This is a genomic window from Microcoleus sp. PH2017_35_SFW_U_B (assembly GCF_020737865.1).
Classification (GTDB): domain Bacteria; phylum Cyanobacteriota; class Cyanobacteriia; order Cyanobacteriales; family Microcoleaceae; genus Microcoleus.
In genome coordinates, this window is sequence record NZ_JAEQDE010000030.1 from 1 (window position 1) to 57,671 (window position 57,671).

Consider the following 57,671-nt stretch of genomic DNA (forward strand, 5'->3'; position numbering starts at 1 on the left):
GCTAGTAATTGGCAAAAACGTACAATGGAAAAATGAGATCAATTTAGGCAAGAAAACAAATCAAAACTTTGTCAGCATTCCTCATGCTCGACTAATTGAAATGTTGAAATACAAAGCTGAATTGATGGGAATAAAAGTGATAGAACAAGAAGAATCCTATACTTCCAAATCGAATTTTTTAAATTTAGATCCAATTCCTGTCTATGGGAATATTGGCGCCCAGGATGCCAAATTTAGTGGAAAGCGAATTAAGAGAGGATTGTACAAAACATCAGACGGTCGATTGATTAATGCTGATGTTAATGGATCTTATAATATTTTGAGAAAAGCAATCCCAAATGCCTTTGGCGATGGGATAGAGAGCTGCGTAGCTCAGCCGAGGCGGGTTAATCCGCTCGAAGTAAAAGTGAAAGGGGAGGGAATTGAAGCCTCCCATGTCATGTAATAGATGACTATACTTTTACCAGCTATTAAGCGTCAATTTGACCAGGTAAAATATTATGTCGCTCGATATGAGATGATATAAAATCATTTATTAGCGTTTTGGACAAATAGATAAATGTCATCCCGCTGATATTTGAGTGTAAATTGGGGATGGTTGGCGAGTTGAGTTATGAGGTTTTGCACAAAAGCTCGATCGCTCATCCAGCCAGGATACCTCAGATTTAGCAAGACATACTCAAACTCTGCGAGATTTCCAGGAGGCGTCTGAGCCTGAGTTAAGCGTACTACAGGGCGGTGCGTTAAGTGCGGAGCCATGTGAGAAGTGGTTAAAACACTGCCTTTTGTGTTGACAAGGGCGATCGCTTCTCTGCTAGCCGACAAGGTATCGAGGGAATCTACATAAATAGTCCAAAAATAGCCGTATTTCGCTAAAGCTAAGAAACCAATTAACGACCAAATTACAATAACTCTCGGTAATTGATATTTAGGAATTGGCAATTTATCAAAGATTGTATTTCCCTGGTGCTGATTCCTATCTGCTAAACTAGAAATTACCGCAACCAACAAAAACGGCAATATCGGAATAGAATATTGATGAATCAAGTCTCGTTGAGCGGGGATATCCGAAAGAATATTCATCGCCAACATTGGTACAGCGCTAATTAAAGGTGTCAGATGCCGTGGCGAAATCCACCAAATTACAGGTAATATTAATAAGGCTAAATATTCAAAAGTGTCAGCAGAAAACAAACGCCCTAAAATTAGATTTGGTTTCAAGATTAAATTAACAGCTATTTCTAAAACCGAGTTTCCCAAATATTGATATCGCCCGATTCCCGCGTGTTCTCTTCCCTGATTGAAATATGGTATAATTCCCTGAGTAACTACCAGAAACCAACCTACGCCAAGAAATAGAGCTATCAGCCCGCAATTGCGTTTTTTGTCAAAACATAAGAGCCACAATCCCATCGCAGCTACAGTTAAAGATAACACGGCTTTGCAGCTCAAAACTAAGACGATGGCAGCACAAAACCACAGAGTTTTATTGAGTCGCGCGGCGAGGATTGCTGCTAGCAGTGCGGGTAAAGCAATGACTTCGGGGTGGAAGTCGAAGAGGTTGACATTGAAGACTAAGGGGTAGAAAAGGTAGATACAGGCGATCGCCCAAGCTATACTATTCTTTAACCCAGCTTGAATGGCCAAACCCCAAACTGGCAAAGCCCCCGATGTCAGGGCGACTGCTTGCACTAACAACAGCCAATGAACATCGGGATATATTTTGTACAGCAAAGCCACGGGATACATCACCCCAGCGGCGTGATTTCCCAGGTGGTGAATTTCCAGAAATGAGGAAAACGGCGTTTCTCCTTGACTGATGAGATACGCTACTTGATCGTAAATTCCGAGCTCAAAGGCGTTGGATTCAAGCAGGGCGTGGCGTACACTGCTGCATAGAAAAAATATTAGGGCGAAAAGGGCGATTTGCCAACTTACTGGATGATATTTTAGCTTAAAATTGTTCATATTGTATTCATTCCCAAATTATCTTAAAATTATCTGCGTCTGTCTGTGTTGCATTTGCCTTAAATCTGCGGTTGGTTTATCAATGAATAATTGCAATAAGTCTACTAATTGCTGATTTTCTGAAACAAAAAAACATCATCTTGCTGAAAGCTAATTTTAAATGCAGGAGATTGTTTCAGTTGAGTCACGACACTCGCAGCAGTATCCGCAGTATCGTGCCAAGGATGGCGCATATTTAATAGCACATACTCAAATTCATTCAAACTTTGTCCGTTGGCAACTTGATGCAACAATTTAATTGTTGCACGATGAGCGAGATGAGTTGCTAGGGAATTATCCGTTAAGACATTGCCTTGAGTTTGCACTCTATTAATTGCCTGCCGCGTCGCTTGCCAAGTATCGAGAGACTCTAAATAAATTGTCCCAAAATATCCATACTTTGCTAAAATTAAGAAACTCAAAAACGACCACAAAATTAACAATTTAGACACATTAGCAAATAGCAATTTTCCCCACCTCCAACTGCGGTGAATCCACAGGCGGCGCATCCAGATATGTTTGACAGATTTAATCGAAATACGTTTCGAGACTGGCTTCCAAATTCGCGGCATCAAATTGCGGTGATTCCATAGATAATTTCCGGCATTTTTCCAAAAATTATTGCCTCTTTGCTGTCTGTCTGCTATGGTAGAGATTACCACGGTTAATACAAAAGGAAATATCGGTACTGAATACTGGTGAATCAAATCTCGCTGGGCGTCAATATCCGAAAGAATATTCATCACTAGCATGGGAAAAGCACCTATTAATGGTGACAGGTGGCGCGGGGAAAGCCACCAAATTACAGGGAAAAACAACAAAATCAAATATCCGAAAGTATCAGTCGAAAACAAACGGCCTAAAATGAGATTTGGTTTCAAGATTAAATTAATCGCAATTTCCAAAACTGAGTTTCCTAAATATTGATATCGCCCGACACCTGCGTGTTGTTTGCCTTGATTGAAATATGGTACGATTGCTTGAGTAGCTATCAAAAACCAGGCTGCACCGAGAAATATAGCAATGAGTCCGCACTTGCGGGTTTTCTCAAAGAAGAATAACCAAACTCCCATCATCAAGACTGTCAAAGATAGCACGGCTTTGCAGCTTAAGATTAAGAGGATGGCTGCACAAAACCACAATGTTTTATTCAGTCTGGCGGCTAGGATTGCTGCTAAAATGGCGGACATTGCTATGACTTCGGGGTGGAAGTCGAAGAGATTGACGTTAAATACTGCGGGATATAGCAGATACATGGCTGAAATGGCGATCGCCTTTGGTTCAGTTAATCCCGCTTGACGTGCTAAACTCCAACTAGGCCAAGCACCTAAGGCTAGGGCAAAAGCTTGCACGAATAACAGCCAGTGAACATCGGGATATATTTTGTAGAGTAAGGCTAGGGGATAGAAGATAAAGGCAGCATGATCTCCTAAAATATTGATTTCCATTAATGAGGAAAATGGTGTTTGATTTTGGGAGATTAAGTAAATTGCTTGGTCAAAAATGGCTAAGTCGTATGCAGTGGAATGAAATAAAGCGTGGCGGGCGCTGCTGGCTACAAATAAAATTATCGTTGTTACGACAATCATTAACAATACTGGATGGGATTTTGGGGATTGTAAGGTTAGCATTTTCTTGGTTTAATCGGCGATGCGTTTAAATAGTAGAACTTCGTTTTTTTGATAAGTTAATTGAAAAGCGCGATCGTTTTTAAGTTGATTTGCTAAGGTGTTACCAATTTTTTCAGTATCTGGCCAGGGATGGCGGAGATTTAATAATATGTATTTAAATTCAGCTAAATTTGTTTGGGGTGAAATTTGTGAAAGTAATTTGACTGTGGGGCGATGGGCAAAGTGAGGAGCAAGTCTATTATCTGTTAAAATACTGCTTTGGGGTTGAACTTTGGCGATTGCTTCTCGTGTGGCTTGCCAGGTATCTAGTCTATTTGCGTACAGAATAAAGTCTTTGGATTCTCCCAGCAATAGGAATATTATTAATGACCAAATTATCATTGCTTTGGGTAATTGCATTCCCAGCCAAAGTTGCCGAATTTGGATGTTTTTAAATTGTAGCTTTGCGGTATTTGGTGCGCTAGATAACGGTTGATTGAGTATGTTTGTATTTTTTATTGCTTGTTCTTTGGCGATAATTGCTAAGATTAAAAATGGGACAATTGGCACTGAATATTGATAAGCTAAACTGCGTTGAAATGGTAAATCGGAGAGGATATTGATAATTAATGTAGGGATGGCTGGAATTAGGGATGTTAAATATTTGAGGTTGCTTTTGCGGGAGAATGGCAGCAACAGCCAAATTACGGGTAAGGTGAGGACAAATAAGTATTTGAATGTGTCGAAGGAAAGGATTTTTCCTAATACTAGCTGTGGTTTTAATATGAGGTTGATGATGATTTCTAGGACTGATTTGCCTAAATAGCTGTAACGCCCGACTCCGGCGACTTCGCTACCGCTAAAGTAGGGGATGATTTTTTGGGAAGCTATCAAAAACCATGCTACACCGAGTAAAAGTGCGATCGCCCCAAATCGTTGCTTTTTATCGCAAACAAACAGCCATAAGCCAATAGCAGCAACGGTTATAGACAAAACTGCCTTGCAACTTAACACCAGCAGAATTGCGGTACAAAACCACACCAGTTTATTTAAGCGCGCTGCTAAAATTGCTGCTAACAGTGCGGGTAAAGCGATTACTTCCGGGTGAAAATCAAATAAGTTGATGTTGAATACCACCGGATAGAGCAAATAAATTAGGGCGATCGCACGAGACTCTTCTTGATTTAAACCCGCCAAACGCGCTAAACTCCAGCTAGGCCAGGCTCCCAGCGATAAAGCAACTGCTTGTACCAACAGCAGCCAATGCACATCCGGGTAAATTTTGTACAACAAAGCCAGCGGATAATAGATTACCGCTGCGTGATCTCCCAAAATATGAATCCCCATCAAGGAAGAAAACGGCGTTTGGTTTTGACTCAGCAAGTAAATTGCTTGGTCAAAAATTCCCAAATCGAAGGCTGTGGATTGGAATAAAGCGTGCCGCAAACTGCTACAGGCAAAGAAAATTGTAGCAGCAATGGCGATCGCCCAAACCAAACTCGACGGTAAGCGCGATCGACCTTCTTCTATATTTTCCCCGATTCCAACGCCGATATCCTCATGGTCATCAGCAAAATTTTCCCCATTTTCCATGAAATCTGGCACTAACTGACGACTCAAAATATGATTCCTTCAAATATGCTTACCACGCCATAGTTCAATACGGTTCACTTAAAACTATTTATGCGCCGGAGATCCCCCTAAATCCCCCTTAAGAAGGGGAGTAGGGGTTGACTTTGAGAGCATTCTTGTCCCACCCCCTACTCCCCTTTTTTAAGGGGGGTTAGGGGGGATCTGTCTTAATTGAACCGTATTGCGGCATAGTTAACCGCTAATTTTAGTTCCGGTAATCGTAATATTAGAATAATCCACAAAACCTTAAAAAATTGTGAAAGCAATAACTCTTCTCGGCTCCACAGGCTCCATCGGCACTCAGACTCTGGATATTGTAGCTCAATACCCGGAACAATTTCGGATTGTCGGGTTAACCGCCGGACGAAATGTAACGTTACTCGCACAACAAATTCGCCAGTTTAAACCAGAAATTGTCGCGATTTGCGACGAAGATAAATTAGAGGAATTGCAAAGCGCGATCGCAGATCTCGACCCTCAACCTATTTTACTTGCTGGCGAGTCAGGCGTTGTCGAAGTTGCCAAATATGGCGATGCTGAAGCCGTCGTCACCGGCATAGTTGGCTGTGCCGGTTTGCTGCCAACAATTGCCGCTATCAAAGCAGGCAAAGATATCGCCTTAGCCAATAAAGAAACATTAATCGCCGGCGGCCCCGTTGTCAACCCCCTGATCGAAAAATACGGGGTTAAAATATTGCCGGCAGACTCGGAACATTCGGCAATTTTTCAATGCCTCCAAGGCATACCGGCGGGAGGGTTGCGCCGAATTATTCTCACAGCTTCGGGCGGTTCTTTTCGAGATTTGCCGATCGACAAATTAGCACAAGTAACAGTCGCCGATGCCTTGAAACATCCGAATTGGTCGATGGGGCAGAAAATCACCATTGATTCTGCTACTTTGATGAATAAAGGATTAGAAGTAATTGAGGCTCATTACCTGTTCGGCATGGATTATGATGACATTGATATTGTCATCCATCCCCAGAGTATCATTCACTCGTTAATTGAGCTACAAGATACATCGGTTTTGGCACAATTGGGCTGGCCGGATATGCGTTTGCCCCTACTTTACGCTTTGTCTTGGCCGGAAAGAATTCAGACAGATTGGCCGCAGCTAGATTTAGTAAAATCCGGTGATTTAACTTTCCGAGAACCAGATCACGAAAAGTATCCTTGTATGCAGTTAGCCTATGCGGCGGGACGTGCCGGTGGTTCGATGCCGGCGGTGCTGAATGCGGCAAACGAACAGGCCGTAGCGCTATTTTTGGAGGAAAAGATTACATTTTTGGATATTCCGAAGTTGATTGAAAAGGTGTGCGACAAACATCAAGCTGATAACTGTGAAAGTCCGGCTTTAGATGATATTTTGGCTGCGGATCGGTGGGCGCGGCAGGAAGTTTTGACAAAAAGCATGGAATTGGGCGATCGTATTCTTTCGGTTCGCTGATTCTTAGATGGAGCGGTTGAAACCGCGTCTATACAAACAAAACCCGGATGGTGCGCGGGTTGAAGATAAGATGGTGAAAATTACGCGATTTTCTTCATTTATTTCTTCATTCCGCGGAGGCGGAATTCGTTTTTGTAGACGCGGTTTCAACCGCCGTCTTATATTTTCCCATTATTGATATAATTCCCCAATATGTCGATCGCAGCAACACCCAAGGAAGAAGCCCAACAATCAGAGCATTTCGAGCTTGGGTAAAAGAGCAACTTCAAACAAAACACGCCTAGGGGCGGATTTCAGTAACTCCCCGCTTTCGCCGCCAAATCAGCCGCACTCATCTTTTCGTACATTTCAAAAGGTTGATGAATCCAAGGATTGTCAGCCAAATAATCTACATAATAATCGGGCACTGCAACAGAGCAAGCCTTGTACCAAAGCACAGCAGTCCGAATTTCCTGAATATCCTCGCCGTAACGACTCTTCAGCCAAACAATAGCTTGCTCTAAACTAATTCCCGAATCCACCAAATCGTCAACTAGCAGAATGTGGCTGCCCAAATTATCGCCCACCATTGTCAAATCCCGCGCAAACTCGATCGCCCGCCGGACTTTTCCCTCCGCCCCACCATAGGACGAGGCCGCTAAAATCGCCAGAGGTTTGTCGAAAATCCGCGACAGAGTATCGCCGACGCGCAGCCCTCCCCTCGCCAAACAGACAATGCGATCGAATTTCCATTGAGATTCATCAATTTTTACAGCCAAATCCTCAATTTTTCGGTGGTACTCAGACCAAGAAATGTAAAGGTCGTTCATCATAAAATTGGGTTAGAAACCCCGTCACTTCGGCTACGCTCAGTGCATCGCCTTATAGGACGGCTTTACTTAAATTTTTGTTAAGACTTATTATTTCACATAAGACGTGCTAGTATGTGAAAATAGCGCACTCAAGGTAAGCATGACACTAAAAGCCTTCAGCTATCGATTCTACCCAACGCCGGAACAAGAAAGTTTGTTGCGACGTACTTTGGGCTGTATCCGTTTGGTCTACAACCGCGCTTTGGCAGCGAGGACTGAAGCTTGGTACAAAGACCAAAAACGGGTAGCGTATGCTGAAACTTCTAGTATGCTGACAGATTGGAAAAAAACTGAGGAATTAGATTTCCTCAATGACGTTAGCTGTGTGCCATTGCAGCAGTGTTTGAGACATTTACAAACAGCTTATACTAACTTTTTTGACGGGCGGGCGAAATACCCCAACTTCAAAAAGAAACGCAATGGTGGTAGTGCAGAATTTACTTTCGTCAGCATTTAAGTTCAGAGATGGACAAGTTTACCTAGCAAAAAATACCCAAGCGTTACCGATTCGCTGGAGCCGGACACTACCTGATGGTGCAACACCATCAACCTTAAGCGTGAAGCTTGCACCATCAGGTAGGTGGTCAGTTTCTCTGTTGGTAGATGTTGAAATTGAAGCACTACCTAAAACAGACAGTCAAGTCGGCATCGATTTAGGAATCACAAGCTTGCTTGCACTGAGCAACGGCGAAAAGATTGCCAATCCCAAAGGATTCAAGGCCAAGTATCACAAGCTTAGAAGAGCGCAGAAATCTTTAAGTCGCAAGCAAAAAGGGTCAAACAACCGTCAAAAGGCACGGCTTAAAGTAGCGAAAGTGCATCAAGAAATCACTGATGCAAGGAAAGATAATCTTCACAAGTTAACAACGCGGTTGGTGCGTGAAAACCAAACCATCGCCGTAGAAGATTTAGCTGTGAAAAATATGGTTAAAAATCGGAAACTTGCTGCTTCTATAAGTGATGCAAGTTGGGGGGAATTGGTCAGACAACTTGACTACAAGTGCGATTGGTACGGTCGCACTTTAATTAAGATCGATCGCTGGTTTCCGAGTTCTAAACGATGTGGCAATTGCGGTCACATCGTTGAAAAGATGCCGTTGAATATCCGGGAATGGGATTGCCCTCAGTGCGGTACTCACCATGACCGAGATATCAATGCAGCTCATAACATTTTGGCGGCAGGGCTTGCCGTGTCAGTCTGTGGAGCGACTGTAAGACCCGAACAGAGTAAATCTGTTAAGGCAGGTGCGAAAACCCCTAGTGGACGGAAGCAGAAACCTAAGTCGTGAGTCTTAGGAATCCCCGTGCGTTTACGCCGGGGTGGATGTCAAGTCGGCTAATTTTGGCGAATGCAATGCAGTGGGAGCGAACTTGAGCGGAGCTATCTTGCGGAGTGCCGTACTCAGCGGGGCAGATTTAACGGGGGCGAGTCTGAGGGGTGCAGACATCAGAGATGCCAACCTTCAACGGGCAATTTTGATTCAAGTTTATGCAGTTAACGCTAACTTGCAAGGTGCCAATTTGACAGAAGTAAAACTTTGCGGAATCAACCTGACTCAAGCAAATTTAACTGACGCCAACTTAACACAAGCCGATCTCAGCCATGCTAATCTCACTCAAGCAAATTTGAGTTGGGCTAATTTGACAGAAGCAAATCTCGAAAAAGCTAATTTGAAGGGAGCAGATTTGAGCGGAGCTAACCTGATTTGTGCAAATCTGCATCTAGCAGATTTGAGCGGAGTTTCCCTTAAGGGAGCAAATTTCAGGGGAGCAAACTTGCATCAAGCTTCTTTGCGCGGGACAAATTGGAAGGAGGCGAATCTGAGAGAAGCTATGATGCCTGACGGCACAATCTCGGAGTAAATAAGCTTGCAACACAGAATTTAAAACCGCAGGGTGCTGGTGGCGCACCCTACATTTAGCTTAATTCCAGATTTTATTGAGGGGATTTAATTCGATCTTCAGGTTACCCCGCCCAAAAACGGAGACAGGCCTCCGAGACTCGCCTAGTGGAGAGTCAAAAATTTTAGATCAAAGTTCAATCTCCAGATTTATCTGTTGAGACAATCTCAAATCTCAAATCTCAAATCTCAAATCTCAAATCTCAAATTGATTGACAGTGCATTTAAAGAGAAGTGGCAAAATTTTGGGTAACAGTTTAATCTACAACTTTCAGCCAGCCCCGGCGAACCGCGTGGAGCAAGCGGTTGATGGCTGTTTGATCTTCTTCGGTAAGACAGTCATTTAATAGCGCACTCTTGAGCTGTTGTCGGTGAGTGGGAGTCAGCAGACCGGAGTGATATACCTGAAACACTAGCTCTGCAATCGTAAATTGAGGTAAAAACGTTTGGGTCATCATTGGTTTTTTTTGAAATCACTTTTGACATTATTGACTGATTTTCCAAATATTTATGTGATTCAAATACGCCAGTAAATGTGATCGATTCTGTCTTGATTGGTGATTTGTGTCAATCGGACTTGGGGAGCGGATGTTTCCTCGATCGAGAGAGCATCTCGAAACACAAACCCCGTCCCGATTCCTCCTTTTTAGTAACTCCAAAATCTGTGTTTTTTGTTAAAAGCTGCTGACAAACAAATTAATATTAATTTAACAAATCACTAAGTATGTCCTTACCAATAAACATAGATGCGTTGAGGGGTGAGAACACTCATTTACTCTTTTGTATATGAGCGATCTTGACGCTGAAAAACACCTACAATGTACTGCCTTTTTTTTGCGATGACTACTAAGTAATTACTCCTAACTAAATCAACCGATATTAAACGTAAAACTTTTACGGTGTTGGGAAACCCACTTTGCTTGCATTTACTGGGTATCTTTGTGTAGTTTTTTTTTCCGTAGATATACTTAATGAGTGCCCGCTGCTGACTACTGACTACTGTCCGCGTGCGGGGACAGCACTAAGGACTGTTAACGGTTTTGCATCAAAAATCCCGGCATCTTCAAGAAACCGGGTGCGATCGCCACGATCGCAACAAAAAATATTTTTGAGAGGGTTAATGGAGAGACCTACTCACGGAAATCTTACTTGCGGGCAAAGCTTTACACCAGACAGAGTAGAACTACCAATCTAAACTTACTGTCTGAGGGTACTAATCGGAAATTCTGACCCATCCGCGGCGGATAGCGTGAAGTAGGCGGTTGACTGCATCTCGATCGTCTTCGCACAGAGCGCTTTCACAAAGTGTACGCAGTCCGTGACTTTCGGTACGACTCAGATTGCCCGAATGCGTGACTTGATAAAATAGTTCAGCGATCGTGCGATCGGATTTTAAAGTCAGAGTTTGCATGAAATCTCGTTGAACTCGGCTATTCTAATATCCAGCATTTGAGAACAGAGTAGGGTGATGGCCGTCGGGTAAGCTCTGTGATCTTTCTGAGATCTGCTTGTGATCTAAATCTCTAAGTGTACGTGAGTCAAATCACTTAAAAGGAGAGACCTCGATCGCATTGGCTGTGATTGTGGCGGTAGCCTCCAGGTTAGACGAAACCTCAAAAACTCCTGATGGCAAGACTTTGAGCGCGATTGTTGGTGGTTTCGTCGGTGTGCCTCCGACATCCTAGGCTGTGGACTCCCAGACTGGTAAAACTGTTCGTTTTCAACACTCCTCACCAAGGCCTCCAGTTGCGATCGGCGAGCCGCAGCCTGAGATACAATAAATTATCAATACTTCGACCCCATCTATAGGCAGGCAGGTAAAAGAATGCTCATTATTGGCTACTTTTCGGTTTCCTTAATCGTTTTTGTGGTTTGGTTCATTGTTTTTTGGAACGATACTTCAACATCCAAAAAAGACTTGCTCTCTTGGGTGGCCTTACTACTCGGCCCCCTGGTTTGGCCTATTGTTCTACCCTTATCCCTGTTTCAAATTAGTAGCAGAAAGTCGGTTGAACAAGAAGCTAAAGCAGAGCAAAAATTATAGTAAATTGTGGAAGTAACTGACTCAAACATAGTTAGTCATCTTGCCTGAATCATCATTCCTCGCTCCTCCCATCGAGTAAATCATCTTGTTTTATTACAAAACGTGGCATCTAGAAGGTGGAATCAGATAATAAAAATACTGAATCCTAAAACAGTATGTTTTTACCCCTATCAAATTCTGCCTTCTGTCTTTTGATGCCTGCTGTTATTTGGTGAGATTGTGATTTAAGGCTGCCACTCAGTCAATCGATTTTAGATTTTAGATTTTAGATTTTAGAGGCGACCCCACGGATAAATTCGGGGGAAGAGAGGATTTTCGATTTTCGATTTGGGATTGATGATTTTGGACAGCGACCGCAAAATTTTTTCAGTCATAAATTATCTTGCCACCTCCACCAAGCTCAAACTTAACAGGAAATTTAACACGTTCTCTTGCTGGCAAGAGTATAACTTCAGACATATTTTAGCGTTCGGCTGACAACTTAATGATTTTTATTATTTCCGGCTTCTGCGTACCATTAATCGAATTGGCGAAAATCATTGCTGGTTTTTGATAAAAAGCTATACTTTTTACCCTGTAAGCTTTTGATGTTAGATATTGACAGATTGTAGCAGCTTTCCAACAGAAAATTGTAGAGTTCGAGATCGCCACAAGTCCGAAACTCTTACCACAGTTAGATACACAATTAAAGGCAGAGACTTCAATATGAAATAGCCAACAAAACTCTTGCTTGTCTCAAGCAGGACTTGTTTTATGGGAGGAATAACGAGTGAGTTTATAAGGCGAGCGATGGAATTTTGATCTGGTGCTGCATTTTTGGGAACTTCCCCAAAAAAGTGCCGTCACAGTATCAAAATTCACTATTTGCACAAACCCTAGGAGTGAAAATGAACGAAATGTCTGAGAAGCGAATTTATGGAATTCTTAACGCAGTGTCGCTGCTAGTGCTGACCTACTATGCAGCTAGTTCAATCAATTATCTTTTCCAAACTGACGCTCACATCTACAGCTACGACAGCCAGAGCTATGTCAACGGGTCACCAGCAGACTTAGAATCACACTGAGCGGGTAAATAGTACAGCTTGTCTATGAATGCCAACGATTTTTTCGGGAAATTGCTAATTGTTAATTTATTGTGTTCGAGCGCGTCGGAATTAGCAATTAGCAATAAATAATTGCTGAAAACTATAATTTATAAAATTAATTTTTTAAATATAGCTGTATTCCAACTTACCTAAGACTTAGGCAGCACTGACACTTTTACAAAGGGCTGCTATTGATTTGTTGTGGAAGGCTGCGTTGACGTGCTTCCCATGACAGAAAATATCTTATGCACGGGCCATTCCCACAGATAACTTGTGGGGATAACTCATTTCGGCCTCTAAAACCTTGCTGCTTAATGCTTTGGAGATAAATCTAGTGTTTTTGTTTTTTTGGGGAACTAATATTTTAACTGAACAGTCAGGTTGATTGAAGCGTACTAAGAAATGGCACTCTGTTAATTATTACGCAATCCTGACGATCGCAATTTGTGCGATCGATCATTATTTGCCATCTGGCGTGCAAGTTCTATCAAAGAGCATAGTCCCATTAAAAATGGTACATGAAAGCCTATAGCAGCCGGGTCAATCTGGGTCTCAACCGATGTCCCGTTTAATTGATGAAATCCCGTTGAAGGGAACAAGTAGAAAAAATAATTTAGGGGGGGAATGTAAATGACACAGGTAACTAATCCAACTCAGCCACAATCGGCAGTTGAAAATCGTGGGGGTGGACTTGATATTATCGGCACCCAAGGCGATAACAGGATACGTGGAACGATCGAAGAGGATATCATCCTAACTTTTGGGGGCAACGATATCATTGCTGGTGGCAGTGAGAATGACCTGATTTTTTCAGGAGGTGGCAATGATAGTGTGGGTGGTGGCAGCGACAATGATACTATCTACGCTGGTACAGGCAACGATGTAGTCGATGGTGGTAACGGCAACGACACACTCTTCGGCGGTAAAGGTTTCGATCTCGTCAACGGCGGTGATGGTGCTGATTTCGTCTCCGGAGATCGGGGCAATGACACGGTACTTGGCGGATCGGGTAACGATACTGCTTTGGGCGGTGACGGCAATGATATCGTCTTGGGCGGTGACGGCAACGACAGCTTGTTCGGCGGTCGAGGGAACGATACTGTCGATGGTGGGAGAGGGGATGACTTTATCTCTGGCGACAGAGGATCTGACCTTCTGACTGGCGGCGCCGGTAGCGATACGTTCTACTTTGCTGGTGTTGGTGGCGATTATGGAATTGACACAATTACCGACTTTAACCCCGGTGAAGATAAACTCAGTTTCGATCGCAATGCTTTCTCTGGTTTGGGTGGCTCTTTCGATGCTACCGACTTTATCGTGGTTGCTGGTTTTGCTCCCGGAAGCGCACCAGCAAATACTTTGAACAAGATCGTCTACGACCCGCAAAACGGTTTGTTGTACTACAATCCAGGTAACGGCGGAGTGAAGACTGTGGCTCAACTGCAACCGGGGCTCAATCTTAGCTCCACTGCTGTCAGCAAGAACAACTTCGAGCTGTTCTAGAAAAACTAGCTCTTGCCAGAACAGCACCGGACAGATTCCGGGGCTGTTCTCACGCGGCAGTCTGACAATTTTGAAGGCTTCAATCTTAAGAAAGTGATGCTATGTGCTTAAGTAATCGATCGCCAAATCGATCGCCAAAATATAAATAATCTTAGAGTATAAAAATCTCAAATCATAACTCTGGGGGTTCACGCCGATGGGCTGAATTTCCAGGGAATAATGTGCTGCTCAACAAATTTTATTTTTCGGGAACTCTGGGCGGAACTTAAAAGTCTCGTGATTCAGAGTCTACTGAAAAATCGCAACTCAGTTTAAGCTCGATTGCGGGCGATCGAACTTTCGGGCGATCGACAGTTGCCAAGGACTGCGGTGCAATTTCTCAATCTTGAGAGCAATTAATTTATCGCGCTTGGCTTTCATCGTGAAAGCTTACCGAGGGATAACCGCTCCCATGCTCCCGATGAAGTAAGAAGCAAATGTCTAGACTTGTTAACAAATGGTCTATGTGTATTTCTGGCTACAGTTTAAAAAATAAGTAGCCGCACCCAAGGTACGTATGGTAGACTCACAAACGTTTAAGTGGAATATTTTCGTGCTAGAGGAGGGAGTGATGGAGCCGAGAGTCCAAGGCAGAAAACAACTGATACTTGCTGCTCAACGAATACAAGATTCAACTCGCGGTTCCCGGCTCCCTGCTGACCAAAAATTTGGGATACAAGCCCCGTCCTTTTAGGACGGTTTTAATTGTTCCTAATTTTATTGGCAAAGCCTGTAATATAACAACACTCAAAAGATTTCTAGGCCCAAGACGCGTTGAAACAGCTACGATGCGGGCAAACTTAGAGACGGCTATAAGGGCAATGGTTAGCTCCAACCGTAGGATAGCAGAGTAAAAAGTCGCCATAGGGCATTGGGAGACTCTAAACGGACGCAGAGACAGAGTAAGACTACGACCAGCATCAGTCGATGAAGCGTCAAGAATCACCGCACTTTTAGGGCGGTGAGTATGTCAAAAATTAAATTACATGACAGCTTATAGCAGCCGGGTCAATTAGGGTCTCAACCGATGTCCGGTTCGATTTATTGAATCCCTTTGGAGGGAAAAGTGTATTGTAGAAAAGTGATTCATCTTTTAGGAGGAGTGTAAATGACACAGGTAACTAATCCAACACAACCAGCAGTTTCTTTGCCAGGAGCTGGCGGCTCCAGTGTTGTCGGCACCACAGGCGCAAACAGATTAAGTGCAGGCAATCTCAACGATATCATCCTGACCTTTGGGGGCGATGATGTCATCGCCGGTAACGGTGGGGACGACATCATTTTTTCCGGTGGCGGCAATGACAGTCTCGGCGGCGGCAGCGGTAACGATGCCCTCGTTTCAGGCAGTGGCAACGATGCTGTCTCTGGTGGTGACGGCGATGATAGAATCTTTGGCGGCAAAGGGAATGACCAGCTCGACGGCGGTGCTGGCAATGACTTGGTTTCTGGAGACAAAGGCAACGATCTCGTACTCGGCGGAACTGGTAACGATACCCTGTTCGGCGGCGAAGGCAGCGATACTGTCAGCGGTGGCGATGGCAACGATACCCTCTGGGGCGGTAAAGGCAGCGATACTGTCGATGGTGGCGCTGGCAATGACTTTATCTCTGGCGACAGAGGCAGCGATGTCCTGACTGGCGGTGCTGGCAGCGACACGTTCTACTTCGCCACCTCCGCCGCTACCGGCACATTAGACGGCATAGACACGATCACTGACTTTACACCGGGTGAAGATAAGATTCGCTTGAAGCAGGGCGGTGTGTTCGCTGGTTTGGGCAGCAGCTTCGAGGCGAGCGAGTTTGTCGTCGTTTCTGGTTTCAGCGCCAGCAGCCCAGGATCCACCAGTAACAAGTTGATCTACGACCCGACAAACGGTGCGTTGTTCTTCAACGGTGGCAACGGAGTGTTACAGGTTGCTCAGTTGCAGCCTGGCCTGACTATTACCTCGAACAACTTCGAGCTGTTCTAAAACAACTGGCGGTTGTGGGGCGACACCGGATTTTATCCGGGGCTGTTCTCACAAAAGCTGATAGTTTGAAAGGATTTCAACCTCATTCTGCCAACAGCGGGGTGAGGTTGAAATATTCAAGGGCTCAAGTGAAGCAAGGGCATTAAAAAAAATCGACCAACACCGATCGACCGAATTAATATTTTGCCCGATCGCACAAAATATAAATCAAGACCCTTGGGTTAAGCCAGATCCCCCCTTAGCTTGCCCGCTACTCCCCCTTAAAAAGCAGGGTGGTTTTATTGTGGTAACACAAATTAGGTACGTAGTTGCGCTTGGGCGCTCTTTCCTAATCTTATAAAGAGCGCTGAAGCGCAACTACGTACCTTCGCCCAAGCGTGAGCCAATCTTTGAGCGATAATTTTGGTAGTTTCAGATTTCTTTTCCCGACAATAAAACCACCCTGCCTAGCCCCCCTTAAAAAAGGGGGGGACAAGAACTTCATCAAAGTCCCCCTTTTTAAGGGGGATTTACGAGGATCTCCGGGTAATAAAAATTGTGAACCCGATCGCCTAAAATATAGATAGTCTGAAAATATCAAACTTTCAAATCAGAATTTATAAGTTTTCCTGAAGCGGTAAAGCAACCGCAACTGCACGGCAAGCAATGACCACTCAAGAATACATCCGGCAAGCCCAAGTTTATTTGAAGCAGGGAAAGTTAAGTCAGGCGATCGATTTTTGCCATCAGGCGATCGAACTACAGCCATTTTCGCCGCTAGCTTACACCACTTTAGGCGAAATCCTCGAAGCGAGCGGAGATCCGACGGCAGCAAGAGATGCTTTTGTGCAAGCTTTGGAGATTTCGCCAACGTTTGTGCTGGCCCATGCTTACTTGGGTCAACTTTACAGTGAGTATTGCTGGCTGGATGAGGCGGCTTTTCACTACGGCAAAGCTCTGGAGTTGAAGCCAGACTGGCCGGAGTTAAATTATAACTTGGGAAATGTTTTTCACAATCAGGGTAATTTGTTGGGGGCGATCGACTGTTACCGAAAGGCGATCGCCCAAAAACCCGATTATTTACTTGCTGTATTCAATCTGGCTGTGGTTTTAAATGAAAATAATCAGCTAGAAGCGGCAATTGATAGCTACCGTCAGGCGATCGCCCTCGGGCCCGATTATGTAGAAGCTTACAGCAATTTGGGCGTGATTTTGCTGAAGGAAGATCGCCCTGCTGAGGCGATCGAGATTTACCAGCGGGCGATCGAGATTAAGCCGGAGTGGGCAACGCCGCACAATAATTTGGGCCAGGTGTTCCACGAAAAAAGTCCCGAAAAGGCGATCGCATCTTACCGTCGCGCGATCGAGCTAGCGCCGGAGATGGTTTTGGCTCACTACAATCTAGGGAAAGCTTGGCAATTGCAGGGGGAACATTTGGCGGCGGTTGCTTGTTTCGATCGGGTAATCGAACTCAATCCCCAACATATTTCCGGCTATACAGACGCCGGATTTTCTTTGATGTTTTTGGGCAAAATTGCCGAAGCCATGCCTTATTTTCAGCAGGCGGTAGCTCTCAAGCCAGAATTTGTTGAGGCTTACTGCCGTTTGGGAGAAACGAGGCAAGTTGCCACTGTAGAGGATGATGAGTTGTCAAGGGCGATCGCTGCGTGCGATCGATTTCTGAAAGCGCTAACTGGAAGCAAGAAGGAAGAAGGAACAAGGAACAAGGAACAAGGAAAAGCGAACAAGGAAGAAGGAAGATTTATTACCGATGCCCAATTCCCAATTCCCGATGCTCAATTCCCAATTCCCGATGCCCAATTCCCAATTCCCGATGCCCAATTCCCAATTCCCGATGCCCAATTCCCAATTGCTGAAATATGCGATTATTTAGCAGAAATTTACCTGCATTTGGGGAATGCTTTAACAGAGTATGGCGGATATGAATCAGCCGCTGCTTATTATCAAAAAGCTTTGCAAATTCAGCCCAAAAATGCAGAGCTTTACTGGCGGCTGGGAAATTGCTTGGCCCAGCAGCACCGATTCGGCCCGGCAATTGTCGTTTACCGCATGGCTTTGAAAATTCAACCAGCTTTACCTCATGTTTATTTTGAGTTAGCGAAACTGCTGGAGAAACAAGGACATTGGGAACGGGCGATCGATTATTATCAACAGGTTTTAGAGTTGCAATTGCACGGGTATGGACAGCCAAAACAGTGGGGCAGACAGAGTTTTATATCTTCAGAAGGCAATTCTTTAGAACGTCCGTGCGGTATTTATTTATCGAGTTGGGATTGGCTGGTTAATGCTAAGTTGGATGCTGGCAATTATGTGGAAATTGTTTGGGAATCTGCAACAGAAGCCAGGGTAGAAAATATTCAGACTTCTAAATTTTCTGTTAATTCGCAGTTGGCAAATTCCGATTGTGCCGGTTTAACTTGCGGGCTGTGTTTGCACAGAATTTCTAAGTGGTTCGATCCGGTGCATTTGGGTTGGGGAGTTTGCCGTTTGTCTAACTCGCAGCCGATACCTGTGGATTCCCCAAAAACTTTTGTCGCACAGATTCCCAACGGGCGAGTTTGGATTGTGCCGCAGCAAAATTATTGGCTGATTTGCAAGGCGATTGCTGTCATGACTCCTGATAATTATTTGCTGGCTGATGTGTCGAGAGATTATCCGGGTTTGTTGCCGGGATGCGAGAAGCATGATATCAGAAAACACAGCGTTTTTAAGTTAGAATCCTTTCCACCTTTAAAGCAGATAGACGGCAGCGTGGCGGTGCTTTCTGGTTTATCGGGAAATGTTTATTTTCACTGGATGGTGGACGTTTTGCCGAGGATAGAATTGCTGCGGCGCAGCGGTAGGGATTTGGCGGAAATTGATTGGTTTTTGGTGAACAGTTGTCAGCATGAATTTCAGCGGGAAAGTCTCCGGATTCTGGGAATTCCCGAGGAAAAGGTCTTGGAGAGCGATCGCATTCCTCACCTGCAAGCAACAGAGTTAATTGTACCTTCTTTTGCGGGATATTTGGGCTGGCCGTCCGGATGGGCGATCGATTTTTTGAGGCGGGAGTTTCTCAAGGGAATTATACCTGGTTCAAGTTATCCAAAGCGCATTTACATCAGTCGCAGCAAAGCCAGATATCGCAGAGTTTTGAACGAGGAAGATGTGGTTGAGGTTTTGGCACGATCGGGCTTTGTTTCTATTTTACCTGAGTCGATGTCTTTGGCAGAGCAAATTGCTCATTTTTACCATGCTGAGGTGATAGTTGCTGCCCACGGTAGCGGGTTAACAAATACGATTTTTGGTAAATCTGGAACTAAAGTAATTGAGTTGGTGTCGCCTCATTATATCAGTCATTATTACTGGGGAATTAGTCAATATTTGCAGTTGGAACATTACTTTTTAGCTGGTGAGGCTTTTGAATGTTATCCTATTAGACAGTTAATGTATCAAAATTCGCTGACTGAGGATATTTTGGTGAACTTGAGTTCGCTGAAAAGGATGGTTGAAGTAGTTGGTTTGCGTTAGCTGGCGTCTGGAGTAAGTTTATTTATGCCCTCGATTGAGAAGATGGAAAAAGCAGCGGTTGATTTGAATCGGCAAGCAGAAGTTTATTTGGTTGAAGGAAGGTTGAATGAGGCAGTTGCTGCTTGCGAGTCAGCGCTGAAAATTGAACCGAATTTGGCGGTGGCTTGTCAGACACTTGGGAAGGTAATGCAGGTTCAAGGTGAAGTCGAGCAGGCTAAACAGTGGTATGAAGCGGCACTGGATCGCAATCCGAATTTGCCGGAAGTGTATGCTAATCTAGGCAGTTTGTATTCTCAAGGAAAACAGTGGGAAAAGGCGATCGCAAGTTGTGAAAAAGCGATCGCCCTAGCACCGAATTTTGCCGCGGCTTATCGGCTGTTGGCGAAAATTTGGATGCAGTTGGATCGGCGAGCACAGGCGGCAGACTGTTGGTATCAAGCTTTCAAGATCGAGCCAAATTGGGCAACGGCTGAGGAATACGTCACTCTGGGAAATAGTTTAGTTGAATTGGGAAAGCTCGATCGCGCTACTGAGTGTTATTCGCAGGCAATTGAACTAGACCCGCAACTGGCAACAGCTTATCACAATATGGGCGAAATGCTGGTCGCACAGAAACGGTGGGATGAGGCGATCGCCAATTACCGACAAGCCATTGCCATCAATCCAGATTCTTTTGAATCTTACCACAGCTTGGGTCAAACTTGGGCAGAGCGAGGAGAAGGCGATCGGGCGATCGCCTGTTACCGCAAAAGCATTGAACTCAATCCTAATTATGCTCGTGCTTACCTTGGTTTGGGCAATGTTTTTGTGCAGAAAGGTGAGTTTGATGAAGCTATTCAATGTTACCGCCAGACTCTGGCAATTAATAATAATTCCTATTGGGCGCATAATTATCTAGGAGAAGCTTTTGCTCACAAAAAGCTGTGGCAAGAAGCTGTTATTTCCTACCGCAAAGCGATCGAACTAAATTCAGATATTCCTTGGTTTTATTGCAATTTGGGAATTGCCTTAACCTGCGAAAAATCCTGGGATGAAGCTGTTGCTGCTTTCCTGCGCGCGATTCAACTTGAACCTAATTTGAGAGGAATTAATCAGAGGTTGGGATATGTTTTGCGGAAGCGCAGTGAATCGGGGTTAGACAGCACAATCGCAACTTTCTGTCAAGGTATTGAGGCACTTGGTAGCGGGGAATTTTTCCATAAATTGCTAAAAATTGAGTTAGATGGATCTGATTTTTTTATAAATTTAGGCAATAGTTTAGCGAAACAGAAGCAGCTCGAAGGTGCGATCGTATTTTATAGCATGGCCGTGCAGATTGAACCCAATGCTGCGGAAGTTGTCGCGCAACTCAAGGAAGTTCGCGCGCAACAACAGGAGTTATACGTACAAATTGCTAATTACCGCAGCCAAATTGCGATCGATCCGACTAATTCTAAGGCTTACAATGATTTAGGCAATATTTTACCGCAATTAGGGGAATTGGAAGAAGCGATCGTTTGCCATCAACAAGCGAGCGCATTGAGGGGTTGGCCTGAGTGTGCACAGAAAGATTATCAATTTACTCAAGATTGGTTTACCCACAATATTCCTATTTGGCAACGGCACTTGCAGCCGCTTACAGGAATTGCAGATTTTCAAGTGGTGGAAATCGGTAGTTTTCAAGGAATGTCGGCTTGCTGGCTGCTAGATAATATTTTAACTCATCAGACTGCCAAAATCACTTGCATCGATTTATATTTTCAAGAAACTTTTAAGGGCAATATTGTTAAAACGGGGGTTGGTGAGAAGGTAATTGAATTGGAAGGTTACTCTCAAGATTTATTAGTAAACTTGGATTCAGAATTTTACGATATTGCTTACGTTGACGGCTGTCACAAACCCACCAGCGCTCTGCAAGATGCGATTTTATCTTGGAGGTTGGTGAAAGTTGGGGGATTGATGATTTTTGACGATTATCAGTTTACGTTTCCCGACAGCCCGGAGCAAGATACTAAAATCGGCATTGATGTTTTTCTGGAGATGTTTGGAAGTCAGTTAAAATTAGTCCACAAAGGCTATCAACTGATTGTTAAAAAAATCGGCAATGAAAGTTTGGGCGAGGAGCAAACTCTTTTGTCTCTGGGTTGGGAAAAGTTGGGGAATATTGCGGCAGATGCAGGTTATGTGGATGAGGCGATCGAACGGTATCAAACAGCTATTAAAATTAAGTCTGGCAACTACTCAACTTACCACAAGTTGGGCAAAAGTTTGCAAGAAAAAGAAATGTTCGAGCGAGGTGCGGCGGCTTACCAACAGGCGATCGCACTCAACCCTAATTTTAGCTGGTCTTACCACTTTTTGGGCGAAACTTGGCAGGTGATTGAGCAATACGGCGAAGCTGCTGCTGCTTACCGCAAAGCCATTGAATTAAATCCAAATTTTTGTTGGACTTACAACAATTTAGGCGATGTGCTGATGGAGCTTTCTGAGTGGGAGGAGGCTGTTGTTAGTTACCGCAAGTTAATTGAGTTAAATCCCGATTTTTGTTGGTCTTACGACAGGTTGGGCAAGGCTTTAATTGCAGTGGAAAATTGGGAAGAGGCGGCCGCGGCTTACCGCAAAGCTATTGAATTAAATCCCGATGATTGTTGGCTGTACAATAGTTTGGGGGAAGTTCTGGAATCACTAGAAAATTGGTCAGAAGCAGCGGTTGCTTTTGCTCGTGCTGTTGAGCTAGAACCCGAGCACAGTTGGCTGTACAAGAAGCTGGGCGATGCGCTGCGGGAGCAAGGGGAACTCGAAAGGGCGATCGCAATTTACGAGCAAGGCATCAATATAGATCCAAAATCCTGTTGGTGTTACGAAGGATTGGGTTTGAGTTTAATGGTACAACAGCAGTGGGATAGGGCAATATCTAATTTTGTTAAAACCCTGCAAATCAAACCCGATTTGTTTGGAGTTTACTATCATCTAACATATGCTTTAGAACAAAAAGGAGAAGTGAATGAAGCCGACCTCCTCAAACTTGGCTATAATTTTTTGCCGTTAAGTTTTCTCAAAAAATACTGTGGATTTACAGATGATTTAGTGATTGCAGCAGACTCAGATCCAGGGATTACTTGCACAGACATCTATCCTGCAAGTGAAATCAATTTATCTGACTCCAAAACAATCCACACCAACAGCAAATGTTGGAAAGATGAAATATTTTATATCAAAAAATCTTTTGTTGCTACCATACCAAAAGGACGAGCTTGGGCAGATATTGCTACTACCGCCGTCATCACTTCAGACAATAAACTTGTCACCGATATTTCAATGGGTTGTCCTGAGTTGGTAATAACATCCGACAAATTGTCTCCCGTCGAACACATCGAGGGAAATGTAGCTTTTTTATCCGCTCGCTGGGGAGGCGCAGCTTATTTTCATTGGATGTTTGATGTGGTTACACGGTTCGAGCTTTTGCAGCGCTGCGGATTGATAGACACTATTGATAAGTTTGTTATCAATGCTTGCGATTTGTCTTATGAAAAAGAAAGTTTAAATACTTTAGGAATTCCACTAGATAAAATTTTAGAAAGTCGCTACCAGCAACACTTTACAGCGGACAAATTAATAGTTCCTTCAATTTGTGATGGTGCTTCGGGAACCTCTAAATGGAAATGCGAATATCTGAAACGAATATTTTTAAATCAAGATAATTCCCAAAATACAAAATATTCAAAACGAATTTATATCAGTCGAAATCGAGCATCCTATCGGCGAATAGTCAATGACGAAGAGGTTGTCGCCTATCTAGAAAAAATTGGGTTTAGTACAGTTAAGTTAGAAATGATGTCGGTAGCGGAACAAGCAGCCTGTTTGGCTGCGGCTGAGGTAGTTGTCGCACCCCACGGAGGTGGATTGACTAATTTAGTTTTCTGCACTCCGGGAACTAAAGTAATTGAGATTTTTTCTCCGATTTATGTGCCAACTTGTTTTTGGACTATTAGTAATTTGTGTGAGTTGGAACATTACTATTTAATTGCTGAATTGTTTGATGACCAAACTCATAAATATTCGGGACATAAAGATATGCGGGTGGATATGAACTCGCTAGAGAAGTTAATGAATATTGCAGGAGTTGTGCATGAATAGTCACGATTACCACAAGTTGGGTAATTCCTTGCAAGAAAGCGGTGAGTTTAATGATGCTGTTGCTGCTTACCGCAAAGCTGTTGAATTAAATCCAGATTTTTCGTGGTCTCATCACAGTTTGGGCGATGTTTTGTTGAAACTAGAACGCTGGGAGGATGCTGTCGCGGCGTACAAAAAAGCTGTTGAGTTAAATCCAGATTTTTCGTGGTCTTATCATAATTTGGGTGATGCTTTACTGAAACTCGAATGCTGGGAGAATGCTGTCGCTGCTTACCGCTGCGAGATTGCACTCAACTCAGATTTTGCTTGGTCTTTTTACAATTTAGCCGACGCTTTGACCAAACTAAAACAGTGGGATGAAGCTATTGTCGCGTATTTAAAAGCTATTCAAATTGACGGAAATTTGCCGGGAATTTACGAGAAGCTTGGATATGCTCTCGGACAAACAAAGTCTGACTCAAAGTCATTATCACAACAATTTCAATTGCAAGTTACACCGGAAAATTTGCAGTTTTATTTACAGTTAGGAAAGAATTTAGCAAAGCGCGATCGCCCAAAAAGCGCAACAATTATTTACCAAACAATCTTGACAATTATCCCAGATTGTGGGGTGTCATCAGCAGACTTGGAGCGGTTGTTACAGGAGCAGCAAAAGTGCGTTAGCGAAGCCATCGAGTGCGATCGCGCTTTAGCCTCAGCCCGCGCCACAGTCGCCCAAAAACCGGATGATTGCTGGTCTTATTACAATTTAGGTGCGGTTTTGAGCCAGCAAAAATATGGGGAGGAAGCGGCGGCGGCATTTTTGCAAGCAATGGCAATAAATCCCGATCTTCCTTGGTGGTTTTATTACAATTTGTGGGAAGTTTTGATTCAGCAAAACAAGCTGGATCGAGTTGAGAACTTTTGCCGAGAAGTTGTTGATGCTCAACCGGAGGCTTTTTGGCCTTATTTGAATTTGGGAGAAGTTTTGACGAGGCAAGGCAAAATTGCTGAGGCGATTAGCTGTTATCAAACTGTCAGTTACAAACAAATTTTTGCATCTGTTATTAATAAAAGAACAAGCAATGTAGCTGTGGCAGAAAATACAGAGACAGGCAAGATGCCTGTGCCACAAAATATGGAGACAGGCAAGATGCCTGTGCCACAAAATACAGAGACAGGCAAGATGCCTGTGCCACAAAATTGGAACTTAAAACCAGTCAAATTTCCTAAGTTTATAATTATTGGTTCTCAGCGCTGCGGGACGACTTCTCTGTACACTTATTTAGCTGAACACCCGCAAATTTTGACTCCAATTAAAAAGGAGATGGATTTTTTCTCCTGGCACTTCCACAGAGGGATTGATTGGTATTGGGCCCATTTTCCCCCAATGCCACAGGGAGGGGAATTTATAACGGGTGAGGCAAGTCCGAGCTATTTTGACTTTCGGGAAGCGCCGGAACGTCTCTACAGCGCGTGTCCAGAGGTAAAGCTGATTGTGCTGTTGCGAAATCCGGTCGATCGCGCGATTTCTCATTTTTACCGCTTAAAGGGCCTAAACTGGGAAGGGCGATCGCTCGATCGGGCAATTAGCGACGAAATCGAACGGTTGAATCAAAACCCAGAATACATCATCGGCGAAGAACCTGGGAATTACTTAGCTCGCGGCAGGTATATAGAATTTATTAAAAATTGGCTGGCTTTCTTCCCCCGAGAACAGTTGTTAGTTTTGCAAAGCGAAGATTTGTATGCAGGTGCGGCGGCGACTGTACAGCAAGTTTTAGCATTTTTAGATTTACCGGAATATCAATTGTCTGAATACCAAAATGCTAATCCTGGTTCTTATCAGCGGGTAAATGAGTCAGTTCGCAAACTGTTGAGTGATTATTTTAAACCTTACAATCAGGAATTAGAGGAGTATTTGGGGCGGAAATTTGATTGGAAATAAGATAACACGGCGGTTGAAACCGCGTCTATAAAAACAAAACCTGCCTCCGCAGGTTGAATAAAAGGCGATTAAATTTGGGTTGTTCTCTTCAGTCTGCGGAGGCAGACATCGTTTGTGTAGATGCGGTTTTAACCGCCGTCTGCTAAAATTAGAACAACTTGTAAGGAGGTAATACTAATGCTGACAATCGAGCTAGATACATTACTTAAACAACAAGCACTCCAACGCCAAGATCCTGAAGAGCGCTACATCACGGATAGGGTGAACTGGGAAGAATACGATACAGTGCTAAATCGAATTGGAGATGCTGCGGGATATCGAGTTACTTATTTAGATGGGCTTTTAGAAATTATGTCACCTTCTCGTCGCCATGAAAATGGTAAAACTCGCATTGGGAATTTGCTGGAAATTTATTTTGTAGAAGCTGACATTGAATATTTCCCTTTTGGGTCTACAACTCTGCGGCAAGAGGAAAAAAGTGGCGGTACGGAACCGGATGAAGCTTACTGTATTGGCACAGATAAAGAATTTCCCGACTTGGTAATTGAAGTGATTGTTACCAGTGGCAGCATCAATAAACTAGAACTCTACAGAAGGTTGAATGTGCGAGAGGTTTGGTTCTGGCGAAATGAGAGATTTTCGATCTACCATTTGCGAGAAGAGATTCCGGTTGAGTTTGTATCAAACTGCGGTTATGAATTGATCGCAAACAGCGAATTGCTACCAGAACTTGATATCGAGATGTTGACAGAATGTGTCAAAAATCCTCACCCGCTAGCAGCAGCAAAGGCATGGAGGCGAAATTTGCGATCGAACTAAGGATCGCGAATTAAATAATTTACACATATTTGTGGGATGGGCGTCCCGCCCGTCCTTTCTGGACGGGCGGGACGCCCATCCCACAAGAACAATAAAAAATGTAAGTTATTTAATTTTCATTCCTAAACAGCAATTTTTCAATCTTATCCATGGGTGCATCTCACCTTTGAAGAGGGCGAAGCATGACCGCATATAAGTTATTAGTTATCATCCCATATTGACTACGGTCATGCTTCGCCCCTACAAACATATTTGCCAAAAGCCAGATGCACCCTGCTCGATCGCCAAGCTGTCGCAAAGACGAGCAACTGACTCGCGCGCACCCAGCAGTCCCAAGAAAAAACCCACTGCCCTTGACAAGTCATACTCGTTATGAGTACGCTATAACAAGCAAAGGAATTTAACCCAAGTACCGAAGGATTCAAAATCATGCTGACGAACCACGAAGGTCAAAGAGTACCCAAAGTCACGTTTCGCACTCGCAAGGACAACGAGTGGGTGGATGTCACCACCGATGATTTGTTTGCAGGCAAAACTGTAGCAGTGTTTTCTCTGCCGGGAGCTTTTACTCCCACTTGTTCGTCAACGCACCTCCCTGGCTACAACGAATTGGCCAAAGTTTTCAAAGCAAATGGCGTAGATGAAATCGTTTGTATTTCCGTCAACGACACTTTTGTAATGAACGAGTGGGCAAAAGACCAAGAATCAGACAATGTGACGTTAATTCCCGACGGTAACGGTGAGTTTACCGAAGGCATGGGAATGCTGGTAGATAAAACTGATTTAGGCTTTGGGAAGCGGTCTTGGCGTTATTCGATGGTAGTCAAAGATGGCTTGGTTGAAAAAATGTTTATTGAACCGGAGGAACCGGGCGACCCTTTCAAGGTTTCCGATGCCGAGACGATGCTGCACTACATCAACTCCGCAGCAGCTAAGCCGAAGGTAGTTTCGCTGTTTACAAAAATGGGCTGTCCTTTCTGCGCCAAGGCTAAGAAAATGCTGACTGAAAAGGGCTTGGATTATGAAGAAATCGTCTTGGGCCGGGATGTCACAACCCGATCGCTCCGGGCGGTGACTGGCGCTACAACCGTGCCGCAAGTGTTTATCGACGGCAAGTTGATCGGCGGTTCCGAAGCTCTAGAGTCTTATTTGGCAACTGCTTAGTTAGGGAAAAATACTTAGGCTGCGGGTTGGCAGCGCACACCTTACTCTGTTGTTGTAGGTGTACGCTGCCAACCTGCAACCGTCTTTAGGAATATATATCGCCATTCCCAGAGTTCGATCGCACCATTGATCCATTCTCGTGTAACAATTATTTGTGAAGTAATATTAAAAAAATCAGAAATGGGAGTGAACGATCGTGGATTTAAGCCTCGTAGCGTCAAATATCTTAAATCCACCAGTATTAGCATTTTTCATGGGAATGCTGGCGATTTTCCTAAAATCTGACTTAGAAATTCCTGCGCCCATCCCGAAACTGTTTTCGCTGTACCTGCTGTTTGCGATCGGATTTAAAGGCGGCGTCGAACTGTCCCGAAGCGGAATCAACCAGCAAGTCGCCCTGACAATCTTCGCAGCGATGCTGATGTCAGCGCTAGTACCAGTTTATACTTTCTTCATACTGAAGATCAAACTCGACTCCTACAATGCCGCGGCGATCGCAGCCACCTACGGTTCCATCAGCGCCGTCACCTTTATCACCGCAACTTCCTTCCTCAAAGAACTAGGAATCGACTTTGACGGTTACATGGTAGCAGCGCTAGCATTAATGGAATCCCCTGCAATTATCGTCGGTCTAATTCTGGTAAGTGTCTTCGGTGGAGAGGAAGGAAAACGCGAAATAGTTTGGTCAGAAGTGCTGCAAGAAGCCTTCCTCAACAGTTCAGTTTTTCTGCTAGTCGGCAGCCTCATTATGGGCATTCTGACAGGAGAACACGGTTGGGAAGTTATGAGTCCGTTTACTCAAGATTTGTTTTACGGGGTTCTGACTTTTTTCTTGCTAGACATGGGTCTGGTTGCTGCTAGCAGAATTAAAGATTTGCAAGAAACAGGAATTTTCCTGATCGCCTTTGCAATCCTAATTCCTATAGTTAATGCAGCAGTTGGTTTACTGATAGCAAAATTAATCGGAATGCCGCAGGGAGATAGCCTGTTATTTTCGGTATTGTGTGCGAGTGCTTCTTACATCGCAGTACCAGCAGCAATGCGGCTGACAGTTCCCGAAGCTAACCCCAGCCTTTACATTTCAACAGCCTTAGCAGTGACGTTTCCGTTTAACATCGTTGTAGGCATTCCCATGTATTTATACGCAATCAATATGTTTTGGATGTGAACTTATGGACGCAGTTAAAAGGATAGAAATTTTTGCGAACTCGGTGGAGCTCCCAAAGATTTTAGACGGTTTAGACAAAGCTGGCGTCCCTGGTTATTCGGTGATTCGCGGTGTCGCCGGCAAAACCACTAGGGGACGCAAATCGGACGATTTAGCAATGAGTATGCTGGATAATATTTATGTGCTGGCTTTCTGCGAGCCCGATAAAATATCGGCAGTTGCAGAAAATATTAGACCGGTGCTAAATAAGTTTGGTGGTGCTTGTTTTATTTCGGATGCAGTGGAATTGCTCACTACTAAGTGCGTTGGGTAGTCAGTTGACAGTTGACAGTTGACTGTTGACTGTTGACTGTTGACTGTTGACTGTAGTCAGTAGTTATTAGTAAGTAGTTACTGATTATTGGCAGATATAGTCTTTGTCAAAAAGATGAGGTACGTTGTTGGGCTTGGGCCCTATACGTCTAAGCGGTTATACAAGCCGCCAGTCATACCTCATTTTTCTGAGAATCGCTATATTCAAAAATAACAAATAACAATTGCCAACTGCCAACTACCAACTGTCATTAGAAACCCGGTTTATTTAATAAACCGGGTTTCTGAATATATAGCCTTTCTCAAAAAGATGAGGTATAACTGACAGCCCACATAACTCTTAAACTAAGAGGGCTGAAGCCCAACAACATACCTCATTTTTCTGAGAACCGCTATATAGCCTTTCTCTGAAAAGTGAGGTGCCCATTTTGCGATCGAAAGCTTGATACTATAAGGGTTGCAGCATACCTCGGCATACCTCATCTTTCTGAGAAACGCTATATAGCCATTTCACATTATCAAAATCGGCCATTGCTCCTACATAAAATCGGATTGAGCTTTTACATAAGTTTTTTTTAATTAATTTAGAGTAATTTAATCAACGATAATGTGATAAAAATCTGTGTTGATTATAGCAATTTTACAATTTTAAAATCATCAGCGATCGGTCATTAGCCAGCGGTCATTTCAGGATTAATTGCATTTCGCCGCCCGCACCAAATTCAGAATTCTTAAGATATAGAAAAGAATCAGTAGCCCAAATCCGTTAGCGTGGTAAATTCTAAGCCACAACAGGCTATCGCGCGATCGACTAGCGATATTTTCAATAGGAGTTTAAACATGGCTGCATTAAAAGTCGGCATCAACGGATTTGGTCGCATCGGACGGCTAGTCATGCGTGCCGGCATCAAAAACCCGAACATCGAATTTGTCGGTATTAACGACTTAGTTTCGCCAGAAAACCTGGCTTATCTTTTCAAATACGACTCTACCCACGGTATTTATGACGGCGAAGTTGAAGGGAAACCAGACGGGATTGTCGTTGACGGACGTTTTATTCCGTGCACTTCGATTAGAAATCCGACTGAATTGCCGTGGGGTAAAGCTGGTGCGGATTATGTTGTAGAATCTACCGGATTGTTTACGGATTTTGACGGCGGTTCAAAACATTTGACGGCGGGAGCAAAACGAGTAATACTTTCCGCACCGACTAAAGATCCAGAAAAAGTTCCAACTTTTCTAGTAGGCGTCAACCACCACAAATTTGACCCGGCCACAGATACTGTTGTTTCTAATGCTAGCTGCACTACTAATTGTCTAGCACCAATTGCCAAAGTTATTAATGATAATTTTGGTTTGGAAGAAGGTTTGATGACGACTGTTCACGCGATGACTTCTACTCAGCCAACTGTAGACGGGCCCAGCCAAAAAGATTGGCGGGGAGGACGCGGTGCGGCTCAAAATATTATTCCTTCTTCGACTGGTGCGGCGAAAGCTGTTAGTTTGGTGTTGCCGGAATTGAAGGGAAAATTGACGGGTATGGCTTTGCGTGTGCCGACTCCAGATGTGTCTGTGGTTGACCTTACTTTCAAAACGGGGAAGGAAACTAGCTATAAAGAAATTTGCGAAGCTATGAAGAAAGCTTCTCTTGGCGAACTGAAAGGTATTCTTGGATATACTGAGGATGCGGTGGTTTCGACGGATTTTCAGGGCGATGCCCGATCGAGCATTTTTGATGCAGGTGCGGGTATTGAACTGAATTCTAAGTTTTTTAAGGTCGTTTCCTGGTATGACAACGAGTGGGGTTATTCTAACCGCGTCATTGATTTGATGATCTCGATGGCCGAGAAGGACGGAATTTTGGGTAAGTAGTATTGTAGGGTGGTTCGGCGGGGCGATCGAATGCGAACACGAATAAATCGAGATTTTCCCGCGCCGAACCTACCATCTGGGTAGACCGCCATGGGTTAAATTGTTGTTATTGTCGATCGCACTCCAACTCGAATTATGTCTGAACTGCCACCGCTGAACAACGAAACTATTTGGGCTATCCTCAACGAAGAAATGGACGATGCTGCTGTCAACCAATTAGTTTGGCTGTATCTAGGCTACCGCTTTGATGCCCAGACTGGTAAGTGGAACAGCGCTGATGTTGCTAGCGAGTGGCGCGAAGATTATCCGGAACCGCCGGATTTTATTGATTCTAGGCCTGCGACGGTGAAATTGACGCGATCGACTCTTCCAGAAAACAAGCAGTTGCTGAAGGAAAAATTGGGATTTAAGGGGTATAAGATTGGGGAATTCGGGCCGAGACAGACTCGCAGGGCGACGATGGCTAATTGGTTGATGGGTTTTATGGAGGCTGGGGCTTCATTCAGTTGACAGTTGACAGTTGACAGTTGACAGTTGACAGTTGACATGGAAGTCCGAGGATTGGAGTAATGAATCGTCTTCTTTTAATTTTTCCCCGATCGGGCTTCGGGCTTTAAACCAATTCTTTCTGTTAAGAAAGTATCGAATATTAGGGATTGAAACATTGATCAAAGTCTTGCTCAGTTTCTATTTTTATCTGCCGTTAATTAACAAAAATTAAAGATTTTTAGCGTCAGAATAAAGTAAAACCCGATCGCCCACACCAACATTAATCACCCGCAACCCTGACATCCGGCGGTTCCGTGCACTATTCTAGAGTCGGAACAAAACCATTGTGAGGAAAGCTTTATGAAAACAACCACCATATCTCGCTTAACCAGCATTTCCCTAGCTACGCTCATGCTAGTCGGCGTTTCAGTAAATGCGATCGCCACACCAGCCAACATCAAACCCGCAACCCAACTAGCCCAAGCTACCGCCAAAAAGCGCCTCGTCGTCATGGACTTCGACTACGGCACCACCAACAGCTATTACAGTTCCTACAGGGGAGTCGGCGCAGCCAAAGGCATCAGCGAACTCCTAATCAACGAACTCGTTAACAATGGCACTTACACAGTAGTCGATCGCAGCAAACTCGAACAAGTCCTCAAACAAGAAAATCGCAGCGGTTCAATGGATGCCGGCACCGCAGCCGAAATTGGCAAAAAACTAGGAGTTGACGCCGTACTCATCGGCACCATTACCAAGTTTAATATCGACAAACAATCCGGCGGCGGCAGTTTCATGGGTATCGGTGGCGGTTCCCAAAAAACCAAAGCTACTGTGCAAATAGACGTGCGGTTAATCGGAACAGCTTCCGGAGATATTCTGGCCACGGCAAAAGCACTAGGAGAAGCAGATCAAAGCGATTCGAGTTTTTCTGTCAGAGGCGTTGGCGGCAATTCCGGGAGTAGCAATGAAGATGGACTTTTGAGCGCAGCAGTTGACAAAGCCGTAGCCCAAATGGTAACTAAACTTGCAGAAGTCTCTAAGAAATTAGGATAAGAAGTTTAAAAGTATTTTAGATTTTAGATTTGGCATAATTAAATCTAAAATCTAAAATCTAAAATTATTTCATATCATGTCGGTTCAATTGCCTGTTAGAAAGTTTTTTCGCTCGCTGGGGGCGCTTTATAGATATTGTGGATATCAATGAAAGATTGTTAGTGAAATCGGCTCGATCCATGTAATATTTATTGGTAACTTCATCAAATCTGCTCAACACATAGCTTTTCTCACTCTCCATGAAGTATGACAATTTTTGTGACTGGTTGATAGTACGAAGAGCGTCTTTATCTCCAGAAAACTGACAAAGCTAACAGGCACAAGGAATTACGAATTACCAATTACTATTTAGCATTACCGTCGAACACCTCATCTTTTAGAAAAAGATTACCAAGAAGAATGGGTTTAAAGCCTCCTCCTTTTAGGTGGGAAATAAAACAAAATTATTCACTATTTCAATCCTCTTCCTTTTATGGAGAGGTAGCCCTCAAGCTGTCAACTGTCAACTGTCAACTGTCAACTGTCAACTGAAACTCCAGCCTTAACAGTTTAATTAGTTTTGGGATTTGAGTCAGAAGCAACAGCGCATTTCCCCTGTTGATTCGGGTTGGGACTCGGATTAGTTGCTATCTGAGAAACAGCATCTTGTTCTTGAATCCATCCGATTTCCCCCGCTTGCAATTTGGCGCTTTCTACTCCCACTGTTGGTTTAACCGTGGGAGATGGCGAGGAACTTGCTACCGCCGGAGATGGCGAGGAACTTGCTACCGCCGGAGATGGCGAGGAACTTGCTACCGCCGGAGATGGACTGACTGCTGGTGTTGAAACATTAGAAAAATCCTTATTTAACTTGGGCTTGGGAGAGTTCGATCGCCCTATTTCAGGAATAGAACAAACTTTCAATTCCAGCCAGTTGCCTTGAGGCGTAAGCTGTTTGTTTGTTACCTGCAAAATGCTGCCCGCGGGGACTGTTCCCTTAATGGGCGAGTCACCGATGGCGACTCGCAAATTCAAGCGATCGCCCAATGGATCCAATTCCCCAGTCCCAGAACTTTTAATCTCTATAAACGTGCCTTTTTCTAAAGACTTGCTCGCAGTAGGTGCAGATTCAACTATTTTCCCCGACCCGTTTATAGGATTAGTTAAACGGCGTTTACCGAAAAGCGACTCCCCGGCAGTATCGATCGCCCGACCCACCGGAGGAATGAAAAAATAAGCAAATACACCCCCCAAACCCAACAAAAATACTATTTTTACCAGCAGCGTAAATAGACTTTTGCCTTTGTCGGGCGATCGTACTAACTGCGTTTTCACTTCAGAATTCGTATCGCTAAGGCTGGGGCTTTCCGTCAAATCGGTTGGCATATCCTCGCTGTCAGCAATTAGTTCCATCGGCACTTCTAAAGGTGCGACAGACAATTCTGTCAAAGTATTGCTTTCTTCCCTCAAATGTGCTTGACAGTGAATCAAAGCTACAGTGACATTATCGTGACCGTTTCTAGTATTAGCAATCTCGATCAGTCGATCGCGCGCCTTCGCCACAGTAATGCTACCGTCGAGAATCGGCAAAATCTCCTCTTCCCAACATTGCTCAACCCGGTCTTTATCGCTCAAACCGTCGGAGCACAGCAGCAAAACGCAATCCTCATCCACCGGAAAACGTTGCACCGTCGGGTGCAGAGTGTTGGAAGAAGTAATGCCCAAAGCTTGAATCAGAGCTCCGGCGGCCACTTGTTCCAAAGCATCCCGATAGAGGGAGTAGCCCAAACGTACCTCGCGGCAAGCCACATCGTCATCGAGAGTAACTTGATAGCAGCCGGTGCGGGTAATCCAGTAAGCCCGACTGTCTCCCACGTGGGCGACATAGAGCTCGTGAATGTGCGCTAAAGCCATCACCAGGGTAGTACCCATGCGCTGGCGGCCTTGGCGGTGTTCCGTGTCGTTGCGACCCGCTATTTTGTCGTTAGCAGCACAAGCTGCCCGTTCCAGCTTGGAAGTCAGGCTCAGCGGGTCCCAATTAGCTTGATGCAGGGGCATTTGCAGCAACTTGTCCCGCAGCACAGTAATCGCCAATTCCGAAGCGACTTCGCCGCCGTCTTGTCCGCCGATACCGTCACAGACGATCGCACAAGCTTCCGATCCCGGAATTCCGGCAAACACCGTACCATCGGGCGGATAGCAAGCATCTTCGTTGTGAGCCCGCGCTCTACCGACATCCGTGCCCGTGGCAATTTCCACAGTCCGATCGTAAAATCGGCCGCATTTTGCCAAAGCTTTATCCAATTGGCCCATCAGTTGTTCGCCGTGGCGCACTTGACCGGCCACCATTTGCTGGCAAAGCTGTCGCAAAAAATTGGCGATTGCGGGGTGAGCATCATCGATCCACTGCTGCCACAATTTGCCCAATTGCGACAAACTAGGCGGTTTGGGATCGGGCTGCAATTCCAAAAACCGAACTAATTGCCCTTCCACCCGTAGCAGTTCCGGAGTCAGCAGCGTCGCAGCCACGCCCTGAGCGATAAACGGCTGCCAAACTTTGGCAATTTGCCACAGCCAATTGAGCTGTCGCATGGCGGCTGCCCCTTTCCAGGTGTCCGCCAATTCCGGCATTAATGATTCCGTCACCTTTAAAATAGGTGCGTTTTCCAGCAGCCAGATATCTCCCGAGAGCTTGCTGAGCCGGGACGATACCAGTCCGTATACTTGAGGTACGTGCAACTGATAGGCAAACAGTCTCAGATAAGGAGCGATCGAACTCGGAATCTCTTCGGGCATTTCCGGCAACTGTTCCGGTTGAGTATCGACAAGAAGTCGATCGCGCTTGAGCAAATAGCGACCCGCGATCAGATCGCCCGGCTTACAAGCTTTGATCCCTTCACCTACAGCCCACAAATAGTGTTTTGGCACAGAGTTTTGCATAAGGGTTCCTGACGCCTTTGGGCCCAGTGCTGATCTGAACTATTCTAGCGCTTGAACCTCGATGGGTTGATACGTGGCGATTATTTTACACCCCCGCTTTCTCAGCACGCGGGGACTCTTAAGACTTTACAGTGCTAATCTCCTGATTTTTCAGGTTCCTAGGCTCACCAAGCTAGCACTTTTCGGTGCTCTGTGATTTCTCCAGATAATGTTTTAGGCGTGACTTTCCCCCAGTCCAGCAGTTAGTTTTAATGTCTTGTACTGACAAAAACAGTCTACCATTTTGTGGGCGCTCGGATAAATCTGGCGATCGGCTTTCATAGCTTGACTCAGGCGCGACGGAACCGAAGTCAGGAAGCTGAAGGGCGCGATGTTTTTAGCATATTCCCGATCGTGCCAATGGACGAAGCAATCGCGACTTTGAGCGGGAATAGAGACTTTGAACTGACTGTAATGCTAGGATGCAGGTACGTAGAAGTCCCCTGAGCCAGCAGGTATAAATAAGTATCAATTCTCACTTTTGTCGCGAAGGGCGATCGGTGCCTAGTGCCTGAGTTTCGCCTGTCTAGTTAAATTTAACGTTACCCGCATACCGATGCCAGCCCCCGACAGGAGTCGCAAGCAGCACAAAAAATTAGATATTAGTTCAAGCCCCCAGATTCATCTGTGGTATCAATCTAAAATCTAAAATCTCAAATTTAAAATCGATCGGCCTCTGCAAGCTGTTGAGTTACTAACCATGCCCGTACAAGAGTCCAGTACCATTCCCGAGAATTTGCCCGATCCGAAGCTGCTCCCGACCGTCGAGGTAGACGAAATGCTGACTAAGATTAAGCATTCTCACGGTTTTTATTACCAAGTGATGAATCTTGAGGTATGGGCGCTGGTGGAAACCTTGGATGGGCTATTTCCGGGCGCTTGGGGTCAGTTTATGACCAACCGCCAAGTTGCGGTAAAACAGTTTTTGCAGCGCGATCCCAATTGTGCGGTAACTCCCAAGAAGAGCGGGAAAGACGCAGAAACGGTGGGGAGTGAGGAAGATTGATCTATTGACAACTCCCCTGCCTTGCAGCTTGGGGATTCTTGGTTCATCAGGATAGCTCATGCTACTTGCCCTCCCCAAAATTCACTGCGATGTGTCCCACCGCTGTATATCCACGTTGCAAAACCACTTGCGCGGCTGCTACATCTCGATTCGTTTCAAACCCACACTCAGGGCATTTGTGCATCCGTTCAGACAGTTCCTTCTTGCCTGTGTGCGTCTGGCATCTAGGACAAGTTTGACTTGTTCCATTAGGATTGACCTTAGCAAAGTATGCACCCCTCTTGAAACAAACATGATTCAAGAGGTTGAGGAACTGTCCAAACCCTGCATCCAGAGTGTGCTTGCGGAGCATTCCGGCTGACATCGCTTTGAGATTCAAGTCCTCAGCAAACACAGTCTGCGCTTGGTCGCATAGATGATGAGCGGTTTTGAAATGAAAGTCCTTGCGGCTATTCGAGATGTATTCGTGATGATTAGCAATTTGATGTTGGAGTTGACGAAATTTTCTAGAACCCTTTTTCTTGCGCGACCGTTGACGTTGCAGCAATTTCAGCTTGCGTTGTCCATCCACAAAGAATCGAGGTCTATCAATCAACTCACCATCAGACGTTGCTAGAAAATGTTCCAACCCCAAATCAATGCCTAGTCCGTGACCTGATGGTGAAACTTGAGGGACTTCGACATCGCACTGCAACGTGAGCATCGCATAGTAGCCAGATGCGCGTTTCACAACACGAATTTGCTTGACCTCAAAGCCATCAGGAATGGGACGCGACAAGTGCATTTTGACCAAACCAATCTTAGGAAGATTGACCCAATCCTCACCATCGAATCGTTTCACGGATTCTAAATTCAGTTGCGGAAAGACAAACGATCTCATCCTTTTTTTGAATCTAGGGAAACCGTGACCCCGTTCCCACATTGCGACAAACGCTGCTTCGAGTTGACGCAACACTTGCTGCAAGACATGGGTATGAGGCAGCTTCAATTCAGGGATTGATTTCTTTGCCTCGAAGAGTGTTTTGCACTGACGAGCAAAAGTGGGTCGGGGTGCATCATTCGTGATGATGTACTCCTGCTTGATGCTGCATGAATCAACATCGCACTTACGGGAGTTAACCCAATCTTTTCGCTCACGCAATGCAAAGTTGTAGACCTTGCGGCAAATATCAAGCCACTGGTCGAAGGTTTCGCGCTGCGCGTCGGTCGGAATGAGTTTGTACTCGTAGGTTAAATTCAGCATAAAACCATTCTAGCCTTCCTCTGAATAAACGGATATGTATTTATTCAGAATCCTCGATGAAGCTTTTGATTCTGCTTGACTAAGACTTGAAAGCCGTCCAGGAAGGACGGGGCTTGTACCCATTTCTTCGGTCAATCGATTTTAGATTTTAGATTGAAGAATTTTAGATTGAAGCATTGACCCCACGGATAAATTCGGGGGGCAAGTTTCATCGGATACAGGTTTTTTATTTCTCCACGGATGAATCCGGGGGCTTGTATCCTGGATGATTTCGGTCAGTTGTCGGTTGTCAGTTGTCAGTTGTCAGTTGTCATTAGTCAGCAGTCATTAGTCATTAGGAAGAAGGAAGAGGGAAGATTTTTTTAATCTCCCCGTCTCCCCGTCTCCCCGTCTCCCCTTAGAGGTGAATTTTGGCATCAACTTGAGGAAGTCCCATGCTGTAGTTGACAGCGCGGCTGTTGAGGTTGTAGCTGATTTGGCCTTTTTGTAAGAACGATCGCACCAAGTGTTCCAATTCCGAACCGATGCGGCGGAGGTTGTATTCCGTCAAGTCTTCGCCCTCGTAGGAGTCTACGAGTTGGTCAAATTTGGCATATACCTGTTTGACTGACTCGTCGTTCCAGTTGAGTTCGTTATCTGGGTCAATGTCGATCGTCAAAAGGTCGTTGCTGGGTACGAGTTCGTTGTCTTCGAGGATGGCGGTGTATATGCGAATATGGCGGGTGGTGGACTTGAGCTGCATGAGTTCTTATTTGTAAAGATTTTTTCCTGAACCTATTGTAATGGCACAGAGATGCGCGAAGGACTGGGATGACGAGGATTGAACCGCGAAGACGTGTTAGGCTTGCGCCGCGCGTAAGCACTCTTGTCGCGAAGGAAGAGAGAGGGGAAGAGGGGGAAAGGGGGGAAGGGCGATCGTATTTTCATGTTCGCAGTCAGGTTCGTAGTGAGGACTTCAGTCCTTCTATTTTTAAGGACTTCAGTCCTTACTACAAACATTTTAGTTTTGAGACTTACTTAATTCAACACTAAAAACGAAAGCATTCGCAATGTATAATAGTTGAGAATTCGCCTAGGAGGACAAGGTGGAAGGCAAGAAATTTATTCACTCCCTGCAACTGCAAAACTTCCTTTCCTATGGAAGTGAGGGGGAAACAATTGAACTGCAACCATTAAACGTGTTGATCGGTACTAACGCATCGGGCAAGTCTAACTTAATCGAAGCGATGGGAGTGTTGAAGGCAACACCTACAGACTTACCTGCTCCGATCCGTCAAGGCGGAGGCATCAGCGATTTTTTGTGGAAAGGTGAAAAAGGTATTCCTACAGCAAAAATTGAGGCTATTTTAGATTACCCAGAACGAGCGATGCCACTGCGCTATCAGATTAGTTTTACCACATCCGGTCAGAGACTTGAGGTAGTGGACGAAGCTATAGAAGATATGGAACCGCGCTATAGTTCAGAAAGCGAGCCATTTTTTTATTACCGTCATAATAATTGGGGACGCCCAGTTATCAACGTTACAGAGGACAACGAGCAAACAAGAAAGTTGCGGACTCTGCGGCGAGAAGACATCATTCCCGATCAATCAATCTTATCTCAAAGAAAAGATCCAGAACAATATCCAGAGCTATCATATCTGGGTAATACATTTTCCCAAATAGGTTTATATCGTAACTGGCAGACAGGGAGAGATTCAGTATCGAGAAAAGCTCAACAAACTGATTTGCCGGAACATCCACTTTTAGAAGATGGTGGCAACTTAGGACTGGTTTTAAACAACTTACAGTATCAATTAGGAAGCAGGCAGATTATTGAAAAATTAAAACTATTTTACGATGCAGCCGAAGAACTGAGTATCAAGATTTATGGCGGTACTGTCCAGATATTTATCCGCGAAACCGGATTGATTCAGCCAATTCCCGCAACCCGTTTATCAGACGGTACGCTGCGTTATTTATTCTTAATAGCTTTACTCCTAGATCCAACTCCACCGCCACTTATCTGTATTGAAGAACCGGAGATTGGCTTGCATCCCGACATTTTGCCTGCGATTGCTGAAATGCTAATCGAAGCTTCACAGCGCACGCAATTGATTGTGACAACTCATTCCGATGCTTTAGTGTCGGCGCTGAGTCCTGAGTCTGTGTTAATATGCGATCGAGATGATAGAGGAAGTCACCTGAACCGTCTCGATGGCGATCGACTAAAAAAATGGCTTGAGAATTACAGTTTGGGAGACCTCTGGCGGATGGGAGAAATCGGGGGAAACCGATGGTAAAGGAGGTTCGCATTTACATCGAAGGTGGCGGCGATGGCAAGAATACAAAGCAATTGCTCCGACAAGGATTTAGCAGTTTTTTCAAAGAACTGGTGCAGGTTGCCCAAAGCAAGAAAATCAAGTGGCAGATCATTCTCTGCGGTTCTAGGAATCATGCTTTCAGGAATTTTAAGAATGCTTTGGAAGATCACCCAAATGCCTTTGTCATCCTTTTAGTTGACTCAGAAGCACCTGTAAAGCAGTCGCCTTGGGAGCATTTGAAGTCGAGGGATAATTGGGATTCGCCTGGGGTGGATGACACTCATTGCTATCTGATGGTTCAAGCGATGGAAGCTTGGTTGATTGCTGATATTGATACTTTGAAAAGATTTTACGGGCAGGGATTTAAAGAAAATGCGATTCCTAAAAATAGGAATGTAGAGATGATTGAAAAGGATTTGTTAGAACCAAGTATGAAAGCAGCTACCCGCGACACAAAATCGAAAGGCGAATATCAAAAGATACAGCACGCTTCCAAGCTGTTAGAACTGTTGGATGCTGACAAAGTTCGCAAGGCTTCTTCAGAGTGCGATCGTATTTTTAGAATTCTCACCGAACTAATGGAACAAGGCAACTAGAACGACTTGCGCGCCAGGGCCCAGAAACCGGGTTTTTTCGAGATATTTCGTTTCAGCCCGCAGATTCGGCAAAAAACCCGGTTTCTCAGAGTCGCAGTGCTTAAATCCAGTACAGGGGCCAGAAACCGGGTTTTTTCGCGAAAATATGGGTTTGGGGCGACAGATTCGGCAAAAAACCCGGTTTCTTTAGTCGCAATGCGTCACTCCAGAAATATAAGGATTGAAGTTTTTATTACACACATTAATTTATTTGCGAGTTCTCTTGTAAGTTCTGCCGTCTGGCATAATTGCGCCCGTTAGTTTTGCACCTTCCATCTTTGCTCCTGTTAAGTTTGCTCCCGCCAAATTAGCCTCCTTCAGATTAGCTTTCTCTAGGTTTGCCATTGTCAAGTTTGCCCCGCGCAAGTCTGCTGAAGTTAGATCGGCTTCACTCAAATTGACACCACTCAAGCTAGTTCCACATAGATTGAACCACCTTAAGTTTTGCCCGCTCAAGTTGATGCTATCTAGGGTTAATCCGACCAAACTTACCCCAATAAGATTAACACCTCTCAGGTCAAGACCTCTGAGGTTAGCTCTCTTCAAGTTAGCTCCAACAAAGCTTACACCTGTGAGGTTAGCGACCTTCAAGTTAACGTTCGTAAGGTCTACTCCCATAAAACTTACACCTGTCAATTCAACGCCTGTCAGATTAGTAGCACTTAGGCTTGCGTTGTTTAGATTTGATTTGCTTAAATCTGCTCCTGCCAAATTAGCACTATTTAGATTGGCAGAAGTTAGGTTAGCACTATTTAGATTGGTAGCAGTTAGGTTAGCAGCCGCAAAATTTGCCCCTGTTAAGTTTGCTCCACTGAGATTTGCCCCTGTGAGGTTTGCTCCTGTGAAGTTTGCATCGCTTAATATTGCTTGACGGAGATTCGCTTGAATCAGTTTTGCATACTCCAATTTTGCCTTAGTTAGATTCGCACTGCTTAACTTTGCCTCTATCAAATCAGCTTGTTGCAGATTGGTTGAGCTTAAGTTTGACTCTTGCAGGTTAGCTCCAATCAAGTTTGCCTTGACTAGGTTGGCATTACTCAGGTTGGCATTACTCAGGTTTGCTTGACTGAAACTAATGGGAGATTCCAGAATTTTTCCGCTCAAATCCACTCCTGCTAAGTTAACGCCTGTAAAATCTCGTTCTCCGTCTCTACACCGCCGCCAAAATTCCTCAGCAGTCAGTGCCGGTTCCTGACTTTCTTGAACTGAACTATCTACATCCCCATCTACTTCCACATTATCCGCATTCACAGGATTAGCAACAGACTCTCCCGCAGCCACTTCCTGCAATTGCTTATCCACCCGATCGCAAAAACGCCTCAAAACCTCAGCATCATCAACCTTCCCACCAGCATTCGAGCTTTTATCAACCGCATTCTCAACATGATACTTGTCCACAAAACTTTGCAATCCAGCATTATATCCTTGTCCTACAGCCTGAAATCTCCATTCACCATTCTTTCTGTACAAACGTCCAAACTCTAAAGCCGTTTCTTGCAAAAAAACCTCTTTTAAATTATACCGAACCAGTTCGCTACCAGTCTTGAGATTGTAAAGCCGGATAAACGAATTTCTGACTTGACTAAAATTTTGATTATTTGCCTGTCCCTCGTGAATGGTAACAACAAACACAATTTCCTCAACAGCAGCATCGATCAGACTCAAATCCACATAAACCGTCTCGTCATCTCCCTCGATTTGTCCAGTCGCACTGTCTCCCGAATGTCGCACTGCACCGTCTGGGGATGTCAAATTGTTGTAAAATACAAAATATTTTTCGTCGGGAATTCGACCGTCAGCGCCTAACATGAAAACAGATGCGTCAATGTCGTAATTTTGTGCTGTCTGGCTGACTTGCCACCCCAGGGCGATCGCAACTTTATTGAAATCAGGAGCTTCCTTAGAAAGATTAAATCTGTCACCCTTCGTTAATTCGATAGTCATCTTCAATAATTACCTGATATTTGAAATTAGCGCTTTAAATATTTTAAGCTATTAGTTAGAGAGGATACAACAATATTGTGTCCCTACCCAGCCTACAATACAGATTATTTATGTTAAACCGGAAACAAATTGCATTTTATCTAGAAGATATTGAAACGCCCACAGGGAGAACCGTTAGTTTAATTATTACCGGACTAATTCTCCTCTCTTCCGCCAGCTTTATCGCTGAAACTTATCCGATTTCCCAATCCGTTAGAATCAAATTACAAACTCTCGACACCGCCCTTTTAGTTGTTTTTGCTGTCGAGTATTTACTGCGACTTTGGTGCGCTGACTATAAAATTAAGTTTATTTTTAGTTTTTTCTCTATCGTCGATTTGCTGGTGATTTTACCATTCTTTTTTGGATTTGTCAATGTCAGTTTTATTCGGATTTTTCGCTGGTTTAGAATTCTTAGACTCATCCGCTTTCTGGAATTGAAAAATTCTGTTTTTCGCATCAGCAGCGAAGATGGAGTGATTTTTTCCAGAATTCTGTTTACTTTGCTGGCGATAATTTTTGTTTATTCTGGTTTGATTTATCAAGTTGAACATCCCGAAAATCCTGAAGGTTTTGGGACTTTTTTGGACGCTGTTTATTTCTCGGTTGTGACGATGACTACGGTGGGATTCGGTGATGTTACTCCGATTTCGGAATCTGGTCGTTTTCTGACTATTTTGATGATTGTGACGGGGATTGCTCTGATTCCTTGGCAATTGGGGGATTTGATCAAGCAGTTAGTTAAAAGTGCTAATCAGGTAGAAACTGTTTGTACGGGTTGCGGTTGGTCTGTACATGATGCTAATGCTAAATTCTGTAAAATATGCGGCACTCAGTTAGATAATGGTAAGAGGTAATTGCGAATGGGGCATTGGGCATTGGGCATTGGGCATTGGGCATTGGGCATTGGTGGGAGCATCTCAGTTTTGCATTCATAGTGCGAGCGTCCCCGCTCGCGATTTGTATAATAATACGCGAGCGGGGACGCTCGCACTATAATCAAAAAAATGCTTTTTACAAAACTGAGATGCTCCCGACCTTGGGCATTGGTTATTAGAACCAAGCAATAACCAATAACTAATAACTAATAACTAATAACTAATAACTTCTTTAAGCTAAGGGTAACAAGATTTCAAATTCGGTACCGGTGCCTAATTGCGATCGCATTCTGAAGGCGCCGCCGTGTTTGCCGGTCACTATTTGATAGCTAACGGCTAAGCTCGTTTCTTTGAGGGCGCGTTTTTCGGTAGAGAATGATTCTAAGATTTTATTGTACTTGTTAGGTGACATTCCTGGGCCGTTATCTGCTATGCGAATCGAAACCCAGCGAACGTGTAATTTATCCAAATCACTCGCAGGTTCGGGACAGCAGACTTGAGTTGTGATTTCAATTTGAGGCTGGCGCTCGAAGTCTTTTATTACTCCACCTTTGAACTCTTTCGCCAATTCTTGACCGACTGCTGCGTTAATTAATGTATTAATAGAATTGGTCAAGATATTCATAAATACTTGGTTTAGCTGTCCTGCATAGCACTGAACTGGCGGCAGGTATCCGTAGTTTTTGACTACTCTGATTTCCCTGGTCAAACGACTTTTGAGCAGCAAAAGTATGCTATCTATGTTGGCGTGCAAGTCGGCTGGTTTGGGATAAACATCGTCGATGTGGCAAAAGTTTTGCAAACTGCTTGCTAATTTCCTCAAACGTTCGGCTCCGGCTTTGATGCTGGTAACTGTTCGGAGAAAATCGTTTTGCAAAAAGTCATAGTCTATATCTTCTTTTAGCTGTGCTATTTCTGGCGGGGGATTGGTACAGTGCGCGTCGTAAACTGAGAGCAACTGCATTAAGTTTTTGCTGTATTCGCTGATGTAGGTTAAATTGCCCCAAATGAAGCCTACCGGATCTAAAATTTCGTGGGCTACTCCGGTGACTAAACGACCTAAGCTGGCCATTTTTTCGCTTTGAATCATTTGAGTTTGGGCTCTTTCGTAGCGGACTTGAGTTTCTATGCCGCGAATTTGCCAGTAGGCGATGTTTAGTGCGTGAGGATCTAAGAGCCGGTAAGATTGGGAGTCGATTTGGACTACGATTGGTTCTGACTGCAATTCGGGCGATCGACGCAGAGCTTGTTGAGCCGCTGCCAAAATGGTTGTACTCTCTGCAAGCAATAATATTTCGACGCGAGCGTAACTGTAGAGAACCTTCAGCGGTAAGTGCAAAAATAGCTCGGGGCCTTGGGGTTTGAGCAAATATTCCAGCAGTTGTCTGCGGGATATCATCCCGACCAATTTTCCTGCTTCTATCAATACGGCTCCCGGGATTGGGCGATTCTGTTCAAAGATTTCGGCAACTACTACGGCCAAGCAGCTCGATTTAACCTGAAATTGATACAGGGGCAAATCTTGGAGGGTAGACTCTAGGGAAAGATCTTGATGGCTGCCTTCGGAGAGTGAAGGGCCGAGGAGTTTGGGACTTAATGTATTTGCCACTGAAACTTTTAGTTGCCGAAACACGCTCTTAAAGCAAAATGAGGACTTAACTACTAAGCTAGCCGATCGCGCTTAACTTGGATGGCCGAACCTGAAGGCTGTTCTTGAGTTAATCATGTTTTGCCAACGATCGGCAGGAGTATTTCAAATTCGGTGTGCTGGCCGGGCTGCGATCGCAATTTTAGTTTGCCGCCGTGCTTTTCTGTGATGATTTGATGGCTGATTGCCAGCCCCATACCGCTGCCTTTGCCTGCTGGTTTAGTGGTAAAAAATGTGTCAAATATGTGCTGCTGATTTTCTGGGGTAACGCCGGGCCCGTTATCGGCGATCCCAATGGCGGCCCACTTGCCCTCTGCGGTTTCTACCACTTTAGTCGTAATTTGGATTTGGGGCTGCCAGTTATCCGCGCACTCTGTATCTAGTTCGCGATCGGCTGCATACTCTGTCACGGCGTCTAGAGCGTTAACTAACAAATTCAAAAACACCTGACTCAATTGACCCGAGTAACCGTTAACTAGCGGCAGTTCGCCGTATTTTCTTACCACTTCTATGCCATTTTTAAAGCGATTTTTCAGAATTAACATTGTAATCTCCACGCATTCGTGAATGTCTATTTCTACTGGCTTTGTCTCATCCATGTGAGAGAAGTGGTGCAAACCGTTGACTATTTTTAGTAATTGTGAGGCTCCCCACTTCATGCCTTCTAAGGTGACTGGCAAATCTTCTTGTAAAAAATCAAATTCTATTTCTTCTTTGAGGGCATCAATTCGGGGACACGGTTCCGGATATTCTGCTTCATAAACCGAGATTAGCTGAAGCAAGTTTTCAAAATAGGACAGCAGAAAAGTAAAATTTCCCCAAATACAGTTGAGCGGATTTCTAATTTCGTGGGCTACACCTGCTACAATCCTCCCCAGACTCGCCATCTTTTCGGTTTGGATAAGTTTGGCTTGGGTTTGTTCGTGGAGCAATTTATTTGTCAATTGATGAATTATTGATTGAGCAACCATTAATTGGTGTACGTCTAACAGTCTGTAGGTCTGGGGTGCCACTTCGACTACTACAGGTTCGTAAACTAATTCTACTGATCTGTAAAGCGATTCCTGGGCGGCTTCTACTATTAATTTACTGCTAGGAAGCACCAGTAGCTCTTGCCTGGAAAATCTGTACAATACCTCTATCGGTCGCTTGAAAAACATTTCTAACCCGTAGCGACGGTTAACTTTTTCAAAAAATTGACGCCTGGATATGATGCCGACAAAAGTACCCATATTTGTCAACATGACACCTGGAAGCATGGAATTTTCTTCAAAAGCCTGGGCTACTTCTTTTGCCTGTTGAGTTAATTCTATTTGGCAGTTGTAGAGAGGCAAGTCGAGGAGAGTTGATTCTAAGGAGATGTTCCAAGTACAAATTGCAGGTATGTGTAACACTGATAACTCCGAGCTAATCTGATGCACAGCCAACATAGATGAAACTCCTGTTAAATTTTGTATGATGGATAACTTTAGTTGCTATTTATTGGTAACTGGTAATTGGTGGTGGGTAATTATTAATTTAAAAAATTACAGCAGCACCGGATTGGAAAACTCGATCGCCCTGGCATTGTCTGCTAAAGATTTGGTTTCTGAATCAATGTTAAACGATCGAAGCTTTTGTGGAACTTACGGAGCTTTGTTATTAACTTTTTACCATGATATACCATGCGATCGCCTGTTTTCGGAAATCTTAAAAAATCATTAAGGCACTTTGGTTATGCGTTATACCATTTTTGGGTGATGGTAGGGAATTGGAGAGCAGCGATAGCGGGCAATTGGTGAATATATGGGCATGGATCGAGGGATCTAGGGGGCGGATGGCGATCGTCCAATCCGCGCCCTAAGGGCAAAGGTAAAATCGGAATCAGCCAGAAGCAAGAAGCAATCAAATGCAAGGGTTTCAGGAATTAAGAAAGTCCTAACCGTCGGGCGTTGCTGCCCTACCACTCTAAATAAATGCAACTTTAGGGAACTTCCCAACTCCGATTACCGTCTTACTACCGTTTATTTTTTGCAATTTACAATCTGCAATCTGCAATCTGCAATCTGCAATCTAAAATCTAAAATCTAAAATCTAAAATCCTCTCAGGGTTCCACCTCGGGCCAGAGGCGTTCTAGCTGATAGCGCCAAGCGCCGAGAGTCTGTTCGCGAGACTCTCGCCCGAGTTCCATTTCGCCCATCAATCCCTCTGCGTAAAAACGATCTAAAGTCTGAAGGGTGGTTTCTATGGATTGTCCCTGCATCTTGGCTGCTTTGATGATTTGACGGATGCGGCTTTCGATTAAACCGCCGAAAAAGTCGGACAAACCTTGTTCTTGCAAAGCTAGCAGTCTGGTGATGGCGGCCGAGAAATCGGCGGCGGCGAGTGTAGCGCAACTGTGCTGAAACACTCCCCACAAAACGTTTTGATGTATGGCGTAGCGAGTTTCGAGGGTGGTGTCAAAGTTAGCTTCTAGCAGTTTCTCGAAAAACGGTTGAGCTTCTTGGGCATCGGCGATGGGTAGCAAAATCCGCAACCAACTTCCGTCTTCTGAAAGCAGGACTAAAAGCCGAAATTTAGGGGTTTGGACTTGCCAAGAAGTGGCAGCAGGCGTCTCAACATTTTCGCCAAATAAGTCTTTAAGGGTATTACTAATTTCTTCGGGAGTCATGGTAATTTTAGATTTTAGCTTTGAGATTGTAGGCTGGGGAGTTCTTTTTAAAGTTTTTGATGTTTACCACATACTTCAAGTATGGCTTAGTATCAAGTGAATCTAAAATCTAAAATCTAAAATCTAAAATCTGTTTACGGCAGCCAGCGGGGGTGATAGCCGGCAAAGGGAAGTTCTTCTGGCTGTACTTTTGCGGGAGAGTTGTCTGCGGGTATTTCTAATAAGGGTAGCAGCCAGAGGCGACTGGTGGCGATCGACTGTCCGCTATCGTTGCGGGGAGTGTCTGCTGCTGTGGGTTTTGCTGTTGTGACTGATTGGTCGAAAATTAATGCCAGCCCGTCGGGAGATAAACTGATTTGGGTATCTAGTTGGTTTGGCAAAACCAGCAGCGGTTTGATGGTTCCTACCAAACGAGTGCCCTCTTTTTTGAGGTCGATGGCGGCGATGAAAGGCTGTTCTTTGTAGCTTGCGGTTTTGAGGCGTTCGGCTAGCAAGCAGTAGAGACGCTGGAATTGGTTGTCTTTGTCTTTGCGCGGATCGAAATAAACGGCGATGATGCTACCGGGAATCCGCAGTATTTCTTGTTCTGCGCCTTGGTTGTCTAAAATAAAGAGCGATCGAGTGTAGTCGCTGTTGTATTTAACGTAGGCGGCGGCGGAGTTGTCGCGGGCCATCCCCAATACTTGTTCGTATTTCGGCAAAAATTCTACTGGATCTGCTTCTGGTTTGAGGGGGACGATCGCTAATCCTTGTTTTTGAGATATTACCATCGATTTGCTGTCGGGGCGAATCATAAAATCTCCGCCTTGTTGGTTCTCCAAGGGTTTGGGCGCGACTTTTTCTTCCAAAATCCAAGGACTGAAATCGCCGGGATTGCGGCGGTTGACGCGCTGGATAATGATGATTTTTCCGTCGGCTGAGAGGTCGAATTTGAGGTTTTGGTAGTCTTTGGAGTCTAAGAGTTTGTCGATTCTACCTGCTGGTTGTGCTGGTTGGGCTTGGGATCCGGGGGATTGTGGATTGAGGCCGGTGGTGACTGTAAATAGTTCTTGATTTAGGGTGCCGCCTGTGCGGGCGATCGATCGATCTGTGGCGGAGAATAAAATGCGATCGCCCTCGGGATACGGTTTAAAATCGGTGACAACTAAATCTTTGGGAGTCAGCGGTATCGGTTTCGAGTTGCTGCTGCTGAGATTGACTAGCATTAATCTGCTTTCTGTTTCGCCTTGAACGCCGATGTAAACAAAAGCTCGATCGCGGCTGCGGAAGGAACTGCTAAACGGTTGAATTGGCGTTCCTTTGTTTTGGTTGTTTTCTCCAAAATACTTGTCGGTGGCGCCGGCGAGTTTTAAGGTGTAGGTAACACCGTAGGGTGCTGGATCTTTGAGGGTGTAGGCCATGCGCCTGCCGGCCCAACTGAATTTACCTGGGAGGGGCGGTTCTAGTTTTAAGTTTTCCTCGACGGTGGAGTGGTTCATCGGCCGAAAGAAGTTGAGAATAAAGCCGGTATCTGCGGCGCCGATTTGTTTGTTCTCCCAAGTAAAATCTCGCACTCTGGGCGCTGTGCGATCGCCACTCAGCAGCAGCAGTCCCATTAAGACGCTCAGCAGTAGGATGAGGAAAATCGCTACCTGGTCGATCGGCTGTTTGAATTGCCCAATAGCGAAGGATGAAGGATTAATTTTTTTGTTAAAAATACTCACAAATGTTTCTCTCCTTTTCCTGCTGTAAAATTAACCGCCCATTTTTTCTATTTCATTCAGGCCAGGACGCGCTTCCAACTCTTAGAAAGCTATTTTTTTCACCAACAGTAATGGCTGCTACTTCTTTTTGGTTAGAAAAAACTCATTTTTGAAAGTTGTGGTGTGTCTTGGACTGAATAAAATAGACCTATGAAAAATCTACCTATATTTAAATATGTCATGAGTTCGTACCAGATCCTCGGGTGATATTTTATCGATAGGTAGTCCGCCACCCAGAGACTTTCTCACCAAAAGTATGATTGCTAGTGTCCCTAAAAACATTGCTGTCAACTTCATGTCCTCCCAAAAACAAGTTAGCCCTTCTTTCCTAAGACCGTAGGTAACTACTAAATAAGTAGGAATGTCACCGACAGCTACAGCAATCACAGCACCTAAATTACCCATAAAATGATATCCTACTGGGATGCCGATAGCGATACTCAAGAAAGTTGCCAGATTGCCCATAGCTGCGTACTGAGATTTTCCGATAGCTAACAAACAAGAACCCATCAAATTGTGGATAGTCGTGTGCCAAATACCTAAAGCCAAGATTGGCATCATCCAAGATGCTGCCATATACTCTTTCCTGTACAGTGTTAAAATTATCTGATCTCCAAAGCTCACAAAAATTGCTAAGCCTAGGGCTAAAGGGATCAGAATCAAGTTGCGGTTTTTGAGGATTTTGGCGCGCAATTCCTCGCGAGGTAAGTCTGCTAGCATCGAAATCGAGGGAAAAATTACCCTACCTGCGAGGGCGATCATTACTTGACGGGGCATATCGCCGAGGGTAAAAGCAATGCCGTAAATGCCCAACATTGTTAAACTAAATATTTTTCCGAGAACTAGGCGATCGGCTTGAGAACACAGAAAATATAAAATTGTAGACAAAAATATCCATTTTCCATACGAAAATATTTCTTTAACTGCCTCTCGCTCCCAAGCAAAGCGGTTTTTATGACCGCGAATCAAAAAATGGCTCCATACTAATTCCACTACAGAGCCTACGAAACCCCCTGCGAGGATAGCCCAGATACTGCGATCGAACCATGCCCAAACAATCATGACTGTAGTAGAAATGACCTGTATGGCCAATTCAAACATTACTACGTTCTTAACTGTCATTTTGCGTTCGAGAATGGATACGGAAGTAGATTTAAATCCTCCTATGAGAGTAGTTAGACTTATGACCGGAATCAACCACAGGAGACGGGGTTCTCCATAAAAAGTAGCGACTGGCCAGGTGATTAAAATTAAACAAAACCAAATAAAAACACTGCGAATAACTTGCATTGTCCAAGCGGTGTTGAGAAATTCTGGTTCTTCTCCACGCTTGTTTTGGATGATACTTGGGCCAAGACCTATGTCTGTAAATAGGTGGACACCTGTGATAAAAACGTAGGCTAGACCCATTAGACCAAATAGTTCTGGTAACAGCAGGCGCGTCAGGATTAGGTTGCTGCCGAATCGGATAATTTGACTGCTTCCATAGCTGGCGATCGTCCAGAAAGCACCTTTAAGCGCTAATTTTTTTTCAGATGACATATTCAGATGACATATAGGGAGAACTTATTTTCTAATTACGAGTCTAGTTGCTGAATTTCCTGTTGGCAACTGCTACAGGATGTTGCTGCTACTTTTATAGCTGACTTTACTTGATGTTAATTGTCCTACGGAGGACGGGCTCTTCTGGCCCATGCCACAATCTCAAATACAACAGATTTCAAGTCGCGAGATTAAAGTTGCCCACTGGCGGGATGCCCATCTCGCGATCGCCAAGGTAAAATTTAATCTCCAACTTGCTGGCTGTCTAATAATCATAAGGGTTTTTAGGCTCGGGAATCGATCGGAGGGAGGATGCTTGAATAATTAATTTGCGCTTGCCTTGCAGTTCTTCTACGATCGTCTCTCCTTCTATTTCTAGCCAACTGTCTGGGGCGAAGGCGGTGCGACTTTGACCGATCGGTAATTTTACCGGCAACCCGATCGGATAGGCGTCCGCCGCGCAGCAGGTAATGATAAAACGCCCGATCCACATATATTGTTCTGCTACCTTGGGCGGGTGAATCACAAATCCTTGAACCTTGACTTTTTGACCTCTATATGTATCGGGTTCGGGATTGAAATTTAACAGCCGCACCCATTCGATGAGCGATCGCCTTTCGGGTTTTGTAGTATTGCGAAATTCTTGGGGTTGCAGTCTGGTGATGGGCAGGGATTCGGTGAGGCCTCGTTCGAGTGCTGTCTGGCTGGTAAATGTGCGTGGCGTTACTGCTAAACCGATCAATGCGACGCTCAACATTAAGGTGCTGCCGATACTGGGGGGAAATAAAGTAATGTGTTCAACTTCTGTACTTCTGAGAGATTTATTTGCTGGCGATGTCCGGGATTGCTTTTTGGCGCGATCGACCTTTAAGAGTTCCCAAGTTTTTAACCCGCCAATAATCATTAAGCCGATTCCTCCCGCTACAGTCAACCCAAAGTAATTCGGGTGAATGAGAATGCTTAATTTCCCGGTGATCCAATATTTGAGGAGTAATATTCCCCACGCTAAGATAGCTAGGGCGTCCAGCCAGGGGCTAATTTTCTTGAAATTCATTTTTTAAGAGTCATTAGTCATTGGTCATTAGTCATTAGTCATTGGTCATTAGTCATTGGTCATTAGTCATTGGTTATTGGTCATTGTTTATTGGTCATTGGGAATCTCTAGTTATTTTTCCGTCTAGGCTCATTTATTAACCTAGATACAAATTGACAGCGAGGGTCATTAAAAATGTTAACTGAGCTGCCAAGACCATTAAGTAAATTACAGAGCGACCTTTAAAAATAGATAGCATTAAACCGATGCCTTTGAGGTCAATCATCGGGCCGAAAATGAGAAATGCTAACAGCGAACCGCTGGTAAATGTGGAAGCAAAAGAAAGGGCAAAAAAAGCATCTACTGTAGAACAAATCGATACGACTGCCCCTAATAGCAGCATCGCCAGAATCGAAGAAACAGGGCCTTGGCCGAGGTTGAGAATTAGTTCGCGGGGTGCGCCAACTTGAATGATGGCGGCGATCGCACTTCCGACAACCAACACTCCTCCCAATTCCCGCAACTCCTGTACCATAGTATCTAAAAGCAGGCGCAGACGCTCTTTAGAAACGCGGTGGAACATCGAGGAACGTTTCGAGGTTTTGTCAGTTTTGCCTGTTTTTAAGGGCTGTCGCTGGTCTTGTAGCAAAGATTCGATCGGCACTGCACCGCCCTGACCTAGCATAAAAGTTCCCGACTGCAACAGTAGCGGAGTGTCGGCTGGGGCGAGTTCTGTTTCGGACAACTCTGGTTTTGGGAGAGGAATCGCGCGGGCTACAGAAGGGTGTAACAGAGGTCGCAAATCTGTTTGGACGCTGAACACCCAGCCGATAATTGTGGCTATCAAGAGAGAAAAGACTACCCGCAAAACTACAATTTCGGGCTGATCGCGAAATGCCGTCCAAGTCGCCCAAATTACCACGGGATTGATGGTGGGGGCCGCGAGTAAAAAGCCGATCGCGGCTGGTGCGGGAACTCCCTGCATTAGCAACCTGCGGGCTACGGGGACGTTACCGCACTCGCACACCGGAAACAAAAAGCCGATCGAACTACCCATCAAAGCCGCCAGCAGCGGGTTTCGCGGGATGCGGGATACGAGTTTGCGTTCGTCTACAAAACCCAGCAGCAAACCTGAGAATAAAACTCCCAGCAGCAGAAAAGGTATTGCTTCTACTAACAAGCTGAGAAACAGGGTAAAAGCATTGTTTAACTGATTCGTTAGGACTGGTTGCATCGATCGCCTACTGGTAAATTGCTATCTCGTTACACGTATTTGGCTGAGCCCCTGTAGATCATACCTTCTTCACAGCGCTAAGTTAAGATTCAGTTAAAACTTTTTTGCGATCGTCCTCAATCTTATAGCAATCATTAGAATTTCCAGATTCTGGTAAGGACACGGCAGTGCCGTTTCCCTACAGATGCTCGCCTACAATCTCTATGTTCCCATATTTAATTAATTATTTTTCAGCCCTCTCAGGTTATTGTTAACAATAGGTTAAGACTATAACTCAAGGTTAATTAAGAGTTAAATACTCGAACAAAGCGTTAATACCCCTCAAGCCAATATAAAATAAAGTCAGGCATAATTGCCAGGGCGCATCTATCTCGGTCATACTCGAACTTGCCTAATACTGGAAGTGGTAAAATCTCATTTACCACCGTAAGTTTTTTGTGTAATTTAAAATTCCGTTTCCCAGGAGAATGTCGGCCAAAGCACTCAGCTACTCATCGACTGAGCTTTGGTGGCTAAATATCTGTTGGCAAATATAACCCCAAAAAAGCGTGCTGATGAATTTATGTTAAATACCTCCTGCATAGAAAGACCAGTCCAACCGCTCTCCCAGGCTGACTTAGGAGAACTTTCTTTAGATTCTACTCTCGTGGAATTGTCGCTTTACGCTTTTAACGTAGAAGCTACGGATTTGGGAATGCAAATTTCCCAGATGTTAGAAGCCAATCCGCTGTTACCGGGAGTCATTTTAACCGATCGAGGTGAATTTGCGGGGATGATTTCCAGGCGGAGATTTTTAGAATTTCTCAGCCGTCCTTTTGGGCGAGAATTATTTTTAAAGCGACCTGTGAGGGCTTTGTACCGCTTTGCCCAAACTGAGACTTTAATTTTCCCCAGCAATACTTTAATCGTGGATGCAGCCCGGAAGTCGCTGCTGCGATCGAAAGAACTGCTTTATGAACCAATTGTCGTTCAAGTGTCGCCTCAAAATTATAGTTTGGTAGACGTACACGAACTGCTAGTAGCCCAATCTAATATTCACGAACTAGCAACAAAATTACTGAGACAGCAAACTCAATCTCAACTAATTCAAACCGAAAAACTAGCCAGTTTGGGGCAGATGGTTGCTGGAGTTGCCCACGAAATTAGAAACCCCGTCACCTGCATCAGCGGAAATCTCGGTTTTTTGTCAAACTACTCAAAAGACATCTTGCAATTGCTGACTGCTTACGAACAAATTGTCGGCCCTAGCGCACAAATTGACGAACTCAAAGAAGACATAGAATTTGATTTCTTACAAGAAGATTGGGCGGAAATTCTCAAAAGTATGAAGGTTTCATCCGAGAGACTGACGGAACTTGTCACCAGCCTGCACACCTTCTCTCACATGGACGAAACCCACTTGAAAGAATCTAATATCCACGAGTGTATTGACAGTACGCTACTAATTATGAAAAACCGTCTCAAGTACGGGTTTAAAGTAGTTAAAAGCTATGGAAATTTGCCTTTGGTGAAGTGTTATTCTGGTCAGTTAAGCCAGGTATTTATGAATATTGTCAGCAATGCGATGGACGCCTTGGAAGAGCTAAAAGGAACCAAAGGTTTTGTACCTGCGATTACTATTCAAACTGAGGTAATAAACAGTGCTGACGGAGACTGCGTAAGTTCAGAATTAATGCAAAATTATGTTTTGGGCGATGGCGTCCCGCCCCGCAAGCTACGACAAAATGCAAAATTGCGATCGTCCGCCAGCCAAAATGGAGACTTCAGCCCAGAAGCAGCGGGAAAAAATCCCAATAATGCTTGGATAGCAATCAGAATTGCCGATAACGGGCCGGGAATTGCGCCCGAAATTCAGCGGCGGATTTTTGAGACATTTTTCACTACTAAACCAGCGGGGAAAGGTACTGGTTTGGGTTTGGCAATTACTCATCAAATTGTTACGGAGAAGCATAAAGGTAAGTTGAACTTGCATTCAACGCCCGGTACTGGTACGGAATTTGAGATATTGTTGCCATTAATTTGAAGGCAGTTGAGGATGAAGAATACCCGGCGGTTGAAACCGCGTCTATACAACCAAAACCCGCCTCCGCGGGTTGAAGAACGAGTTGTTAAAATTACGTTTTATTCTTCAGTCCGCGGAGGCGGACATCGTTTGTGTAGACGCGGTTTCCAACCGCCGGATCCTATCTTCTTCCAGCAATTAAGGTCGAAGCTGAACAGGCATTACTAAGAATGTGGCATTGACTCCGCCCAAAGGCTGAAAAATTACAGGGGCAAGAGCACCGTTTAATTGCAGTTGAATTTCGGGAGATTGAGCCGTTTTCAAAATGTCAACTAAGTATTTCACGTTGAAAGCAATATCTATGCTTTCTCCCGAAATCTGTGCCGCCATTGACTCTTTACCGCAGCCGACATCTTTGGCGTCTACTGACAAAGTAATTTCCTGATTTTCCTCGTCGATGCTACATTTGAGGATATTATTTTTTTGATCTGCAAAAACAGCAATTCTTTCGACTGCGGCTAAGAGCGATCGCCGCTCAAGAGTAATTTGCCGCTCAAAAGAGGGCGGAATCAACTGTCGGTAGGCGGGATATTGCCCTTCCAAGGTGCGGGTTGTCAGGCGCTGCTCGGCCCATTCAAACACTACTTGACCGTGTTCAAAATGTAGGGTGACTGGTTCAGTCCACTGTCGCATCACCAGCATTCTTTCTACTTCCCGCAATGCTTTAGCGGGTACAGTCACCTCAAATTCTTCTTCGGTTTCTTCACCTTCTGCTTTTTCGTTGGCAGTTTGAACTACTGCCAATCTGTGGCCGTCTGTAGCTGCAAATTCTAGGCAATCTTTCAGTACCTTTAAATGCACGCCTGCCAGTACCTGTTTTGCTTCGTCGGGGCTAGTAGCAAATAAAGTTCCTTTGAGTCCTTCTATCAAGGCTTCGGGCGGCAATTTCAGGATTGTTCCTGCTTCGATTGCCGGCAATTCTGGGAATTCTTCGGGGCCCATGCCTCTGACTTGATAGCTGCCAGAACTGCAAGTGAGACAAGCGACGGTATCTCCGGCTTCGTCTTCTAAAGTAATCTCTCCATTTGGGAGTCTGGAAACTATATCGTTGAGCAATTTCGCGGGTATGGTAAAACTACCGCCGCCAGTCACTTCTGCTGCAAAGCTGGTGCGAATACCCAAACTGAGATCGAAAGCTGTTAAGCTAACCCGCTGATTTTCCTCATCCGCTACTAAGAGCACGTTGGCTAGTACGGGATGTGTCGGGCGGGAGGGAACGGCCCGACTTACCAACGAGAGGTTGGCGTTGAGGTCACTTTGGGTGCAAACCAATTTCATGAGATGAAGGTTAATTAACCGGATTTGAGATAGAAACAAATCGTATCACAGAAAGTCGGTGGCTCGGTTTTTCTGTGTGTAGGTGTGCACACAGCACCAGATTCATTTTTAATTTGTTGAATTATTTTTCTGGGGTTCGCTCTGTGTAAACTGTGGAAAACAAAATTAAATGCTTGTCTGAAAAGGCTTGTAGTTGCTTTTTGCCTGTGGAAAACTTGTGGAAAAGCTGGAAAAAGTCGATCGCCCGCCCCTCGATCCTCAAAAACTTTTTTCAGCCAGAGAGTTAAGGATCTTTAGGGTGTCGATGATATCGAAGAATGTCCAGGTTAAAAGCATCCGTGATATTTTCCACAAACTTACGGTGATTTGTCCACAGGTTTTTCCACAGCTAATCTCAAATCCGATGCCACCGGATTTGAGATTACCCACAGTCAGGACACGACGGTGTACCGTTTTCCTACAATTGGCGATCGTTACATTCGAGCAAGACAAGCTGAAGTGCATTTAAATTGTATAGTCAAGTTTAAAAAAAGTTCTGTGGGGTGGGCCAGAAAGCCCGCCCGAAAAATACAATTTAGACGCGAAACAGCTTATTCAGCCGAGATATATTTGAAATTGAAGCAACGCCTGATATTACAGTCGCCAAACCTCGATATCATAGAATCCGTTTAACAAAAAAGTCGCCTCCCTACTTAAGCATCCAGCTAATTCTAGTGAGGACATCATTGTTTACCGTCAAAGCCTCAAACCCTTAAGTATATTGAATGCTTGATGAATATCAGATTCTGTAACTGCACCATATCCAAGTACCAAATAATAATTTGCCTCTTTTGCATCAGGCTCAAAGTAAGCTGCCCCTGACCACAAACCCACTCCTCGTTCTGCTGCGAGATCCACAATCTCGTCTGCGGGCTGATTAGGTGGAAGCTTAATCCAAAACTGCATACCACCACC

Annotated in this window: 43 protein-coding genes and 1 pseudogene; 25 read left to right on the forward strand and 19 right to left on the reverse strand. The window is 44.6% G+C overall.

Annotation, left to right across the window (positions count from 1 at the left end; genetic code table 11):
• Positions 1–445, forward strand: a 445-nt coding sequence (locus JGK36_RS06905) for an IS200/IS605 family accessory protein TnpB-related protein (protein ID WP_293196570.1), incomplete at its 5' end; no start/stop codon positions are given.
• Positions 446–528: 83 nt separating this feature from the next.
• On the opposite strand, the gene JGK36_RS06910 is transcribed toward JGK36_RS06905, so the two are convergent.
• The 3 genes from JGK36_RS06910 to JGK36_RS06920 form a co-directional block, all read right to left on the reverse strand.
• Positions 529–1,968 carry a DUF2079 domain-containing protein gene (locus tag JGK36_RS06910; RefSeq protein ID WP_293196572.1) on the reverse strand — a complete coding sequence of 480 codons (1,440 nt, stop codon included), beginning with the start codon at positions 1,966–1,968 and terminating at the stop codon, positions 529–531.
• A 104-nt stretch (positions 1,969–2,072) separates the two neighbouring features.
• Positions 2,073–3,596, reverse strand: coding sequence for a DUF2079 domain-containing protein (locus JGK36_RS06915; RefSeq protein ID WP_293189513.1), 1,524 nt, complete (start codon positions 3,594–3,596; stop codon positions 2,073–2,075).
• Positions 3,597–3,647: 51 nt separating this feature from the next.
• Positions 3,648–5,210 carry a DUF2079 domain-containing protein gene (locus tag JGK36_RS06920; protein ID WP_293196628.1) on the reverse strand — a complete coding sequence of 521 codons (1,563 nt, stop codon included), beginning with the start codon at positions 5,208–5,210 and terminating at the stop codon, positions 3,648–3,650.
• Positions 5,211–5,505: 295 nt separating this feature from the next.
• Here JGK36_RS06920 and dxr point away from each other — a divergent pair, with 295 nt between their 5' ends.
• Positions 5,506–6,696, forward strand: a complete 1,191-nt coding sequence (gene dxr / locus JGK36_RS06925) for a 1-deoxy-D-xylulose-5-phosphate reductoisomerase (protein ID WP_293175463.1) — start codon at positions 5,506–5,508, stop codon at positions 6,694–6,696.
• A gap of 293 nt (positions 6,697–6,989) precedes the next feature.
• On the opposite strand, the gene JGK36_RS06930 is transcribed toward dxr, so the two are convergent.
• Positions 6,990–7,505, reverse strand: a complete 516-nt coding sequence (locus JGK36_RS06930; protein WP_293196629.1) for a phosphoribosyltransferase — start codon at positions 7,503–7,505, stop codon at positions 6,990–6,992.
• 142 nt (positions 7,506–7,647) lie between these two features.
• Here JGK36_RS06930 and JGK36_RS06935 point away from each other — a divergent pair.
• A pseudogene (locus JGK36_RS06935) lies at positions 7,648–8,836 on the forward strand (RNA-guided endonuclease InsQ/TnpB family protein).
• Positions 8,837–8,867: 31 nt separating this feature from the next.
• The gene (locus JGK36_RS06940) at positions 8,868–9,410 is read left to right on the forward strand and encodes a pentapeptide repeat-containing protein (RefSeq protein WP_293189507.1); all 543 of its coding nucleotides are present in this window, start codon (positions 8,868–8,870) and stop codon (positions 9,408–9,410) included.
• A gap of 295 nt (positions 9,411–9,705) precedes the next feature.
• Here JGK36_RS06940 and JGK36_RS06945 read toward each other — a convergent pair whose 3' ends face one another.
• Both JGK36_RS06945 and JGK36_RS06950 read right to left on the reverse strand, forming a co-directional pair.
• Positions 9,706–9,906, reverse strand: coding sequence for a hypothetical protein (locus tag JGK36_RS06945; RefSeq protein ID WP_293175457.1), 201 nt, complete (start codon positions 9,904–9,906; stop codon positions 9,706–9,708).
• A 755-nt stretch (positions 9,907–10,661) separates the two neighbouring features.
• Positions 10,662–10,859, reverse strand: a complete 198-nt coding sequence (locus tag JGK36_RS06950) for a hypothetical protein (protein WP_293175455.1) — start codon at positions 10,857–10,859, stop codon at positions 10,662–10,664.
• A 1,520-nt stretch (positions 10,860–12,379) separates the two neighbouring features.
• On the opposite strand from JGK36_RS06950, the gene JGK36_RS06955 reads away from it, so the two are divergent.
• The 13 genes from JGK36_RS06955 to JGK36_RS07015 all read left to right on the forward strand — a co-directional run bounded on the left by JGK36_RS06955 (position 12,380) and on the right by JGK36_RS07015 (position 32,521).
• Positions 12,380–12,556 carry a hypothetical protein gene (locus tag JGK36_RS06955; RefSeq protein ID WP_293189505.1) on the forward strand — a complete coding sequence of 59 codons (177 nt, stop codon included), beginning with the start codon at positions 12,380–12,382 and terminating at the stop codon, positions 12,554–12,556.
• A 651-nt stretch (positions 12,557–13,207) separates the two neighbouring features.
• Complete coding sequence (locus JGK36_RS06960) at positions 13,208–14,080, forward strand: calcium-binding protein (protein WP_293175453.1); 873 nt, start codon at positions 13,208–13,210, stop codon at positions 14,078–14,080.
• A gap of 1,147 nt (positions 14,081–15,227) precedes the next feature.
• On the forward strand, positions 15,228–16,088 hold the full coding sequence (locus tag JGK36_RS06965; protein ID WP_293175451.1) for a calcium-binding protein: 861 nt from the start codon (positions 15,228–15,230) through the stop codon (positions 16,086–16,088).
• Positions 16,089–16,733: 645 nt separating this feature from the next.
• Positions 16,734–19,598, forward strand: a complete 2,865-nt coding sequence (locus JGK36_RS06970) for a tetratricopeptide repeat protein (RefSeq protein ID WP_293196576.1) — start codon at positions 16,734–16,736, stop codon at positions 19,596–19,598.
• Positions 19,599–19,622: 24 nt separating this feature from the next.
• Complete coding sequence (locus JGK36_RS06975) at positions 19,623–23,714, forward strand: tetratricopeptide repeat protein (protein ID WP_293175448.1); 4,092 nt, start codon at positions 19,623–19,625, stop codon at positions 23,712–23,714.
• Entirely contained in the window at positions 23,707–25,641 is a 1,935-nt protein-coding gene (locus tag JGK36_RS06980) for a tetratricopeptide repeat-containing sulfotransferase family protein (protein WP_293175446.1), read from the forward strand. The genes JGK36_RS06975 and JGK36_RS06980 overlap by 8 nt, the downstream gene beginning before the upstream one ends.
• A 177-nt stretch (positions 25,642–25,818) precedes the next feature.
• A complete protein-coding gene (locus tag JGK36_RS06985) occupies positions 25,819–26,460 on the forward strand; it encodes a Uma2 family endonuclease (protein ID WP_293175444.1) in 642 nt (213 codons plus the stop codon).
• Between the two features lie 429 nt (positions 26,461–26,889).
• Entirely contained in the window at positions 26,890–27,624 is a 735-nt protein-coding gene (locus JGK36_RS06990; protein ID WP_293175442.1) for a glutathione peroxidase, read from the forward strand.
• Between the two features lie 196 nt (positions 27,625–27,820).
• Positions 27,821–28,792, forward strand: coding sequence for a sodium-dependent bicarbonate transport family permease (locus tag JGK36_RS06995; protein ID WP_293153762.1), 972 nt, complete (start codon positions 27,821–27,823; stop codon positions 28,790–28,792).
• A gap of 4 nt (positions 28,793–28,796) precedes the next feature.
• The gene (locus JGK36_RS07000) at positions 28,797–29,105 is read left to right on the forward strand and encodes a P-II family nitrogen regulator (RefSeq protein ID WP_293153759.1); all 309 of its coding nucleotides are present in this window, start codon (positions 28,797–28,799) and stop codon (positions 29,103–29,105) included.
• A gap of 839 nt (positions 29,106–29,944) precedes the next feature.
• Positions 29,945–30,976 (forward strand): type I glyceraldehyde-3-phosphate dehydrogenase, encoded by a 1,032-nt coding sequence (gap, locus tag JGK36_RS07005; RefSeq protein WP_293175471.1) that lies wholly within the window; start codon positions 29,945–29,947, stop codon positions 30,974–30,976.
• Positions 30,977–31,111: 135 nt separating this feature from the next.
• On the forward strand, positions 31,112–31,486 hold the full coding sequence (locus JGK36_RS07010) for a DUF1823 family protein (RefSeq protein ID WP_293175440.1): 375 nt from the start codon (positions 31,112–31,114) through the stop codon (positions 31,484–31,486).
• A gap of 339 nt (positions 31,487–31,825) precedes the next feature.
• Positions 31,826–32,521 carry a CsgG/HfaB family protein gene (locus JGK36_RS07015; protein ID WP_293175438.1) on the forward strand — a complete coding sequence of 232 codons (696 nt, stop codon included), beginning with the start codon at positions 31,826–31,828 and terminating at the stop codon, positions 32,519–32,521.
• Positions 32,522–33,070: 549 nt separating this feature from the next.
• Here the strand turns inward: JGK36_RS07015 and JGK36_RS07020 are convergent.
• Positions 33,071–35,428, reverse strand: coding sequence for a protein phosphatase 2C domain-containing protein (locus JGK36_RS07020; RefSeq protein WP_293196578.1), 2,358 nt, complete (start codon positions 35,426–35,428; stop codon positions 33,071–33,073).
• A 297-nt stretch (positions 35,429–35,725) separates the two neighbouring features.
• Here JGK36_RS07020 and JGK36_RS07025 point away from each other — a divergent pair, with 297 nt between their 5' ends.
• Positions 35,726–35,926: a hypothetical protein gene (locus JGK36_RS07025; protein WP_293175434.1), complete on the forward strand. Its 201-nt coding sequence runs from the start codon at positions 35,726–35,728 to the stop codon at positions 35,924–35,926.
• Positions 35,927–36,179: 253 nt separating this feature from the next.
• A complete protein-coding gene (locus JGK36_RS07030; protein ID WP_293189496.1) occupies positions 36,180–36,485 on the forward strand; it encodes a hypothetical protein in 306 nt (101 codons plus the stop codon).
• Between the two features lie 61 nt (positions 36,486–36,546).
• Here JGK36_RS07030 and JGK36_RS07035 read toward each other — a convergent pair whose 3' ends face one another.
• Positions 36,547–37,728 (reverse strand): transposase, encoded by a 1,182-nt coding sequence (locus tag JGK36_RS07035; protein ID WP_293175430.1) that lies wholly within the window; start codon positions 37,726–37,728, stop codon positions 36,547–36,549.
• Between the two features lie 397 nt (positions 37,729–38,125).
• Complete coding sequence (locus tag JGK36_RS07040; RefSeq protein ID WP_293175428.1) at positions 38,126–38,470, reverse strand: NAD(P)H-quinone oxidoreductase subunit M; 345 nt, start codon at positions 38,468–38,470, stop codon at positions 38,126–38,128.
• Between the two features lie 343 nt (positions 38,471–38,813).
• Here JGK36_RS07040 and JGK36_RS07045 point away from each other — a divergent pair, with 343 nt between their 5' ends.
• Positions 38,814–40,010, forward strand: a complete 1,197-nt coding sequence (locus JGK36_RS07045) for an AAA family ATPase (protein ID WP_293175426.1) — start codon at positions 38,814–38,816, stop codon at positions 40,008–40,010.
• Positions 40,004–40,627, forward strand: coding sequence for a DUF4276 family protein (locus tag JGK36_RS07050; protein ID WP_293196580.1), 624 nt, complete (start codon positions 40,004–40,006; stop codon positions 40,625–40,627). The genes JGK36_RS07045 and JGK36_RS07050 overlap by 7 nt, the downstream gene beginning before the upstream one ends.
• A 246-nt stretch (positions 40,628–40,873) precedes the next feature.
• Here JGK36_RS07050 and JGK36_RS07055 read toward each other — a convergent pair whose 3' ends face one another.
• Positions 40,874–42,610 (reverse strand): pentapeptide repeat-containing protein, encoded by a 1,737-nt coding sequence (locus tag JGK36_RS07055; RefSeq protein WP_293196582.1) that lies wholly within the window; start codon positions 42,608–42,610, stop codon positions 40,874–40,876.
• A 110-nt stretch (positions 42,611–42,720) separates the two neighbouring features.
• Here JGK36_RS07055 and JGK36_RS07060 point away from each other — a divergent pair, with 110 nt between their 5' ends.
• Positions 42,721–43,506, forward strand: coding sequence for an ion transporter (locus JGK36_RS07060; RefSeq protein WP_293175420.1), 786 nt, complete (start codon positions 42,721–42,723; stop codon positions 43,504–43,506).
• Positions 43,507–43,759: 253 nt separating this feature from the next.
• Here JGK36_RS07060 and JGK36_RS07065 read toward each other — a convergent pair whose 3' ends face one another.
• Both JGK36_RS07065 and JGK36_RS07070 read right to left on the reverse strand, forming a co-directional pair.
• Positions 43,760–45,136: an ATP-binding protein gene (locus JGK36_RS07065; protein ID WP_293175418.1), complete on the reverse strand. Its 1,377-nt coding sequence runs from the start codon at positions 45,134–45,136 to the stop codon at positions 43,760–43,762.
• A gap of 113 nt (positions 45,137–45,249) precedes the next feature.
• Positions 45,250–46,605: an ATP-binding protein gene (locus JGK36_RS07070; RefSeq protein WP_293175416.1), complete on the reverse strand. Its 1,356-nt coding sequence runs from the start codon at positions 46,603–46,605 to the stop codon at positions 45,250–45,252.
• A gap of 25 nt (positions 46,606–46,630) precedes the next feature.
• Here JGK36_RS07070 and JGK36_RS07075 point away from each other — a divergent pair, with 25 nt between their 5' ends.
• Positions 46,631–46,879, forward strand: coding sequence for a hypothetical protein (locus JGK36_RS07075; protein WP_293196584.1), 249 nt, complete (start codon positions 46,631–46,633; stop codon positions 46,877–46,879).
• A gap of 380 nt (positions 46,880–47,259) precedes the next feature.
• Here JGK36_RS07075 and JGK36_RS07080 read toward each other — a convergent pair whose 3' ends face one another.
• From JGK36_RS07080 to JGK36_RS07100, 5 genes are all read right to left on the reverse strand, one after another.
• Positions 47,260–47,826, reverse strand: coding sequence for a hypothetical protein (locus JGK36_RS07080; protein WP_293175414.1), 567 nt, complete (start codon positions 47,824–47,826; stop codon positions 47,260–47,262).
• Between the two features lie 134 nt (positions 47,827–47,960).
• On the reverse strand, positions 47,961–49,529 hold the full coding sequence (locus tag JGK36_RS07085) for a hypothetical protein (RefSeq protein WP_293196586.1): 1,569 nt from the start codon (positions 49,527–49,529) through the stop codon (positions 47,961–47,963).
• A 198-nt stretch (positions 49,530–49,727) separates the two neighbouring features.
• Entirely contained in the window at positions 49,728–51,110 is a 1,383-nt protein-coding gene (locus JGK36_RS07090) for an oligosaccharide flippase family protein (protein ID WP_293189492.1), read from the reverse strand.
• Between the two features lie 265 nt (positions 51,111–51,375).
• The gene (locus JGK36_RS07095) at positions 51,376–52,164 is read right to left on the reverse strand and encodes a TIGR03943 family protein (protein ID WP_293175408.1); all 789 of its coding nucleotides are present in this window, start codon (positions 52,162–52,164) and stop codon (positions 51,376–51,378) included.
• Positions 52,165–52,300: 136 nt separating this feature from the next.
• Positions 52,301–53,377 carry a permease gene (locus tag JGK36_RS07100; protein ID WP_293189491.1) on the reverse strand — a complete coding sequence of 359 codons (1,077 nt, stop codon included), beginning with the start codon at positions 53,375–53,377 and terminating at the stop codon, positions 52,301–52,303.
• A gap of 562 nt (positions 53,378–53,939) precedes the next feature.
• Between JGK36_RS07100 and JGK36_RS07105 the strand changes: the two genes are divergently transcribed.
• A complete protein-coding gene (locus JGK36_RS07105) occupies positions 53,940–55,400 on the forward strand; it encodes an ATP-binding protein (RefSeq protein ID WP_293189490.1) in 1,461 nt (486 codons plus the stop codon).
• A 177-nt stretch (positions 55,401–55,577) separates the two neighbouring features.
• Here JGK36_RS07105 and dnaN read toward each other — a convergent pair whose 3' ends face one another.
• Positions 55,578–56,717 carry a DNA polymerase III subunit beta gene (dnaN, locus tag JGK36_RS07110; RefSeq protein WP_293175402.1) on the reverse strand — a complete coding sequence of 380 codons (1,140 nt, stop codon included), beginning with the start codon at positions 56,715–56,717 and terminating at the stop codon, positions 55,578–55,580.
• Between the two features lie 217 nt (positions 56,718–56,934).
• Here dnaN and JGK36_RS07115 point away from each other — a divergent pair, with 217 nt between their 5' ends.
• Positions 56,935–57,225 (forward strand): hypothetical protein, encoded by a 291-nt coding sequence (locus tag JGK36_RS07115; protein WP_293175400.1) that lies wholly within the window; start codon positions 56,935–56,937, stop codon positions 57,223–57,225.
• Positions 57,226–57,452: 227 nt separating this feature from the next.
• On the opposite strand, the gene JGK36_RS07120 is transcribed toward JGK36_RS07115, so the two are convergent.
• Entirely contained in the window at positions 57,453–57,662 is a 210-nt protein-coding gene (locus JGK36_RS07120) for a hypothetical protein (protein WP_293175398.1), read from the reverse strand.
• Positions 57,663–57,671: the final 9 nt, after the last annotated feature.

Coding starts and splice junctions, on each gene's coding strand:
- JGK36_RS06910 (WP_293196572.1), bottom strand. CDS start 1,968: ATGAACAATTTTAAGCTAAAATATCATCCAGTAAGTTGGCAAATCGCC.
- JGK36_RS06915 (WP_293189513.1), bottom strand. CDS start 3,596: ATGATTGTCGTAACAACGATAATTTTATTTGTAGCCAGCAGCGCCCGC.
- JGK36_RS06920 (WP_293196628.1), bottom strand. CDS start 5,210: ATGGAAAATGGGGAAAATTTTGCTGATGACCATGAGGATATCGGCGTT.
- JGK36_RS06930 (WP_293196629.1), bottom strand. CDS start 7,505: ATGAACGACCTTTACATTTCTTGGTCTGAGTACCACCGAAAAATTGAG.
- JGK36_RS06945 (WP_293175457.1), bottom strand. CDS start 9,906: ATGATGACCCAAACGTTTTTACCTCAATTTACGATTGCAGAGCTAGTG.
- JGK36_RS06950 (WP_293175455.1), bottom strand. CDS start 10,859: ATGCAAACTCTGACTTTAAAATCCGATCGCACGATCGCTGAACTATTT.
- JGK36_RS06955 (WP_293189505.1), top strand. CDS start 12,380: ATGAACGAAATGTCTGAGAAGCGAATTTATGGAATTCTTAACGCAGTG.
- JGK36_RS06960 (WP_293175453.1), top strand. CDS start 13,208: ATGACACAGGTAACTAATCCAACTCAGCCACAATCGGCAGTTGAAAAT.
- JGK36_RS06965 (WP_293175451.1), top strand. CDS start 15,228: ATGACACAGGTAACTAATCCAACACAACCAGCAGTTTCTTTGCCAGGA.
- JGK36_RS06970 (WP_293196576.1), top strand. CDS start 16,734: ATGACCACTCAAGAATACATCCGGCAAGCCCAAGTTTATTTGAAGCAG.
- JGK36_RS06975 (WP_293175448.1), top strand. CDS start 19,623: ATGCCCTCGATTGAGAAGATGGAAAAAGCAGCGGTTGATTTGAATCGG.
- JGK36_RS06980 (WP_293175446.1), top strand. CDS start 23,707: ATGAATAGTCACGATTACCACAAGTTGGGTAATTCCTTGCAAGAAAGC.
- JGK36_RS06985 (WP_293175444.1), top strand. CDS start 25,819: ATGCTGACAATCGAGCTAGATACATTACTTAAACAACAAGCACTCCAA.
- JGK36_RS06990 (WP_293175442.1), top strand. CDS start 26,890: ATGCTGACGAACCACGAAGGTCAAAGAGTACCCAAAGTCACGTTTCGC.
- JGK36_RS07000 (WP_293153759.1), top strand. CDS start 28,797: ATGGACGCAGTTAAAAGGATAGAAATTTTTGCGAACTCGGTGGAGCTC.
- gap (WP_293175471.1), top strand. CDS start 29,945: ATGGCTGCATTAAAAGTCGGCATCAACGGATTTGGTCGCATCGGACGG.
- JGK36_RS07010 (WP_293175440.1), top strand. CDS start 31,112: ATGTCTGAACTGCCACCGCTGAACAACGAAACTATTTGGGCTATCCTC.
- JGK36_RS07015 (WP_293175438.1), top strand. CDS start 31,826: ATGAAAACAACCACCATATCTCGCTTAACCAGCATTTCCCTAGCTACG.
- JGK36_RS07030 (WP_293189496.1), top strand. CDS start 36,180: ATGCCCGTACAAGAGTCCAGTACCATTCCCGAGAATTTGCCCGATCCG.
- JGK36_RS07035 (WP_293175430.1), bottom strand. CDS start 37,728: ATGCTGAATTTAACCTACGAGTACAAACTCATTCCGACCGACGCGCAG.
- JGK36_RS07040 (WP_293175428.1), bottom strand. CDS start 38,470: ATGCAGCTCAAGTCCACCACCCGCCATATTCGCATATACACCGCCATC.
- JGK36_RS07050 (WP_293196580.1), top strand. CDS start 40,004: ATGGTAAAGGAGGTTCGCATTTACATCGAAGGTGGCGGCGATGGCAAG.
- JGK36_RS07055 (WP_293196582.1), bottom strand. CDS start 42,610: ATGACTATCGAATTAACGAAGGGTGACAGATTTAATCTTTCTAAGGAA.
- JGK36_RS07060 (WP_293175420.1), top strand. CDS start 42,721: ATGTTAAACCGGAAACAAATTGCATTTTATCTAGAAGATATTGAAACG.
- JGK36_RS07070 (WP_293175416.1), bottom strand. CDS start 46,605: ATGTTGGCTGTGCATCAGATTAGCTCGGAGTTATCAGTGTTACACATA.
- JGK36_RS07075 (WP_293196584.1), top strand. CDS start 46,631: ATGATGGATAACTTTAGTTGCTATTTATTGGTAACTGGTAATTGGTGG.
- JGK36_RS07080 (WP_293175414.1), bottom strand. CDS start 47,826: ATGACTCCCGAAGAAATTAGTAATACCCTTAAAGACTTATTTGGCGAA.
- JGK36_RS07090 (WP_293189492.1), bottom strand. CDS start 51,110: ATGTCATCTGAAAAAAAATTAGCGCTTAAAGGTGCTTTCTGGACGATC.
- JGK36_RS07095 (WP_293175408.1), bottom strand. CDS start 52,164: ATGAATTTCAAGAAAATTAGCCCCTGGCTGGACGCCCTAGCTATCTTA.
- JGK36_RS07100 (WP_293189491.1), bottom strand. CDS start 53,377: ATGCAACCAGTCCTAACGAATCAGTTAAACAATGCTTTTACCCTGTTT.
- JGK36_RS07105 (WP_293189490.1), top strand. CDS start 53,940: ATGTTAAATACCTCCTGCATAGAAAGACCAGTCCAACCGCTCTCCCAG.
- dnaN (WP_293175402.1), bottom strand. CDS start 56,717: ATGAAATTGGTTTGCACCCAAAGTGACCTCAACGCCAACCTCTCGTTG.
- JGK36_RS07120 (WP_293175398.1), bottom strand. CDS start 57,662: ATGCAGTTTTGGATTAAGCTTCCACCTAATCAGCCCGCAGACGAGATT.